Origin of the sequence: Paenibacillus sp. DP01, from assembly GCF_044784315.1 — a bacterium.
Lineage (GTDB): Bacteria > Bacillota > Bacilli > Paenibacillales > Paenibacillaceae > Paenibacillus > Paenibacillus polymyxa.
Genome location: NZ_CP173059.1, coordinates 1,521,713 through 1,579,383, shown reverse-complemented (window position 1 = coordinate 1,579,383; position 57,671 = coordinate 1,521,713). Strand labels below are relative to the sequence as shown.

56 protein-coding genes, 6 tRNA genes and 1 riboswitch (2 of these 63 running past the window's edge) are annotated in these 57,671 nt (G+C 46.0%); of the genes, 15 read left to right on the top strand and 47 right to left on the bottom strand.

From position 1 onward, the window contains the following. The 3 genes from ACH59B_RS06790 to ACH59B_RS06780 all read right to left on the bottom strand — a co-directional run. A protein-coding gene (locus ACH59B_RS06790; protein WP_016820670.1) for a TetR/AcrR family transcriptional regulator crosses the window boundary here: on the bottom strand, window positions 1–148 show its beginning. 434 nt of this gene lie to the left of the window's left edge; the window shows 148 of its 582 coding nt (coding positions 1–148); it begins with the start codon at window positions 146–148; its stop codon lies off the left edge, out of view. 5 nt (window positions 149–153) lie between these two features. Beyond that, window positions 154–786, bottom strand: coding sequence for a YigZ family protein (locus ACH59B_RS06785; RefSeq protein ID WP_013369976.1), 633 nt, complete (start codon window positions 784–786; stop codon window positions 154–156). Window positions 787–933: 147 nt separating this feature from the next. Continuing rightward, window positions 934–2,289, bottom strand: coding sequence for a glucose-6-phosphate isomerase (locus tag ACH59B_RS06780; RefSeq protein ID WP_013369975.1), 1,356 nt, complete (start codon window positions 2,287–2,289; stop codon window positions 934–936). Between the two features lie 251 nt (window positions 2,290–2,540). Between ACH59B_RS06780 and ACH59B_RS06775 the strand changes: the two genes are divergently transcribed. Beyond that, on the top strand, window positions 2,541–3,440 hold the full coding sequence (locus ACH59B_RS06775; protein WP_044785816.1) for an NAD(P)-dependent oxidoreductase: 900 nt from the start codon (window positions 2,541–2,543) through the stop codon (window positions 3,438–3,440). Between the two features lie 108 nt (window positions 3,441–3,548). Here the strand turns inward: ACH59B_RS06775 and ACH59B_RS06770 are convergent, their stop codons facing one another. From ACH59B_RS06770 to ACH59B_RS06755, 4 genes are all read right to left on the bottom strand, one after another. Beyond that, window positions 3,549–3,863 (bottom strand): pyrimidine/purine nucleoside phosphorylase, encoded by a 315-nt coding sequence (locus ACH59B_RS06770; RefSeq protein WP_016820673.1) that lies wholly within the window; start codon window positions 3,861–3,863, stop codon window positions 3,549–3,551. Between the two features lie 290 nt (window positions 3,864–4,153). Further along, on the bottom strand, window positions 4,154–6,199 hold the full coding sequence (tkt, locus tag ACH59B_RS06765; RefSeq protein ID WP_016820674.1) for a transketolase: 2,046 nt from the start codon (window positions 6,197–6,199) through the stop codon (window positions 4,154–4,156). 406 nt (window positions 6,200–6,605) lie between these two features. Further along, entirely contained in the window at window positions 6,606–7,505 is a 900-nt protein-coding gene (gene purU, locus ACH59B_RS06760; RefSeq protein WP_285694839.1) for a formyltetrahydrofolate deformylase, read from the bottom strand. A 22-nt stretch (window positions 7,506–7,527) separates the two neighbouring features. Further along, window positions 7,528–8,655, bottom strand: coding sequence for a deoxyribonuclease IV (locus tag ACH59B_RS06755; RefSeq protein WP_016820676.1), 1,128 nt, complete (start codon window positions 8,653–8,655; stop codon window positions 7,528–7,530). Window positions 8,656–8,949: 294 nt separating this feature from the next. On the opposite strand from ACH59B_RS06755, the gene ACH59B_RS06750 reads away from it, so the two are divergent. Further along, window positions 8,950–9,864: a TIGR01777 family oxidoreductase gene (locus ACH59B_RS06750; RefSeq protein WP_017426554.1), complete on the top strand. Its 915-nt coding sequence runs from the start codon at window positions 8,950–8,952 to the stop codon at window positions 9,862–9,864. 206 nt (window positions 9,865–10,070) lie between these two features. Here the strand turns inward: ACH59B_RS06750 and ACH59B_RS06745 are convergent, their stop codons facing one another. The 15 genes from ACH59B_RS06745 to ACH59B_RS06675 form a co-directional block, all read right to left on the bottom strand. Further along, on the bottom strand, window positions 10,071–11,855 hold the full coding sequence (locus tag ACH59B_RS06745) for a DUF6382 domain-containing protein (RefSeq protein ID WP_017426553.1): 1,785 nt from the start codon (window positions 11,853–11,855) through the stop codon (window positions 10,071–10,073). Between the two features lie 61 nt (window positions 11,856–11,916). Further along, window positions 11,917–12,429 (bottom strand): prepilin peptidase, encoded by a 513-nt coding sequence (locus tag ACH59B_RS06740; RefSeq protein ID WP_013369967.1) that lies wholly within the window; start codon window positions 12,427–12,429, stop codon window positions 11,917–11,919. A gap of 87 nt (window positions 12,430–12,516) precedes the next feature. Then, window positions 12,517–13,512, bottom strand: coding sequence for a pilus assembly protein (locus ACH59B_RS06735; protein ID WP_117288632.1), 996 nt, complete (start codon window positions 13,510–13,512; stop codon window positions 12,517–12,519). Continuing rightward, window positions 13,481–15,697 carry a hypothetical protein gene (locus ACH59B_RS06730; RefSeq protein WP_404303515.1) on the bottom strand — a complete coding sequence of 739 codons (2,217 nt, stop codon included), beginning with the start codon at window positions 15,695–15,697 and terminating at the stop codon, window positions 13,481–13,483. Before ACH59B_RS06730 ends, ACH59B_RS06735 begins: the two co-directional genes overlap by 32 nt. 40 nt (window positions 15,698–15,737) lie before the next feature. Continuing rightward, window positions 15,738–16,406 carry a TadE/TadG family type IV pilus assembly protein gene (locus ACH59B_RS06725; RefSeq protein ID WP_117288628.1) on the bottom strand — a complete coding sequence of 223 codons (669 nt, stop codon included), beginning with the start codon at window positions 16,404–16,406 and terminating at the stop codon, window positions 15,738–15,740. Continuing rightward, window positions 16,406–16,600, bottom strand: coding sequence for a Flp1 family type IVb pilin (locus ACH59B_RS06720; RefSeq protein WP_016820682.1), 195 nt, complete (start codon window positions 16,598–16,600; stop codon window positions 16,406–16,408). The genes ACH59B_RS06725 and ACH59B_RS06720 overlap by 1 nt, the downstream gene beginning before the upstream one ends. Window positions 16,601–16,610: 10 nt before the next feature. Next, window positions 16,611–17,495: a type II secretion system F family protein gene (locus ACH59B_RS06715; RefSeq protein WP_044785809.1), complete on the bottom strand. Its 885-nt coding sequence runs from the start codon at window positions 17,493–17,495 to the stop codon at window positions 16,611–16,613. Between the two features lie 6 nt (window positions 17,496–17,501). Continuing rightward, complete coding sequence (locus ACH59B_RS06710; protein WP_044785807.1) at window positions 17,502–18,293, bottom strand: type II secretion system F family protein; 792 nt, start codon at window positions 18,291–18,293, stop codon at window positions 17,502–17,504. Further along, entirely contained in the window at window positions 18,290–19,537 is a 1,248-nt protein-coding gene (locus ACH59B_RS06705) for a CpaF family protein (protein WP_404303514.1), read from the bottom strand. Before ACH59B_RS06705 ends, ACH59B_RS06710 begins: the two co-directional genes overlap by 4 nt. A 13-nt stretch (window positions 19,538–19,550) precedes the next feature. Beyond that, window positions 19,551–20,723 (bottom strand): AAA family ATPase, encoded by a 1,173-nt coding sequence (locus tag ACH59B_RS06700; protein WP_031463122.1) that lies wholly within the window; start codon window positions 20,721–20,723, stop codon window positions 19,551–19,553. Between the two features lie 530 nt (window positions 20,724–21,253). Continuing rightward, the gene (locus ACH59B_RS06695) at window positions 21,254–23,581 is read right to left on the bottom strand and encodes a histidine kinase (RefSeq protein ID WP_044785806.1); all 2,328 of its coding nucleotides are present in this window, start codon (window positions 23,579–23,581) and stop codon (window positions 21,254–21,256) included. A 218-nt stretch (window positions 23,582–23,799) separates the two neighbouring features. Next, entirely contained in the window at window positions 23,800–24,687 is an 888-nt protein-coding gene (locus ACH59B_RS06690; protein WP_017426542.1) for a metal ABC transporter permease, read from the bottom strand. After that, window positions 24,684–25,613, bottom strand: a complete 930-nt coding sequence (locus ACH59B_RS06685) for a metal ABC transporter permease (protein ID WP_263561032.1) — start codon at window positions 25,611–25,613, stop codon at window positions 24,684–24,686. The genes ACH59B_RS06690 and ACH59B_RS06685 overlap by 4 nt, the downstream gene beginning before the upstream one ends. 5 nt (window positions 25,614–25,618) lie before the next feature. Next, entirely contained in the window at window positions 25,619–26,383 is a 765-nt protein-coding gene (locus ACH59B_RS06680) for a metal ABC transporter ATP-binding protein (protein ID WP_013369953.1), read from the bottom strand. Window positions 26,384–26,397: 14 nt separating this feature from the next. Beyond that, window positions 26,398–27,369: a metal ABC transporter solute-binding protein, Zn/Mn family gene (locus tag ACH59B_RS06675; protein ID WP_044785804.1), complete on the bottom strand. Its 972-nt coding sequence runs from the start codon at window positions 27,367–27,369 to the stop codon at window positions 26,398–26,400. Window positions 27,370–27,605: 236 nt separating this feature from the next. Here ACH59B_RS06675 and ACH59B_RS06670 point away from each other — a divergent pair, with 236 nt between their 5' ends. Then, window positions 27,606–28,394 (top strand): DUF3153 domain-containing protein, encoded by a 789-nt coding sequence (locus tag ACH59B_RS06670; RefSeq protein ID WP_117288624.1) that lies wholly within the window; start codon window positions 27,606–27,608, stop codon window positions 28,392–28,394. Here the strand turns inward: ACH59B_RS06670 and ACH59B_RS06665 are convergent. The 3 genes from ACH59B_RS06665 to ACH59B_RS06655 form a co-directional block, all read right to left on the bottom strand. Continuing rightward, window positions 28,391–28,816: a thiol-disulfide oxidoreductase DCC family protein gene (locus ACH59B_RS06665; protein ID WP_025364320.1), complete on the bottom strand. Its 426-nt coding sequence runs from the start codon at window positions 28,814–28,816 to the stop codon at window positions 28,391–28,393. The two genes, ACH59B_RS06670 and ACH59B_RS06665, sit on opposite strands and share 4 nt — an antisense overlap. Window positions 28,817–28,941: 125 nt before the next feature. Next, a complete protein-coding gene (locus ACH59B_RS06660; protein WP_017426537.1) occupies window positions 28,942–29,268 on the bottom strand; it encodes a hypothetical protein in 327 nt (108 codons plus the stop codon). A 123-nt stretch (window positions 29,269–29,391) separates the two neighbouring features. Then, window positions 29,392–29,811: an organic hydroperoxide resistance protein gene (locus ACH59B_RS06655; protein ID WP_013369947.1), complete on the bottom strand. Its 420-nt coding sequence runs from the start codon at window positions 29,809–29,811 to the stop codon at window positions 29,392–29,394. Between the two features lie 436 nt (window positions 29,812–30,247). Between ACH59B_RS06655 and ACH59B_RS06650 the strand changes: the two genes are divergently transcribed. The 4 genes from ACH59B_RS06650 to ACH59B_RS06635 all read left to right on the top strand — a co-directional run bounded on the left by ACH59B_RS06650 (window position 30,248) and on the right by ACH59B_RS06635 (window position 33,616). Continuing rightward, the gene (locus ACH59B_RS06650) at window positions 30,248–31,567 is read left to right on the top strand and encodes an Nramp family divalent metal transporter (RefSeq protein ID WP_126666676.1); all 1,320 of its coding nucleotides are present in this window, start codon (window positions 30,248–30,250) and stop codon (window positions 31,565–31,567) included. 283 nt (window positions 31,568–31,850) lie between these two features. Next, window positions 31,851–32,393 carry a PadR family transcriptional regulator gene (locus ACH59B_RS06645; protein WP_016820697.1) on the top strand — a complete coding sequence of 181 codons (543 nt, stop codon included), beginning with the start codon at window positions 31,851–31,853 and terminating at the stop codon, window positions 32,391–32,393. 13 nt (window positions 32,394–32,406) lie between these two features. Then, a complete protein-coding gene (locus ACH59B_RS06640) occupies window positions 32,407–33,339 on the top strand; it encodes an MFS transporter (RefSeq protein ID WP_244944276.1) in 933 nt (310 codons plus the stop codon). After that, entirely contained in the window at window positions 33,233–33,616 is a 384-nt protein-coding gene (locus ACH59B_RS06635; RefSeq protein ID WP_244944277.1) for an MFS transporter, read from the top strand. The genes ACH59B_RS06640 and ACH59B_RS06635 overlap by 107 nt, the downstream gene beginning before the upstream one ends. A gap of 130 nt (window positions 33,617–33,746) precedes the next feature. Here ACH59B_RS06635 and kdpC read toward each other — a convergent pair whose 3' ends face one another. The 5 genes from kdpC to ACH59B_RS06610 form a co-directional block, all read right to left on the bottom strand. Continuing rightward, window positions 33,747–34,475, bottom strand: a complete 729-nt coding sequence (gene kdpC, locus ACH59B_RS06630) for a potassium-transporting ATPase subunit KdpC (RefSeq protein ID WP_404303513.1) — start codon at window positions 34,473–34,475, stop codon at window positions 33,747–33,749. Between the two features lie 19 nt (window positions 34,476–34,494). Continuing rightward, a complete protein-coding gene (gene kdpB, locus ACH59B_RS06625) occupies window positions 34,495–36,525 on the bottom strand; it encodes a potassium-transporting ATPase subunit KdpB (RefSeq protein WP_126666677.1) in 2,031 nt (676 codons plus the stop codon). 52 nt (window positions 36,526–36,577) lie between these two features. Beyond that, window positions 36,578–38,254: a potassium-transporting ATPase subunit KdpA gene (gene kdpA / locus ACH59B_RS06620; RefSeq protein ID WP_016820701.1), complete on the bottom strand. Its 1,677-nt coding sequence runs from the start codon at window positions 38,252–38,254 to the stop codon at window positions 36,578–36,580. Between the two features lie 145 nt (window positions 38,255–38,399). Further along, window positions 38,400–38,477, bottom strand: coding sequence for a K(+)-transporting ATPase subunit F (gene kdpF / locus ACH59B_RS06615; protein ID WP_080561203.1), 78 nt, complete (start codon window positions 38,475–38,477; stop codon window positions 38,400–38,402). Between the two features lie 183 nt (window positions 38,478–38,660). Next, window positions 38,661–39,056, bottom strand: a complete 396-nt coding sequence (locus ACH59B_RS06610) for a hypothetical protein (protein WP_016820703.1) — start codon at window positions 39,054–39,056, stop codon at window positions 38,661–38,663. A 113-nt stretch (window positions 39,057–39,169) separates the two neighbouring features. Next, a riboswitch (cyclic di-AMP (ydaO/yuaA leader) is annotated at window positions 39,170–39,341 on the bottom strand. Window positions 39,342–39,804: 463 nt separating this feature from the next. Between ACH59B_RS06610 and ACH59B_RS06605 the strand changes: the two genes are divergently transcribed. Then, complete coding sequence (locus ACH59B_RS06605) at window positions 39,805–40,290, top strand: glutathione peroxidase (RefSeq protein ID WP_025364309.1); 486 nt, start codon at window positions 39,805–39,807, stop codon at window positions 40,288–40,290. Between the two features lie 146 nt (window positions 40,291–40,436). On the opposite strand, the gene ACH59B_RS06600 is transcribed toward ACH59B_RS06605, so the two are convergent. Further along, a tRNA-Leu gene (locus ACH59B_RS06600) sits at window positions 40,437–40,519 on the bottom strand. A 263-nt stretch (window positions 40,520–40,782) separates the two neighbouring features. Here ACH59B_RS06600 and ACH59B_RS06595 point away from each other — a divergent pair. Both ACH59B_RS06595 and ACH59B_RS06590 read left to right on the top strand, forming a co-directional pair. Then, window positions 40,783–41,520, top strand: a complete 738-nt coding sequence (locus tag ACH59B_RS06595) for an urease accessory protein UreF (RefSeq protein WP_404303512.1) — start codon at window positions 40,783–40,785, stop codon at window positions 41,518–41,520. 290 nt (window positions 41,521–41,810) lie between these two features. Continuing rightward, entirely contained in the window at window positions 41,811–42,032 is a 222-nt protein-coding gene (locus ACH59B_RS06590; protein WP_013369935.1) for a Rha family transcriptional regulator, read from the top strand. 116 nt (window positions 42,033–42,148) lie between these two features. Here the strand turns inward: ACH59B_RS06590 and ACH59B_RS06585 are convergent, their stop codons facing one another. From ACH59B_RS06585 to ACH59B_RS06560, 6 genes are all read right to left on the bottom strand, one after another. Then, window positions 42,149–42,532 carry a helix-turn-helix domain-containing protein gene (locus ACH59B_RS06585; protein WP_016818371.1) on the bottom strand — a complete coding sequence of 128 codons (384 nt, stop codon included), beginning with the start codon at window positions 42,530–42,532 and terminating at the stop codon, window positions 42,149–42,151. An 87-nt stretch (window positions 42,533–42,619) separates the two neighbouring features. Then, window positions 42,620–42,994 (bottom strand): helix-turn-helix domain-containing protein, encoded by a 375-nt coding sequence (locus ACH59B_RS06580; protein WP_016818372.1) that lies wholly within the window; start codon window positions 42,992–42,994, stop codon window positions 42,620–42,622. 186 nt (window positions 42,995–43,180) lie between these two features. Further along, window positions 43,181–43,636 (bottom strand): MarR family winged helix-turn-helix transcriptional regulator, encoded by a 456-nt coding sequence (locus tag ACH59B_RS06575; protein WP_017426529.1) that lies wholly within the window; start codon window positions 43,634–43,636, stop codon window positions 43,181–43,183. Window positions 43,637–43,801: 165 nt separating this feature from the next. Continuing rightward, window positions 43,802–43,884: transfer RNA gene (locus ACH59B_RS06570), tRNA-Leu, on the bottom strand. Between the two features lie 15 nt (window positions 43,885–43,899). Next, window positions 43,900–43,975, bottom strand: a tRNA-Lys gene (locus ACH59B_RS06565). Window positions 43,976–44,061: 86 nt separating this feature from the next. Beyond that, window positions 44,062–44,133 (bottom strand) — tRNA-Glu (locus ACH59B_RS06560). 246 nt (window positions 44,134–44,379) lie between these two features. Here ACH59B_RS06560 and ACH59B_RS06555 point away from each other — a divergent pair. Then, window positions 44,380–45,141 (top strand): DeoR/GlpR family DNA-binding transcription regulator, encoded by a 762-nt coding sequence (locus ACH59B_RS06555; RefSeq protein WP_017426528.1) that lies wholly within the window; start codon window positions 44,380–44,382, stop codon window positions 45,139–45,141. A 72-nt stretch (window positions 45,142–45,213) separates the two neighbouring features. Beyond that, window positions 45,214–46,089, top strand: a complete 876-nt coding sequence (locus tag ACH59B_RS06550; RefSeq protein ID WP_019686561.1) for a Cof-type HAD-IIB family hydrolase — start codon at window positions 45,214–45,216, stop codon at window positions 46,087–46,089. 168 nt (window positions 46,090–46,257) lie between these two features. Here ACH59B_RS06550 and ACH59B_RS06545 read toward each other — a convergent pair. The 3 genes from ACH59B_RS06545 to ACH59B_RS06535 all read right to left on the bottom strand — a co-directional run bounded on the left by ACH59B_RS06545 (window position 46,258) and on the right by ACH59B_RS06535 (window position 46,980). Continuing rightward, window positions 46,258–46,346 (bottom strand) — tRNA-Ser (locus tag ACH59B_RS06545). 1 nt (window position 46,347) lies between these two features. Continuing rightward, window positions 46,348–46,423, bottom strand: a tRNA-Asn gene (locus tag ACH59B_RS06540). A 44-nt stretch (window positions 46,424–46,467) separates the two neighbouring features. Beyond that, on the bottom strand, window positions 46,468–46,980 hold the full coding sequence (locus ACH59B_RS06535) for a SprT family protein (protein WP_016821162.1): 513 nt from the start codon (window positions 46,978–46,980) through the stop codon (window positions 46,468–46,470). A gap of 142 nt (window positions 46,981–47,122) precedes the next feature. Here ACH59B_RS06535 and cmpA point away from each other — a divergent pair, with 142 nt between their 5' ends. Next, on the top strand, window positions 47,123–47,257 hold the full coding sequence (gene cmpA / locus ACH59B_RS06530; RefSeq protein ID WP_016821163.1) for a cortex morphogenetic protein CmpA: 135 nt from the start codon (window positions 47,123–47,125) through the stop codon (window positions 47,255–47,257). 103 nt (window positions 47,258–47,360) lie between these two features. On the opposite strand, the gene ACH59B_RS06525 is transcribed toward cmpA, so the two are convergent. From ACH59B_RS06525 to ACH59B_RS06500, 6 genes are all read right to left on the bottom strand, one after another. Then, window positions 47,361–49,583, bottom strand: a complete 2,223-nt coding sequence (locus ACH59B_RS06525; protein ID WP_031463110.1) for a Tex family protein — start codon at window positions 49,581–49,583, stop codon at window positions 47,361–47,363. Between the two features lie 178 nt (window positions 49,584–49,761). Continuing rightward, complete coding sequence (locus ACH59B_RS06520) at window positions 49,762–50,112, bottom strand: type II toxin-antitoxin system PemK/MazF family toxin (protein ID WP_007429335.1); 351 nt, start codon at window positions 50,110–50,112, stop codon at window positions 49,762–49,764. 6 nt (window positions 50,113–50,118) lie between these two features. Beyond that, on the bottom strand, window positions 50,119–50,400 hold the full coding sequence (locus ACH59B_RS06515; protein WP_007429334.1) for a CopG family ribbon-helix-helix protein: 282 nt from the start codon (window positions 50,398–50,400) through the stop codon (window positions 50,119–50,121). Between the two features lie 293 nt (window positions 50,401–50,693). Beyond that, window positions 50,694–51,890, bottom strand: a complete 1,197-nt coding sequence (alr, locus tag ACH59B_RS06510) for an alanine racemase (protein WP_026065391.1) — start codon at window positions 51,888–51,890, stop codon at window positions 50,694–50,696. 267 nt (window positions 51,891–52,157) lie between these two features. Continuing rightward, the gene (locus ACH59B_RS06505; RefSeq protein WP_017426524.1) at window positions 52,158–53,435 is read right to left on the bottom strand and encodes an outer membrane lipoprotein-sorting protein; all 1,278 of its coding nucleotides are present in this window, start codon (window positions 53,433–53,435) and stop codon (window positions 52,158–52,160) included. Window positions 53,436–53,545: 110 nt separating this feature from the next. After that, window positions 53,546–54,178, bottom strand: a complete 633-nt coding sequence (locus tag ACH59B_RS06500; RefSeq protein ID WP_016821167.1) for a LysE family translocator — start codon at window positions 54,176–54,178, stop codon at window positions 53,546–53,548. 234 nt (window positions 54,179–54,412) lie between these two features. Between ACH59B_RS06500 and ACH59B_RS06495 the strand changes: the two genes are divergently transcribed. Next, window positions 54,413–55,384, top strand: a complete 972-nt coding sequence (locus ACH59B_RS06495; RefSeq protein WP_017426523.1) for an ABC transporter substrate-binding protein — start codon at window positions 54,413–54,415, stop codon at window positions 55,382–55,384. A gap of 109 nt (window positions 55,385–55,493) precedes the next feature. Then, window positions 55,494–57,215 (top strand): ABC transporter substrate-binding protein, encoded by a 1,722-nt coding sequence (locus ACH59B_RS06490; protein WP_017426522.1) that lies wholly within the window; start codon window positions 55,494–55,496, stop codon window positions 57,213–57,215. A gap of 27 nt (window positions 57,216–57,242) precedes the next feature. On the opposite strand, the gene ACH59B_RS06485 is transcribed toward ACH59B_RS06490, so the two are convergent. Next, on the bottom strand, window positions 57,243–57,671 hold the final stretch of the coding sequence (locus ACH59B_RS06485; RefSeq protein WP_017426521.1) for a formate--tetrahydrofolate ligase. It continues 1,203 nt past the right edge of the window; 429 of the gene's 1,632 nt are visible here — the last part of the coding sequence; its start codon lies off the right edge, out of view; its stop codon occupies window positions 57,243–57,245.

Genomic DNA, 57,671 nt, shown 5'->3' with positions numbered 1-57,671 from the left:
GATAGTATAACGAACCATGACTGTAACCCAGATGCTGGCCAATGCTGCGCATTGAAATCGCACGGTAGCCCTTGGTGATAAACAAGTGCCTGGCCGCTTCCAGAATCCGCCCTCTTGACAACTCCTGTTCTACTGCTCTTCTAGCCATATTATTTATTCCCCTTCAATAAAGTAAAGCTGCTCTCCCTCCGACACAAGCGATTGTCCCTGTGTCAAGTCGGTTATCCAGTTGCAGAAGGATTCCGCATCACCAGCCAGCGGCAGACAGGTTAAGGTAACTTTATCCGTAAACATCGTTTCTCCGGTACGGATGCTGCGATTACGTAATTCATTTTCCACTTTGCCCAACCAAGTATAATCCAATTCCACAAAAACTTCACGATGCAGCACACGTGTAATCGCATCCCCTGCCTCGATAGCTGCAACAGCACCATCTGAGTACGCGCGAATCAGTCCGCCTGCTCCCAGCAAAATTCCGCCAAAGTAACGGGTAACCACAATAGCGACATTTTTCAGTTTCTGATTGCGGATGACCTCCAAAATGGGCTTACCCGCCGTCCCGCTCGGTTCTCCGTCATCCGATTGCTTTTGGATTTCGTCTCTTTCCCCAATCATATAGGCCGAACAATTATGGGTAGCATTCCAATGCTCTTTTTTGATGCGCTCTATAAAAGCAACTGCTTCTTCCTCAGTTTGAACAGGCTGAATATGGCCGATAAAACGGGATTTTCGGATTACAATTTCCTTGTTGCCGGCACCGCGTACGGTTCGGTATTGTTCCAACATACACGTATAACCTTCCTTACTTCATTTTACAAGAAAGCAGTTCCCCGCTTCTGGCAGCTGGCGAACTGCTTTCCTGTACTTAATTGATGCTATACACTATAACGCTTCAGACCGAAAGCCTGTTTCGAATTAGAAATTATAGTTCCCTTATTCAGACAATCTAGCTTCAAGCTCAGCTTTTTCTTTTTCGAAGCCCGGTTTGCCGAGCAGCGCAAACATGTTCTTTTTGTAAGCTTCTACCCCCGGTTGATCGAACGGATTTACGCCCAACAGGTAGCCGCTGATACCGCAAGCCTTTTCGAAGAAATAAGCAAGGTAGCCAAAGGAGTAAGGGCTCAAGTCAGGAATATTTACAATCAGGTTTGGTACTTGTCCGTCTGTGTGAGCCAGCAATGTACCTTGGAATGCTTTTTTGTTTACAAAATCCACTGTTTTGCCTGCCAGGAAATTCAGTCCATCCAGATCATCCTCATCTGCTTCGATGGTGATGTGACTAGGTACATTTTCTACTTGGATTACCGTTTCGAAAATGTTACGGCTGCCTTCCTGAATGAATTGTCCCATAGAGTGAAGATCTGTCGAGAAGTCAACAGAAGCTGGATAAATACCTTTATAATCCTTGCCTTCGCTTTCTCCGTACAGCTGTTTCCACCACTCGGATACGAAATGCAAAGACGGCTCATAGTTTACGAGAATTTCAATTGCTTTACCTTTGCGGTACAAAGCGTTACGAACGGCTGCATATTGGTAAGCCTCGTTCTCAGCTACATTCGGGTTGCTGTATTCTTTGGAAGCGTCTGCTGCACCTTGCATCATTTCTTCGATGTTGATGCCTGCTGTAGCAATCGGCAACAAGCCTACTGCTGTCAGCACGGAGTAACGGCCACCCACATCATCAGGAATAATGAAGGATTCATAGCCTTCCTCGTTAGCGAGCTTTTTCAGAGCGCCACGTTCTTTATCCGTTGTAGCGTAAATACGTTTGCGCGCTTCTTCTTTACCATATTTTTTCTCCAGAGCCGCACGGAATACGCGGAAAGCGATAGCTGGCTCGGTTGTTGTACCTGATTTGGAGATGACATTCACAGAGAAGTCTTTTCCTTCAATCAGTTCCAACAGATGATTCACATATGTAGAGCTGATGTTGTTGCCTGCAAAATAGATAGCTGGACCCTTGCGTTGGTCTTTAGGCAGCGCATTGTAGAAAGAATGCGACAGCATTTCAATCGCAGCACGTGCTCCAAGGTAAGAACCGCCAATACCGATTACAATCAATACCTCGGAATCGCTTTGAATTTTAGCAGCAGCCTTTTGGATGCGCGCAAATTCTTCTTTATCATAATTGGTAGGCAGGTCAATCCAACCCAAGAAATCGGAACCTACACCTGTTTGATTGTGCAGTTGCTCATGAGCCAACTTGATGGGCTCTGCAAAATAATCAATTTCGTGCTGCCCTACAAAGGAGAGCGCTTTAGTGTAATCAAAAATAACTTTTTTAGACATGTTTGGAACCTCCTGTTTGGTATTACTAAGACCATGAATACGAACATAAGGACTTAGGAATAGGATACTTTAATTTGCTGAGCCTGACAAGCTTGCGTTACCTGTGTGTCCTGTGCCTCGACAGACCCTGCTGTAGATAGGGTAGCATGCCCATGCTACAATGAACTGAGAGCAATCTGTTTCAATATTCAATTCAAGCCGAACTCGCATCTGCATCGGACGGCAACTTCCAACAAGAAAGGTGATTAGCAATGAAAAACATCGGATTTATCGGACTGGGCACGATGGGCGCCCCGATGGCATCCAATCTGCTAAAGCAGGGATTCGGAGTCACAGTTTATAATCGTACCGCTTCGCGCTGCGAGCCCTTGGTAGAGCAAGGCGCACGTGCAGCTTCGACCCCTCGTGAAGCGGCCGAAGGGCAGCACCTGGTCATTACCATGGTCAGCGATGATCAATCAATACGTGACGTGTATTACGGTCAGGACGGTGTGTTTGCTGGTCTTACGGCTGGTATGACCGTGATGGACAACAGCACAATTTCACCTGAGCTGGTCAAACAATTGGCCGTCGAAGCGGACAAGCTGGGCTGCTCCTTCATTGATGCCCCCGTAACAGGCAGCAAGCCTGCCGCTGTAGATGGAACACTCGTGTTCATGGTCGGCGGTCATGCAGAAACGATTGCGGCACAATCAGATGTTTTTGATACCTTGGGCAAAAAGGTGCTCCATATGGGACCAAATAGTAGCGGGGCCGTGGCCAAGCTCGCTCACAATACGATGGTCGGTATAAATAACCTCGCTCTGGCTGAAGGCTTTGCCATCGCAGCTAAATCCGGCATTCCAGCAGACAGCTTCCTAGAATTGGTACAGCTCGGATCGGCAGGTAGCAAGGCCGCTGACCTGAAAGGGCGCAAAATCATCGAGCATGATTTTAGCAACCAATTCTCACTTGCCCTGATGCTCAAGGATTTGAAGCTCGCTGCCTCACTAACAGACAGCCTGTCCATCCCTACGCCTATGTTGTCCATTGCCAAAAGCTTGTTTCAAGCCGGACAAACACAAGGCTATGGCGACGAGGATCTATCTGCTGTTGTAAAGACATACGAAGCATGGATTGGCCGCACCATTGGTGGTCAGCCTCTTGAGTAAGCTGTACTTTTCTTTATAACCATGCTGCTGTGTGTTTGTATTTATAACACAGCTTTAGGGTAAGAACACTCGGCTTGTAACTTGAGTGCTCTTACCCTTTTCAGCTCATTATTCCGGATAAGAACAGCAATAATCCGTTACACTTCGTACTTCCAGCTTGAAGGAAGACTTCGCAGGTACATGGAAGGTCGATGTGCCATGTATTTCCAGCCATTCCTCAGTACCTGGAAGCATCACTCTCAGGTCCCCTGCCAAAATCTCCATGATCTCACGGGAATCCGTACCGAACTCGTATGTTCCCGGCAACATAATCCCCAGTGTTACCTTACTACCATCACCTAGGATAACTGTGCGGCTTGTAACCTGACCATCGTAATAAACATTTGCTTTTTTAACTACGCTTACTCCATCGAACTGTGTCATTCGTTATCCCCTCATCTGCTCTCAATGGTGAATGAATATGGTGCATCATAACATAATTTGGATTCCAGCTTCAGTATGAAAATACACACTGTATCTGCGTACTCTATCCACTGATAATTCAAAGACATTTTATCGCAAAAAACAAATGTATGAAACAAACAGCCGTAAGCCTTACTCAGGTTACGACTGTTTGTGATACATGGATTGCCACAGCAGGTAATTCGTTTGCCAGCAATACACGATCATTGCTTTATGGACAAACTCTTCCTAATTACTGATGCTCCAATGTTTTATTTCAACAATGCTTTGACACGGCTAACAACATTCTCTACTGTAAAGCCGTATTCCTTAATTACACGGTCACCAGGTGCGGATGCGCCAAATGTGCTGATACCGAGAATGTCGCCTTGGTCGCCAACATATTTTTCCCATCCCAGTGGATACGCCATTTCTACAGCCAAACGAGCTTTAACTTCAGGCAGCAGAACGGAATCTTTGTAAGCTTTGTCTTGTTTTTCGAACAGATCCCAGCTTGGGAAGCTGATAACGCGTACTTGAATACCTTCTTCTGCCAGTGCTTCCTGTGCTTTAACAGCCAGTTGTACTTCGGAGCCTGTAGCCAGAATTTGAGCAACCGGTTTGCCGTCTGCTGCATCTGCAACCACATAAGCACCGCGTTTGATACCTTCGCGTGCATGCTCAGCAGTAGCAGCCAGGATTGGCAGGTTTTGACGAGTCAATACCAGTGCAACCGGGTTTTTCTTGTTTTCCAGCGTGTAAGCCCAAGCAGCAGAAGTTTCATTACCATCAGCCGGACGAATGACCGTCAGGTTCGGGATAATACGCAGAGAAGCCAATTGTTCGATCGGCTCATGAGTCGGGCCATCTTCACCAACAGCAATACTGTCGTGAGTCAGAACGTAGGTTACAGGCAATCCCATCAGAGCTGCCAGACGAACGGCTGGACGCAGATAATCTGTAAATACGAAGAATGTACCACCGAATACTTTTACGCCTTGGTGCAACGCCATACCGTTCATCGCAGCAGCCATACCGAACTCGCGGATACCGAAGTAAATATTACGGCCAGCGTAGTCTTCTGGCGTAAAGTTCGTCAGGTTGTTCAAGTGTGTCATTGTGGAGCTTTCCAAGTCAGCAGATCCGCCTGTCAGGAAAGGAACGTTTGGAGCCAATCCATTCAGTGCATTACCAGAAGCTACACGAGTTGAAACCGCTTTGTCTTCTGTAGAGTATTTCGGAAGGTCACGATCCCAACCTTCTGGAAGATCGCCGTTTACAGCAGTTTCAAACTGAGCCGCCAAATCAGGGTGAGCCGCTTTGTATTTCGCAAATTGTTCATCCCATGCTTTGTTAGCTGCGATACCGCGCTCTTTTACTTTAGCAAAGTGCTCGCGAACCTCTTGTGGTACATGGAAATCCTCTTCGTATACCCATTTGTAGAATTCTTTAGTCAGTTTAGCTTCTTCTGATCCCAGCGGGGAACCATGAGTACCACCGTGTCCGCCTTTACCTTGTTTGTTCGGGCTTCCGTAACCAATGACTGTTTTTACTTCAATCAATGTAGGACGTGTCGAATCGGCTTGTGCTTCTTCAATTGCTTTTTGGATCGCTGGAAGATCATTTCCATCTTCTACGCGCAGCACTTGCCAGTTGTATGCTTCAAAGCGTTTGGCAACACTTTCGGAAGAGGACAGATTAAGCTTGCCATCCAGTGTAATATCATTGGAATCGAACAATACGATCAGCTTACCCAGTTGAAGGCGACCAGCCAACGAAGCGGCTTCATGCGAAATACCTTCCATTAGATCGCCATCGCCGCAAATAGCATATGTGAAGTGATCCACAACTTTAAAGTCATCTTTATTATATGTTGCACCCAGTTGTGCTTCTGCCATAGCCATACCTACGGACATTGCCAAGCCTTGTCCCAGAGGTCCAGTTGTAGCATCTACACCAGCAGTGTGTCCAAACTCAGGGTGACCCGGTGTAAGGCTGCCCCATTGACGGAATTGCTTCAGCTCTTCCATAGGTAGATCATATCCGCTCAGGTGAAGAAGGCTGTATAGCAACATAGAACCGTGTCCTGCAGACAGTACAAAACGGTCACGGTTCACCCATGTTGGGTGATTTGGGTTATGGTTCATTGTTTTAGCAAAAAGTTGGTAGCCCATTGGCGCGGAGCCCATCGGCATACCAGGGTGTCCCGAATTCGCTTTCTCGATGGCATCAATTGCCAACGTACGGATCGTTGTGATGGACAAATTGTCAATGGTGGAGTTTTCATCCTTTTGAATCGCTTGATTCTGGTCAGTCATGGTTTGCCTCCTCATATTGTATAAAGTATGTCAATTGCATTCCGTCATACTCTCCAATGCTCCCGTCCGATATAGAAACAGGGCTATCGAAGTGAGTGAATCTGCTTGAATGTTTCAATATGACTTATACATTCTTAAGTATTGTACCATTTGCCGTGAAAGTTTGCCAGATCGTTTATAAAGATGATTGTCGAAATGGTCGAATTGTAGTACAGCCCTCATATCAATATACCCGTTATGTATTAACATCATTTAAAAAATAAAGAAATCGCAAAAAAATTTTTATAGGTTCCAGATATAATGCAAATACCTACCCCACACAAAAAAACAAAGCCCATTATGCACTGGGCTTTGTTTAATCTGACATGTAAACTCACAAGTTTTCATGAATTTGAAATTGTTAAGTTCAATTAAAAACGACCGTTTTGTTCTCATGAACCAATATACGATCCTCTGTATGCCACTTCACGGCTCTTGCCAGCACGACCCGTTCAATCGTGCGACCGATCCGTTTTAGCTCATTTACATCATCTCCGTGGCTCACCCGCTGCACGTCCTGCTCAATGATCGGACCACCATCCAATTCCTCGGTTACATAATGCGCAGTAGCACCAATAATTTTCACACCGCGATTATAAGCTTGGGCATACGGCTTGCCACCCACGAATGCAGGTAAAAAAGAATGATGGATATTGATAATCCGGTTGCGATAATGCTCAATAAACTTAGGCGAAATAATCTGCATATACCGGGCCAAAATGATCACGTCAATCTCTTCGCCAATGACCTCTAGCTGACGACGCTCTGCCTCTGGCTTCGTGTCGGCTGTCACTGGTATATGGTGATACGGAATGCCAAAGGATTCTACATACTCCTTCATATCCGCATGATTACTAACCACCAGTGAAATATCCGCATCCAGGTCCCCTGCCTGCCACTGCCACAGCAATTCTACCAAACAGTGATCTTCTTTGGAAACGAAAATAGCCAATTTTTTCTTGCGGCTGACCGCAGAAATCGTCCACTCCATACGGAATTGCTCGGCAACAGCGACAAAGTCCTGCTCCAATTGCGACTGAGCTGCACTCAAATTAGGCAAATCAAATTCAATCCGCATAAAAAACATACCGCCGGACGGGTCCATTGTATATTGGTCAGATTGGACGATATTGGCCCCATGCTCGTACAAAAAGCGGGACACGGTCGCTACAATACCTGGCCCATCTGGACAAGATACAAGCATGCGCGCACGGTTTTCATGTGTAGATACAGTGCTGTTTGGCTGATGTTTTACGTGAATTTCCATGTGGCTATTAGTCCCCCTTATCTTATACCGTCACAGGCAGATGACTACCCGCAAACCAGGCAATCAACCGTTGATTAATGTGTTCTTCGCTCATCTCTGGAAAGAGTGCTGCTTCCATTATCATGTCATACAGACGCTCCAGCGGCTCACGTGGATCTGCTTTTCTTGCTTTAGCATCATTTTTCAGCAGAGTCCAGGTATCCAGTACAAATTCACGGACATCCACATCCTGTTTTTTGAAAAACGAATGCAACTGTTCCACCTGACTCAAAAACTCATCTCCAAAGCGTTCCTTTACATTTCCGCGAAGCAAGGCAATCTCAACCTCATACATTGGTCGTTGAGTTTTGGCTTCTTTCCCGATCCACGGCGTCTCCAAAATAAACGGACGTCCCTGAAGTGCTTCATGATGTACCACGTTATGAATAGTCTGATAACCAATCCAACCCGATCCAATCGGCGTATGGCGGTCTTTATGCGCACCAACTGGATTTTTGCTGTCATTAATGTGGACAACTGCGATGCGATCCAAGCCGACAATACGGTCAAATTGCTCCAGTACACCATCCAAATCATTGACAATGTCATAACCCGCATCATGAATGTGACAGGTATCCATACAAACCGTTAGACGCTCGTTGCGCTCTACTTTATCTATAATGGAGGCAATTTCCTCAAAGCTACGACCCATTTCTGTGCCCTTGCCTGCCATCGTTTCAAGTGCAATATTGACATCTGTCTCCTTCACACCGTTCAGTACCTCGTTCAAACCATCAGCAATGCGTCCAATTCCGTACTCTGCATCTTTATCTGTAAAAGCCCCCGGATGCAGCACGATATTTTTTACACCAATCGCATGTGTGCGCCGAATTTCCTCCTGTAGAAAACTGACTGCAAGCTCATAGGTATTTTCTTTGTAGGAACCGAGATTGATGATATATGGAGCATGCACCACGATATCTTCCATTCCCTTTTCCGCCATTAGCTGCTTGCCTTCCTCCAAATACATGGACTCCATCGGCTTACGGCGCGTGTTTTGAGGTGCCCCCGTGTATATCATAAACGAGCTGGACCCGTAAGAAGACGCTTCTTTTGTAGCGCTGAGCAGACCCTTGTCCGAGAAGGACACATGAGAACCAATTTTCAGCATGATTTTGATTCATCCCCCTATCCTGTTATGCTTGTCTTATTTTAATTTAATCATTTTAACGTGATTATTGAAATCAAACAACATAGCGTTTATGGCAACTTTTTAAATGACTCCCTTTATGGAACATACAGACATAGCACACATCAGAGTAGATGTTATTGAAATGTAGGTAGAATAAAGCGTGAATGGATCTTCTTAGCGTACACAGATATGTTCAATATGAAGCTTTTGTATCAAAAAGGGTTATATTTTATAACAGAACTATTTTTTCGAATTGGAAGGAGAACTGACTCCATGAACATCATCGTATGCGGAGGAACTGGATTGGTGGGGAGTGCGCTGGTCAAAAGCTTGCTAGATGACGGATATACGGTGAAAGTCATTACCCGCAAGCCGCTGGTTGGACACGAAGCGAGCCCCCGCTTGCAATATATGAGCTGGAACGAATTAAAACAAAAGCCTGAATTACTAGAAGGTACAGATGCGGTCGTTAATTTAGCAGGTGAGACGCTGAATCAGCGCTGGACGGACAAGTCCAAACAAAGAATTCTTCAATCACGACTGCTTTCCGTTGCCCGGTTGGCTCAAGCGTTGAATGCTCTGCAAAAGAAACCGGAAGTTATCATTCAGGCTTCGGCTGTTGCCGCCTATGGTACCTCCTTGACCGAAACATTTGACGAAAAAAGTCCGCGCCGTTCGGAAGATTTTCTGTCTCAGGTGGTTGAGCAATGGGAGGAAGCTGCCAATGCCTACCCTGCCGATGTCCGTCTAATTAAGTTACGCATCAGCCTAGTGCTGGACAGAAAAAAAGGAGCATTCTCACTCATGAAGATGCCTTACGTCTTCGGATTCGGTGGAAAAATAGGTAGCGGCCATCAATGGATGAGTTGGATTCATATTGCCGATATCGTTCGTCTGATCTCGTATTGCATTCATACACCAGAGATTTCCGGGGCAGTGAACGCTTCATCACCACACCCTATGACGAACGACCAATTTGGGAAAACAGTAGCTAAGGTATATCGTCGTCCACACTGGTTTCCCGTTCCTGGCTTTCTAGTTCAAAAGCTATTGGGTGAGATGAGTACGCTTGTATTAGACGGCCAAAAGGTAATACCGCGTAAAGCGCTGGAGCACGGATTTAAGTTTAAGTATTCTTCACTGAAGGAGGCGCTAGAGGAACTTCATTCTCCTCACAAGCAGCGTTGAATTAAAAAATGAACTCTATGGAGGATAGATAATATCTTTGTATCTCTACCAGCTTAGGGTTCATTTTTGATTTAGACATAATTTATCAATTAAACTTGAGATCTTTGAGTTGCCTTGCTTCAGGCCTATGAATAATCTTCTATTTATAAAAAAGAAGCCCAGAATATAACAGGCCTCTTCTTAACATATATCCATTTAACGTTTACTCAAGATGCATTAGAGGATTTAAAAGAGTCCAATCGATAAGTATAAGAGACTCCAGCGATTTTAAAAGTGTCTCCATCCTGCATGGTATACTCCTTATAAGGCACCATAGGCTCTCCATTCAGCACAGTTCCGTTCGTCGAGGATAAATCCTTTACAATGTGGCTTTTCCCTCCTGTAACTATACAAATCTCAATATGAGAACGAGAAACTCCATCCGTATGCTCTACAAACTGGACCAATTGCGGATCTCTACCGATGATAAAGCTGCCTCCAACGAATTGGTCGGGCTGCAACCGTATGCGCTCGGTTTCTCCACTCCCAGGTAACTTACGATCCAAGCAAGCAATTGGCGAGTGCTGAACAGTTGGACTCTGTATGTCTTGATCTGGACGAAGCAGCACGGTTTCCTGCTTGGATACCGTATTGAGTAGCTCCGTTACCCCGGACAAGGACTTATAATAAGCCTCGCTGGTATCGCTGTCGTCCAATTCATTTCCCGGCGCGGAACCTTTCCTCGAAGGCTCGTGCAAGTCATAATTTGTACTTACTTTCCCTCTATCCTCCGTCGTTCGGCTTCCCATGCTTTTAGGTTCTAAGTCTGGAAAAGTCCAACGCCAGCTCTCCTGTGCTTGATCACTTGAATCAGTTGATGGCTTGTCTTGATGATGGCGTCCCGCTACAAACCCAGTCAGCTTATCTACCTGATAACGGTCATTTTTTCGTTGTGCTGGAGGAGTAGTTCCTAACCATTCCGAATCCAATACAGGTACTGCTTCACTATAAAAATGAGATGAAGCTCGATTGCGCTCTAATTTCCCCGTCCAGCTTATATAAGCAACAGCGACAAGTACCGAAGTCAGCACAATTGAAATAAGCAAGGACACCGTCTCAGGATGATCCAAATAAATATAACGCCAAACAATGGCCGAAGCGAGCAGACATCCGAGAGCAATGTATGTTTTATATTTTTGTAATTTAGGCTCCGCCTGTTCATCTTCCATTTCGTTGTCGGCTCCTAACTCGACATTCTCCTCTGATTTTGTGGACTGCTTGAGTCGATTGACTCGCTTAAGCTCCTGAATTTCCTGCAGAGTCTCCCGATGTTCTTGCCCGTACATTCTTCCTCCACGATCTGTATCGTTACCCTGTATGGTATGAGAGGAATGAACAGATGATCTACCTTTATCCAGACCCCCGACGCTCTGTTCACTGGCCGTCATCCCTTGCAACAGTAGTTCCTTCAACGCGCCCAACTCAAATTCATTTCTCTCGCATAGATCGAGTATGCGCTGTATAGATTCTCCCTGAGGGTGAGCCACACGAGTCATCAAGCGAATAACCATCTGCTTAAAATAACTACCTGTTTGTTCCGTATACTGTACACTGCACAAAGGAACATAGGTCAAACTGACGCTTTCCCTTGTACCTAAACCGCTTATAAAAATGTAATCCTCGTGCAAAATAAACTGGCGGATATTTAACATATATTGTGGGCTACGATGAAGAGCATCTACTATTTCAAAAAGAATCCGGTAGAAATCAGAAATCGACACATTCCCACCTTTCCATACTTGGGAAAGCATACGTCGCGCCGAAATATCGTAATGTAACTCGATCTGAAAATCGACTTCTTTGATTCTAAGTTCCAGTAGACCGGGAATCCGATTGCCAGTCATCATTCGGGTCTGTACAGAATTTAAATCATCGGTCTTGAGCCCGCCTTCCTTGTTTAGTATCATAAACGTTCCGCCATTACGAACAAAATCCCTACTTAAACCAAACAATTCATGACCTCCTTACAAATTCTTATTCCCTGAGGTAGCATGATCTCACGAATCGGACACGTCATGACAAGAAGTAAAGATAAGCACTGACCGCTCCCGGAATAACTGCTGTCATAAAAGGAAATCTGAGGTGTGCTTCTCTCCCGCTTGTCAGCGCTTTGCCGCTGCGAAACAGGAAAAACCCTCCCAAATTAAACGCCACGCGTCGCAATCTCATGATGGTTTCCCTCCTCCATAGCAAAATCCCTATACCAATAATGCCTGCAAAAAAAATCGAATATAGAGCCGATTGCCATGCAAAAGCAGCTCCTGTCCAGGCTCCAATTAAGCCGAACAGCTTTACATCTCCTGCACCAATTGCTCCCATCCAGTACAAAATCAGCATGAATCCAAAGCCGGTGCCAAGACCAGCAATAGCAAATAAAAAACCGTGCCAACCTCCGAACAGAGTATTGAACAGCAAGCCTACCGCTATGCCGGGCAATGTAAGCTTATTAGGTATTTTCATGCTTCGTAAATCTGTCACTAGCGCGATCGCCAGCAGAACTCCGCACACAATATACATCCACGTCAATGCGATCTTCCCCCTTATAACAATGAAAATTAACAGGCCTGCTAAATCATTTTTCATTGTAGTTATCTCTATACATCTATATCTAGCCTATCCATCAGTTGTCTTCTGCACAGAAAACGGAACCTCAATACGTTGGCCATCCTCCGTTTCAATTACAAAGCTCCATTGACCTGGTGTTGTGTTTGTTCCCACAAACCAGTTCCATTCAACAATCCCGTCTGCATCGGCCGAGGTCCAGCCCAAGTGCTGAGCTGTGCTTTCACCTGACTTATAGAGTACAGAAAGGGCAGCATTCGTCCCAGGTTCAACCTTGGCCTTGATCAAATTGTATACACCCTTCACAGCAGGTTCAGGCTTGACGAGCAACTGTATGGAATGCTGCGCATCCTTCTCCCCTGTTGCATCACCTGTACCTGCTCCCTCTCCTGTATCACCAATCCAAAGACGTTCCTCAGCTGCCGCTTGGAGCACAATGTTGCGATACAAAAAGGGAACCTTCATCGGCAGTTCATACGATAGCTCTACTCTAAAATAAGGGTCCTTAGTTTCTGTAAGAGAGGGTACATGTACGCTCGTTATGTGAATACGGTCATACTCCAGAATACTTTTCTCCATAAAAGGCTTTAGCATCGGCTTCAGAACAGGATCAAGTGCAGCCTCCGTCAAGCGTCCCTGTAACTCCTCCAGCGGCTTTTTGCCGCCTTGAATAGCAGTTTCTACCCAATCACCGATTGGAGGTGGCAGTTGGGCAGCGAATTGGCTTGCATATTCACTCACAGATAACTTGGGCAGTTCATCCAGCGGTTCGCGGACTGCATCTATTTTCGCGGACGTCGCCTCCACGGCTAGAGACACTGGGTAGATTTTAGCCGAAACCTGCTTAACTGTTTCTGAAGCAGTAGTCTGCAAAGCTGTGGAGACCAGTGTCATTTGGACCATATAAATGAGAAAAATAATAAAAAACAAAAACAATGGCAGCACCAATGACGCTTCTAAAACAATACTTCCTTGTTCACGCTGCCTCTGTCCACACACCTGTTGTAGATACTGATTAGTAGGAAAAATGCGCTGTTTTCGTGACATAGTACACACTTCCCTTAATACTCTCGCCTTCTTTGGAGGCGGTTCCGAGCATCTTCATTACTCCAGGTAGAAACCACAGCCTCATCCCATTCTTAACCTCACCCTTTGCATACGTCCGTCGCTCAGCGGGATTGACATCTGTATTCAAGCGAATCAAAGCAAGCATACGAGACATTTTTCGTTCATTATTGCTATGAAGCATCAGGAACAATCGCAAATGATCCTTGTAAGTCATTCGAAATTTCAGAAAGTCAGACAAAGGCACATCCCCTTTTTGTGCCAGCATGATCATATCTTCAATCGCCTTCTCTACTCCATATAACAAAGCTGCCGCCAAAACGACCAACGGGTTACCCTTTGAACTGTTTTTGACCAGTCCCTCCATCGTTCGAATGGCAAGCCTCATAGCAAAAATTTCCCCATAGGCAGATGCCAGGTTACCTGTCGGATTATGAAACCCATACAAAATGTACTCAACTTCCTGATTATTCACCTCCAACTGGTCCCCTAAAATCTGTGCAGCATTACCCACATTTCCACCTGATCCAGCCAAATTGCCAAATCGGCTGAAATCCACATGATGGAAGTAAGAAAGCGCATATTCATTCTGGTAAAACTCGTCTCCCAGTTGAGTCAGCAAGTTGGATGCCGCCTCGTATAGACCATCCATACTATCCATGGAATCCCCCGCTGCATCATAGGTGTCATAGGACAAATCAGCGGATACAGATGGACTGGATGAAGACTGATTAAAAGAAATACTTTCATTGTAATACTGCTCCACCACTCGGAATTGCTCAGCACTTTGTTTACCTTTAGAAAGAACCTCAATGATCCGATAAGCTTGCTTGAGCTTGTTTTTCGCCTCTTTTTCCATTTTCTTGCGTTCTTTGTCCGGTCCGCGTCGCGTATCCATCGTTCTAGCCTCACCGTCGAGAACATTGGCGGGTCCCGCCCAAGCATACGTATTTAAGTATTTATCTATCTCCTTGAGCGTTGAAGCAACTTCTTGCTTGAGCATGTCTGCATTCAAAAATGGATCTGTATAGAAAGATAGCGTACGCATCATACTCGTTAATCTATTGTTAGCAGCATTTATTGCAGTCCGTTGCTTTTCGATTTCTGCTTCCCATTGCTCAAATTCATTGTTCGGAACCAACAAATCCTCTGCCCTTTGCCGGGCACTTCCTACAGACGGATCGGCGTTGGAGCCTGCTCCGCTTGGGGTGGGGGCTGCGGAAACCTCGTCATAACCTGCATTGGCCGCTCTCTGTTTATATTGGACAATGACTTTGCGCATTTCTTCATTAATTTGCCGAGCTTCATTCAACGGTTCCTTAGCTTCCAGAAGCAGCTTATCATGCTCCTCTCCAGTCTGAACCATGACCTGTCGCAGGCGATCCAGCGCTATCCTTGCCCTTCTTGCATATTTCTCCATCTGCATGATTTTAACATCGTCCACACTCTTCTTGTTGTCCTCATATACATGCACGTAATGCTTATATTGAGCAGCAATGTCGGCTACAACTTCAAGTGGGTCCCATATATACTGATTGGGCATATATGTCCCACTCTGTTTAATAATCCGTTTGCGAACCTCTTCCATATAAGCTCCTGCCTTACGCTGTTTCTCCAGCATGTCATCCAGTTTGGCCTCTCGCCTGTCGTACAGCTTTTGCAGCCGTTTCAGCAAATCTACCGTGTGTGAAGCCTCCTTCATATTTTGAGAGAGCGGCTTTAGCTTTTCTAGCACTTCCATCGTAAAATCGACAGGTGCTTTATACTTCATCTCTTCACGGATTTGCTCGTTAAATATGGCATATTTACCAAGCTCCCTTTCCATTTGCAGTGAACTGGAATCCAGCTTCATATTCATTAGCGGCAGCGTTTCCGCGCGCGCCGTACGCCGTGTACTGTCATTCAGCACTTTGACCATTATTTGTTCTCCGCCACCTTCACCATAAGCAAACAAACCGTATTCCTGCTGTAATGCCGGGTCATAAGCAGACATCACTGACCGAACCGCCGCATGGGTCAGCCGTTCAGTCTGTACATGCAGCGCAGCAATTCTCGCATAATCAATAAATACAGCAATAAAACCAAACATGACCGCCAAAATCAGAATGAGGAAAACCGTGACAGCCCCTGATTCCCCGTCCTTTGTATTACGTCCCTTACCAAACACCCGCTTCCTCCTTTCCAGTTACATTCCCGTTACTTACTCCTTACTGACCGTTTTGCCCATATTGCATCAATACTTTCCCTACAATTGCCGGATCTACCTTTTCACCTGAGCCTCTCCCCATAAACTTCGCACCATAATAACGGACCAATTCCACTGTACGAATCCATTCCACAGGTTCCACCACACCCGAGCTCATTTTTCCTTGTAAATCTGTATGATCTAAAAACTGATTCAACAAAGGTACCTCCACGATTTTATTTAGCTCTGTGGTCACCTTACGGTGAATCATACTGTTCTCATATGTCATCTGCCCATGCATGCCCGCAGGCATTCTATTTTCTGCATTGGACAACTTCTGAGCAGGTAACGAGCCTCCTTCATTGCCGCCCGGTACCTGTACAGTTTCCTGATTATTGGCTCCGGCCCAGCCAAACAGGGCGCCCAACATAACATCATCCTTCAAGCGCCAATAGAGAGAATCCCGTTGCCCTTGCGCAAATGCTCCCGTACGTGGGTCCTTAAAGCTGTTATCCCAACTGTAAGCGGCTCTTTCCGAAGCAGTAGAAGCAACCTGCACCAATATAGATTTTTGATATATATACAGGCAAAAAAATAACATTATAAAAATGACCAACAGCAGAATGGGAAAGACGAGGGAAGCCTCCAAGGAGAAGCTCCCGTCCTCTTTTTGTACCAATTTGCGCAGCATTATGAATCCATAAAGTCGTTACTTTTTTTATCTGCCTTTTTCAACAGCCCTTCTACAATTTTCTTAATCTGATCTTTAAAGATAATCGCCACCGCAATCAGAATCGCAATGATCAAGATCATTTCTAACGTCCCCAAACCATCCTCATTCTTGTACAATTTACGAATACTACCTGCTACAATTGTCATCATCATTTTATTCCTCCTACATATTCATCATCATTAAAGCCGGAGCACCCACCAGCACAATGACCGTTAGCAAAATTAGTGCCATCGGGAAGACTAACTTTGAAGAAGCCTGTTCCCCTCTTGTGCGGCTAATTGAAGTCCGCTTGCTCCATAATGTCTGAGATAACTCACGTAAAGCCATTACAAAATCGCTCCCACCACGCCTCATATTCAATAAAACTGTCGTTGTAAATATCGTCACTTCTTGAATACCACAACGTTTGCTCAGATGTTCAAATGCCTGTTGAAAGGAATAGCCACTTTCCCATTCCCCCACTGTCTGCCGCAATTCCCGATACAATGGATGTACCGTATCCGCCCCTTTACGTTCCACGCAATGAAGCAAAGCCCGTTGTACCGTCTCTCCCGCACCAACTAGAAGCATCATTTTACTCAATAATTCAGGCAATTCCATTAAGATTTGCTGATCCCGCTTCTGTACTTTCCCATGTAAATCCTTGACCAGCGCAACTGGCACCAGAATACCGAGCCCCAAGCCAAGCACCAGCCCAGTCGCTTCCCCGCCCATCATAAGCGATATTAAAGCTCCACCAGCAGCCACCATATATCCGTAACCCAACATTTCTGCCAGAAAAAGCATCGTTTTTTCTCCGCTGTGGCGCATACCATACAGCTTCTGTATCGAACGCTGTAGCTTGAACATCAGCAAAGGCAGCCTATGAGTGGCACGTGAAACATGAAGCATGTGTACAAAAGGCACCGAAAGTTTTTGCAGCCGCAGTCCTTCCAGTTTCATATGGCGAAAATGTGCATACTTAGCAGCGTACATTTGGTTCAGCACCACCCAACCTCCCACTTGCAGAACCAGCATGACCAGACAAACCAACATCAACACACCCATCACTCCTTACACCTCAATCTTCATAATGTGGTTGATCCACACGAGACAGCCACCAAGCACCAGAAGACAAAAGGTTGATAAAATCCTACCTGAACCGCTGTATAACGGCATCATGTAGTCTCCCGCTGTCACTGTCATAAACAAAACAAACAAAAAAGGTGCTGCAAACATAACCCTCGATTCAAAGCGCTTCTGCGCAATCATTACACCGATCTCCTGCTGAATTTCCAGCTTCTCCCCAATGACACTTGAAGCCCGTCGTACGACTTCCACCAGATCACCTCCGGTTCGTTTGCAAGCCGCAAATACGTCCGCAAAATTCGTAATATCCTCCATCTGGGCCCGACGAGCCAAATCCTGCAAAGCAGCCTCTACAGGCTGTCCGATTTCAAGGCAGGCTGTAATAATGTTAAATTCAAAAATCAGATCGTGATCTCCATCCGGACTAAGCAACCTCAAATCCTCTACAGCCTCACGAAACCCATTCTCCACCGACCTTCCCGCTGAAAGAGAAGAAGAAAGCGAGTATAAAGCCTGCTTGAATTGAATGCTTAAAGCAGACCTACGTCGTTGCAGCAAAAACTTTCTAAAATAACGAGGCATCACCACAGCTCCAGCAGCACACAGCAACGATAATATCCATTGGTGATAAAATAGATATCCGATCATCGCGAACAACACTCCACTAAAGAGAATGCACATACTTTTTTGTACAGTCGATAAGGTATACACCGTATAATCCGGCAGAGAAGGGACCTCACGCGACACTTGCTTGCCAGTCGCCTTTTCTGTTCTCATGCCGATACTCCTTCTCTGTGCCAGCTTTCCGGCTTGATTCCGGCCATTTGCAGCTTCAATGTATGTTGCAGCCCCACACCACAACGCTCCAGTTCCCCTACGATTTTTCCTTTACTTTCTCCGCGTTCCTGGAAGCGATAAAGGGGATTCAATCTTACCTCACCATTCTCAAAGCCAATCACTTCGCTAATTTCCAGCACCCTTCTGGATTTGTCACGTAGTCGTGACAGATGAACGAATATATCAATGGCCGAGCTGATCTGCTGCCGTACTACTCCAAGCGGAAGTTCTGCTCCTCCGAGTACCATCGTTTCCAGCCGGCTGACCATATCGCGGATATTGTTCGCATGCCCAGTTGACAATGATCCATCGTGTCCTGTGTTCATCGCTTGCAGCATATCCAACGCCTCACTCCCTCTGACCTCACCCACCACGATGCGGTTGGGCCGCATACGCAGGGAGGAACGAATCAGATCACGAATCGTGATTTCTCCCTTTCCCTCGGTGTTCGCGTTCCGTGTTTCCATGGAAACCAGGTTGGGGACAGTCACAATTTGCAGCTCTGCCGAATCTTCAATCGTAATAATCCGTTCAGACGAAGGGATGAACTGGGATAATGCATTCAGAAAAGTTGTTTTACCAGAACCCGTTCCGCCGCTTATAAAAATGTTGTACTTGCTGCGTACCAAGTCTTTGAGCATAGCGGCGGATTCTGTATTGAGCGCACCTATTCGTATCAAATCATCCATCGTCATGGGACGCTCGGGAAACTTCCGTATAGTCATTGTCGGTCCCTTGAGAGCAACTGGCGGCAGCACAATATTTACACGTGATCCGTCCTTTAATCGGGCATCCACAATGGGAGAAGCCTCATTCACAATTCGGTTCACCCCGGCTACAATTGTCTGGATCAAATCCTCCAGTCGTTCGCGGGATTCGAATTGATCGGACACCTGAATCACCTCACCTGCCCGCTCTACAAAGATTTCCCGATGACTGTTTATCATGATTTCCGTAACGGTCGGGTCATCAATCAATGGCTGGAGCACATCCAACCCACGGAAAGAGTTGAAAATTTTGCGGACAAGTGCATGCTTCTCTCGGGAAGTTAAGCTCGCTAGCTCTACGTCGTGTAAAATTCGCTTTTCGATATGCCGTACTAGATCTGTATCTTTTACTGAGGACGTTACGTCCAGCCCGTTACGAATATCTGCGCGCAATGCCTTAAATTGTTCCTCATTCATGTTCATCATCCCCTTAAGACCAAGCAGCCGTCGACTGTGCAGCGCTCTCCATATCCAGCAGCTCGCGGCACAAATGGCGGATTTCCCGCTGATAAATCGGTGAACTTAGCAGCAGTTCACGATGCTGCATCTGTTTCCATGAAGGTATATAGGGTAACGCACCGTTCAGCTCCATAAAGTCACGAGGTAACGAGTTGATCATAGTTCCCATGTAGCGGTTCACCACAAAGCTGGTTTTGCATATCATGGCTTCAAGCCCCTCAGGCTGCGTAGTTTCTAAAACATCCAGCCATAATCCGCACTTGTGCATACTCATTAAATCGTCAGCGAGCAACCAGATTAGCTTATGACTAGCTTCAAGCACGGCTTGAGCCCGCTCACCATGTTCAGAATCGCTATCTACGATCACTACATCATATTGCCCGCTTTCACCAATCGTTCGAATGAGCTCTTTCGCTTCAACACAAGTCATATCCGTCAATTCCTTGCGATTATAGACAGGTTGAAACGTATCAGCCTGAATTTCAGGACGACGTACACAATAGGAAGCCATAGATAACGAAGTACCCTCATTTCCCTCCGACTTGAGGTCATACAGTAGTCTGGACAGTCCTTCTCTTTCTCCTTGTGCTCCGCTAGAACTGTCTGAACCAGTAAACAACGAGCTTGAATCCACCGTTTCCAGATTCAAATAAAATACCGAATATCCCTCATTCCCCAGTTGCTTGGACAGATTGAGCGCGGCCGTTGTCTTGCCCAATCCGCCTGAAGCTGCCACCATGCCGATAATCATTCCACCTTCCCGACTGTTTACGCTTTTCCGACCATTCGACCTCTGTCTCGCCGTTTCCAAAATAAAACCGACCAGCTCAGATAAAGGCTGATATTTTAATACAGGCTGCCCATATTCGCTTACTTGTTCTCCCTCATGTAATACCAAACAAGGAATATCTGCATCTTCCCGAGCTGTCCATAGACTCAGAAAAGACATTTCACCTACTACCACATCTGGCCTTTTCATTCCGCTGGTTTCCATCATGTATTGATGAAATGCCTCCGGCTGCGAAAAAGCCGTTATTCTGAGCCTTCTGGCGTACTCGCTTCCGTGAACATAATTCAGCAGAGGCTCAATATAATCCCGACCTTCTACGGCCAATACCACTTTTACCGGAACCAATACGCTCATCCCCTTTCCCAACACAACAACGCAAAAAAGCACCGTTCATCCATCCGTAAGTACATACGGTTGGTGAACGGTGCTTCCGTCACGTGCAATCTATTTACTGGTAGAATAGCATAGCACCTATGTTAGAGCAAGTATTTTTTGCGCACGTATTTTCCTAGAATCCTGGTACTAGGAGAAGGCGGGCAAGTCTAGCCCCGCCTCCTACGATCTTCAACTTAGTAGAATTTGTGGTGACGACGATGACAGTCATGATGGCGATGATGACGATGATGACGACGTTTCCGGCAATGACATTTCTTATCAAAGTCTTCATGTTTCCAGTGATCACGTTTAAATTTTGGTTTAAACTTAATGACAGTCACCTTAATGATTTTCTTAAAAACACGTTTTTTTGGCTTTGGAAAATGACAATCATGTTTACGATGTTTATACATTCAAACTCGCCTCCATTTCTTTGAGATAGAATATACTATGGAAGCAGTGAACAACCGGTAACCAGCATATGACTATTTATGAATGGATTGGGCATTTTAATAATCTGTCTCCAGCTTAATATCCGGATCATAATCCGCCACGATAAGAACATCCATATGACGTGCTTGACGGAGAATCCTCGGCACGACCGCACTCTTCCCCCAACAGCTACTTCGGGAAGACTGCCCCACAATGAGCTGCGTGCCTGAATATCCTTCCACTGGAGCAATCAAAATGTCGGCAATCTCGCGTCGGCTGGAAACAAGCCGAATTTCAAAGGTTCCCCCCAGTCGGTGGGTCAGCAACTTTAGTTGTTCCAGACGAGGGAGTAACCTCTCCGGTATACGCTCACCAACATGAACATAAGTCACAATCCATACAGCCTTCAGGCGAAAGGCGATCCGAAAACCGCGGCGAATCAACCGTTCAGCATTTTCGCTTAGCGTCACGCCTACAAAAATCACTTCCTCCCTGCGCCACGGTCCCCGAAGTGACTCATGCCGATCCCAGGATTCCAGCCGCTCATCTACATCATCTGCCAATTCCCGCAAAGCAAGTTCACGCAGCGCAATTAGATTACCCAGCTTAAAAAAGTGGCTAAGTGCCTGCTCCACCTTCGCGCGATCGTAAATTTTGCCTTCACGCATACGCTGCTGTAACGATTTGGGAGCCACATCCACAAGCTGTACTTCATCGGCCAGACGCATCATATGGTCGGGGACAGTCTCTCTCACCCGAATGCCAGTAATTTGTTCTACGGCGTCATTCAAGCTCTCCAGGTGCTGCACATTCATTGTGGATATAACAGAAATACCTTGCTCCAAAATGGCCAGTACATCCTCATAACGTTTAGATTTCAGACTTCCCGGAACATTGGTATGTGCCAGCTCGTCAATTAGCACTACCTCAGGATTACGCCTGAGAATGGCTTCAGTGTCCATCTCTTCCAAATGTGCACCATGACGCTCGATAGACTGGCGGGGAATCATCTCTAGAGAGCCTACCTGGGCTAGTGTTTCTGCTCTTCCGTGCGTTTCCAGCAATCCGATCACCACATCAATCCCGCTTTCCAGCAGATCATTTCCCTCTCTCAGCATGGTGTATGTTTTGCCGACCCCCGGAGCAGCACCAATGTATACTTTGAGCTTGCCCCTCAGGATTTTGGCTTCCTCAGCCTGTACTTCCTCAACACTCAAACGATGATACGGGTCAGTATCTCCCTCCTCCTGTCTCATCGTTGGCAAAATCCGTTCACCCTCCTGCTCGGCTCGGTCCGCAATCAACAGCAGGTCCATATTTTTCATTCGTTTTAAAATTCCGTTCACCAGTGATCCTCTAACCAGTTCCTGCCATGGAGTCTGACGAGAATGACCCATAACAATTCGGGTAACATTGTGAGTCACCGCATAATGGATAAGTTGACGTGGTAGCCTTCTACGGGAAAGGAGCGGGATTTCTTCAAATGTCGATCCGATCTTGTCAGCCAACTGCTCAATGGAGCGCTTGAAGGCTGCTGATTCCTTGGACAACTTGCTTTTCGAGCTGACAAAGGAGACCACCAGCATATCTCCACCCAACCGCTTGGCCACCTGTTCCCCCCTGCGTACATAAATGGACCCATTCCAATGATACTGGACAGGCACCAAAATACGCTCTGCTGCTCCTGACGCCCCGTGCAAGCCTAGCTCCTCCCGATGCCGTTCCAGCGAATCATTCACATCCTCTGCCACCAATCGCAGAGCGAGCTCACGCAATTTACCCAGATTTCCCCGGTGAAACATCTCAGGATTGGGCGTATGCATGTAACCTTTCGCCAGCCGTTCCAGAATCATCTCCGGGGTGGCATCAATTAAACGAATTTCATCCGCTAGCTCCAATGTATCAACCGGAACCGTATACTCCGCTTCAAAGCCTGTCAGCTGATATACCCACTCCGTGATCCCTTCGAGTTCATAAACATTGACCGTCGTAATGACGCTAATTCCCATCTCCAGCAAATACCGTATATCCTCCAACCTTGTTGGAAATGAGGCGGCTTTTCGGTTATGATGTGCCAAATGATCCACCAGCACCACCTCAGGATTTCGTGCCACCAAAGCTTCCACATTCAGATCCTTTTGCTCCTCGCCATCCTTCATCCAATGAATACTGGGTACTCGCTCTAGGGAACCGACCTGTTCCACGGTCTCACGCCGCTGCAGAGTCGATACCGCACAAATTACAACATCAATCCCTTCATGCTGCAGCGATTGTCCCTCCTGCAGCATATGATACGTTTTGCCCGAGCCACTGACCGCACCAATGTATATTTTGAGTCTGCCTCGATGCAGTTTGTTAATGGAATCCAGTATTTCCTCTGGTGATTTACGTTTGAAGCTCTCCAATTTCGTTCCTCCCCGCAGCGTAACAGCTCGTTCCGAACCCTTTTGTGTGGTTGTAAAGAATGTACTCCCGTGTCCCGGTTAATTCAAGATGACCCAACAAGCTTGCTTCAAAAAAAGCAGCACAATTTAGCATAAGCGTAAAAAAGCGTGCATTCAGGCACTTTATGCCCGTCTGCACGCTATTTTGAGTAATTCATAAGGATCACTTCCTACGAGACTCACTTGCTATTTTCGCCAACGATTCCTCGCTGTTGAAATAACTTTCGCCATACTACACCATGAGACGGGGAAAATAGAAAAGCCAAAAGCAGCAACACACCTGACACACACAGCATACATGCCGCAATAGAAGCATCCAATACAGTTGCTGTATAAAAGCCTACGATCGAGCTAATGGCTCCAACTCCGACGCTGTATGCAATCATACGGGACAGCTTCTCCGTCAGCAAATAAGCGGTAAGAGGTGGTACAACGAGCATGCCAACCACTAGAATCGCACCCACGCTCTCAAATGACGCCACTGTTGTTAGCGATACGAGACTCATTAGCAGATAATGAAAAAAAATAACCGGAATGCCTAATGAAGCTGCCAATGCAGGATCAAAGGAAGTGACTTTAAATTGCTTGAAAAAGCCCCCTACCACGAGCAGATTGATCAAAAACATCGCGCCCGTAATCCACACAGCCCTCGGACCTATATCGAAGCCAGCAATCTCTATCGTATTCCACGGGACATAAGCAATTTCCCCATACAAAACGTGGTCCATATCCAGATGGGCATTGGAAGCAAACACGCTGATCAGCAGTACACCAATAGCAAACAATGTCGTAAACACCACGCCAATGGCAGCATCACTTTGCAGACCGCTTTGTTGGAATAGCTGAATCAGATACACTGTTAGAAGCCCCAGCACGGCTGCACCAAACATCATCCACACCGAATCCCTCGATCCACTGATTAGAAAGGCAATGACAATACCAGGCAGTACCGCATGACTGATTGCATCACCAATCATAGCCATTTTCCGAAGCACGAGAAAGCATCCGACGATACTACATCCCCCTGCCACTAACATTCCCGTCAGAATCACATAAAATGAACTCATAGGGCACGCTCCTCCCTTGGCTGTGCTCCGACTCCCTGCTCCAGACTTTTTCTGGCGTTCAACCGAACGATAGCCTTGGAAATCATTCCGCGCTGTGGTGCAAAGATCAGACTTACACCAAATACCACAGTCGCACACAACACGCACAATGGTCCTGTAGGCAGGTTTTGTCCCAGAGAGCTAATAACGGTCCCACCCAGACCCGCTATAGCACCAAACAAGCCTGAGAGGCATACCATAACACCCAGCTTATCTGTCCAGTATCTTGCCGACACGGCCGGGGTAATTAGCAGAGCAGCCATCATAATGACGCCCACAGCTTGAATACCAGCCACCACCGCAATAACAATCAACAGCATCAATAACTTATCCAGTAAACCTGCCGGAAAACCAAGTCCACGGGCAAAGCCGGGATCAAAGCTAAGCAGCTTAAATTCCTTGAAAAATAATATACATATTCCGATGAGCACCACCGAAATTACCGCCATCGTATAGACATCAGACAACACCATTGCCGCAGCCTGGCCAAATAAAAATTTATCCAACCCACTTTGGTTGCCTGCACCACTATGCTGAATTTCGGTCAACAACATAATGCCGAAGCCAAAAAACACGGACAGCACCGCTGCAATCGCCGAATCGCTTTTAATTCGCGAATACCGGGTTAACGCACTGATGGCAAAGGTAGCAACAATCCCTGCAATGGCTGCCCCAATCATAAATCCAAATATGGATTTTGTGCCTGTGATCATAAATGCCACACATACCCCCGGCAAAGCCGCATGGGCCAAAGCATCTCCCATAAGCGATTGCTTACGCAAATACATGAAACTGCCAATCACCCCGCTGCTTAAACCGAGTAAAATGCATCCTAGCAGAATCCACTGCATGTTCGGGTCTGTCAAAAGCGCCACCAAGCTTGTCATATTGCTCACCTCACTCCGAGTATCGTGCCGGATTCCGAGCCTGTTTTGAGTATACTCAGACGTCCACCATACGTACGTTGCAGATTTCCCTCGGTAAAAATATCTGCGGTCTCTCCAAACGCCATCAGATGCCCGTTCAACAGCATAACCTGGTCAAAATAATCCGTAACTGTAGATAAATCATGATGGACGACAAGCACGGTTTTCCCCTGCTGTTTTAGATCGTTAAGTAATGAAATAATAGCTTTTTCTGTTGCAGCGTCCACACCGACAAACGGTTCATCCATAAAATAAAGCTGAGCGTCCTGCGCAAGTGCTCTCGCCAAAAAAACACGTTGCTGCTGCCCGCCTGACAATTGACTAATCTGCCGGTCTGCAAATTTGCTCATTCCAACCTTGTCCAAACTCTCCATCGCAGCCTGACGATCTGCTGCTCCCGGACGCTTAAACCAGCCCAGTCTGCCGTACCGTCCCATCATAACCACATCCAGGGCATTCGTCGGAAAATCCCAATCCACCGACTCCCGCTGCGGTACATATCCAACCTTGAGTAGCTGTTGCTTATAGGGCTTGCCGTAGACCAGCACCTCACCCCTGAGCTTTGGAATTAGCCCAAGCACGGCCTTGATCAGTGTAGATTTGCCAGCTCCGTTGGGACCAATAATACCAATCAGCTTGCCTTCCGGCACCTCAAAGGAAACATCGAACAAAACGGGCTTTTTTTGATATGCTACCGATAAATCACGAACAACAAGTGGTGAATGTCCCATGTGTCTACGCCTCCTTATTTAAGAGCTCTAACGATCGTATTCACGTTATGCTTGACCATTCCAATATATGTTCCATCTTCTGTACCCTCTTCACCCATAGCATCCGAATACAGCTCGCCGCCAACCTTTATGGTATGACCTTGCTGAGCTGCACCCTGGATAACGGCATCGATGGCCTTTCTCGGCACACTCGATTCTACAAATATGGCTTTAATTTTATGCTCCACCAGATAATCTCTCAGCTTGGTCACATCTTGTGAGCCTGCCTCTGACTCGGTACTCATACCTTGAAGGCCTCTTACTTGAATCTGGTAAGCGTCTCCGAAATAGCCAAAGGCATCATGTGCTGTGACAAGTACGCGCTGAGCCTTCGGTATACTGGCAATCTGCTCTCTCGTGTAATCGTCCAGTTCTCGTAGCTCAGCGAGATAAGCTTCGGCATTGGCCTTGTAATCCTCCGCATGAGCAGCATCCAGTTCCGACAATTCATCTCTGACCGTTTCTACCGCAGACATCCAGTTTTGTACATCAAACCAAATATGCGGATCATACTCAGACCCCATTTCTGGGCTAGCTGCACGCAATAGATTTTGAGCAATGTTTTTGGACACGGGAATAACGGGCTTTTGCTTGCTGATTTTCTCCAGAATGTCCTGCATTTTTCCTTCCAGATGCAACCCGTTATAAAAAATGATGTCGGCTTCATCCAGTTTGCGCATATCTCCCTGAGACGCCTTGTACAAATGTGGGTCAACACCTGACTTCATAATTCCCGTGACCTCCACATGAGCACCGCCGACCTTCCCGACAATGTCAGAGATCATACCGATGGTAGTTGTAGCCTTTATTTTTTGCCCAGCCTCCTTCGCAGCTCCCTGCTCTGTCTTCTTGGCATCTGTACATGCCGTCGCTAGGACTAGAACCAGAGACAACACTCCAACCGTCGCTACCCATTGCGGCAAAGCCTTCTTAAACTGCTTGTTCATGTTTTAAAATCCTCCTCTTAATATTTGTTTTGGGACAAACTATTTCCTTGAGACAATTATTTTTTGACTACGCTATATTTTAGAGTATACACTAAAGTTTTTACCTAAGGAAACATTTTTGAGATATAAATCTTAACTATTCTTTTATATCGTTCGATTTTGGCTCTCCGAATGTGTAATATATAGAAGATATCCAGTCGTTATACCAAAGAAACCATACAAAGAAGGTGCAGGTCATGGACCCAACAGGATACAGCCCTTATCGGAACAAACGTCGGCAAATACAGTTACGAAAAATAATGCTCATTTTTATGCTGGTATGTTGTCTGCTTGCCCTAACTTCCTGTGCTCGGGGTGACATTCATGTAGATGTTCATCTGGATCAAAGTGTAGATATGGATGCAACGTTCAGCGTAAACAACCAGACACTGATGATGTTGGACAATCCGGGGCTGCTCGATCGATTAATTCAACGTATACAAAGCAACAATGTAGACGTACAGCCGTTATCGGAGCAGGGGAGAAAGGGTTATCAAATAAAGGGGCATTATCAAGGGGATTGGAGTACAAACCAAAAAAATCCCGATCAGGGTTCAAATCTGCCTGAGGGATTAGAAATAAATCGCGCAGTGAGCCAGCATTTTTTCACAACCAATATGGATCTTACGCTTAAGCTCGATCTACCTCGGATGCTTCCTGAAGAAGCTCGTGGCCTGAGTGATAGATTAGAACAAATGAATGTGTTCGCACGTAAATTACTAGAGCGGCAACTGGATCTTAACTTCAGCCTTTCCCTACCCATCCAGCCTGCTTCCAGTAACGCAGACCGTGTGTCGGATGACGGAAAGACACTCTATTGGGACATTGCTCCATTAGAGTCTAACGAGCTAAAATTGTCGGTCAACGTACCCAATGTACGCCATATCGTGTATGTATCGGTTACGGGTCTTCTACTGATCGCAGTAGCTGTAATATTACTGATTCGTAATGATCGCCGCAAAAATAAACACAAAAAAAGCAACTAAAAAAATCGTTGCCTAATTTCTGGTGGGGGGATCTGACATTGATCTTCTTCATCCTTGCCAAACCAACGATATCGGTTACGAGCTACCCAGTTATAGACTGCGTTGCGCACAAAGCGGGGAATCAAGATGAATACATAAGCCAGCGGATATGGAAAACGAAGGCGTTTGGCAATCCGTAAAGCTGCGGTTGACCTTGTATAATACGTACCGTCTTCAATCAGCACGAATGTATCCAGTTGATCTGTAGACAGTCCACCTGCACGTAAAAGTTCTTGTCCTGCCTCGGATTGCAGGGAACCAAAATGGAATATTCCCTTAGGATCACGTTTGATAATGAAGCGGGTTGCTCCCTGACAAAAGTGGCATACCCCATCCACCAATACAATGGAATGTTCGATATGGATATGACTAGACTGGTTCATCAACGTACTTCACCTCCACAGAGAAATCAACGGCATGAAAACGCAACGATTCAATTATAAACAAAAAAACGTCGAAAATATCCGACGCTTGTCTAGAACTGTATAATCCTTACCTGTTCGAAAAACTAGCTCAATGCTTTCTCAAACAGCTGTTTAGCATTAATTTGCTCTAAAAACTCTTCATGGAACTGATCCATACACTTGCAGATAAAATCCTTATGGCATACCGGGCAAGGTGTCGTTAGCAGTCGACTAATATTCGTCAAAGTCCACTCCGGATTACGTTGAGAAAAAACGCGGCACTCCGTTCCATCGGCCAAACTCATTTTAAACTCATAAAGCCCTTCCTTTTCGTTGCTACCAGCCAGCGTGAAATTAACAATATTCGGTCTGTAAGACATCATATCACCCGTATTTTTCAAATTTGTTTCGTACCTGATGACCAGAATCACCTATGACATCTTAATGAATTTTGGCGGTGATGTCAAATGGTTGCACATATCAGCGGATCAAGATTTAGGTGCAAAAGCCGCCGATCCATCGGCGGCCGTGTGTGAAATCTTTAAAAAATGCGGTCAAATGACGTTGAGTTCAACATCAATATTACCACGAGTGGCTTTAGAGTACGGACAAAAATCATGTGCTTGGCGTGCCAAATCTTCAGCCTGGGAACGCTCAATCCCCGGTATTTTTACATCCAGACGCACCGCTAACTGGAAGCCGCCGTCGCTTGGGTCCTTACCAATCGATACGTGGCTGGTGACCTCTACATTGTCCACCTTTACCTTGGCTTTGCGGGCCACATTCGCCAACGCACTCTCATAGCATGCACCATAGCCTGCCGCAAACAATTGCTCCGGATTCGTAGCATCTCCACCTGCGCCACCCAATTCCTTCGGTGTGCTCAGCTTATGCTTCAATACTCCGTCTGAAGAAGCCACTGAACCGTCTCTTCCACCATGTACCGTTGCTGAGGCTGTGTATAACGCTTCCATGATTTCATCTCTCCTTCATCCATCTTATTTGCATTCCGCAGGAATCCTCGTCATGTTAATACATGATTTCCTTCTCGTATGTACTTTAAACGAGCCACGCAAAATGAATCATTTTAAAAGGAATAATAACCCTTTTATTTACCGTTTAGTTCCACTTCTTTTATGTTTACACTATATGTTATAAGCCCCTAACTTGATGAGCCGCCTACACTTAGAAAATTCAAAACGACCAAGCTGCCCCTTGAGAGCAATATAGCTTGGTTTTTTCCATTGTTTAGTTTTAATTAAGATGGCCAATTGCTTCAAAAATACGATAAATTTGCTTAACCACATAAAAGTTGCACTAGACAAAAACTATTGTGGGTGTACAATAGGGATAACGCAATCGCTATGTCACTAATAATATATTTCAATATGAACAAAGAAGGTGAAGCGTATGAAAAATTCAAAGGGCAACTTCGCGGAAATCGCTTCACTATCGGAAGTGAATCGTTCTTTGAGCGTTCCGAAGGATGGCACCTGGTTTCGGAAGTTTCTTGCCTTTGCTGGACCAGGCTATATGGTCGCTGTCGGCTATATGGACCCTGGCAACTGGGCTACAGACATCGCTGGGGGATCAAAATTCGGCTATACACTGCTTAGTGTCATTCTAATCTCCAACCTGATGGCCATTCTGCTGCAAGCCTTATCTGGCAAGCTCGGTATTGCTACAGGTAAAGATTTGGCTCAAATGTGCCGTGATGCTTACAGTCGTCCTGTCGCGATCGGCTTATGGCTTTTATGCGAAATTGCCATTGCAGCCATGGATTTGGCCGAGGTCATCGGTTCAGCCATTGCACTGAAGCTGCTGTTCGGTCTCCCGTTGCTATACGGAGTCACCATTACCGCATTTGATGTTATGCTCATTTTGCTGCTGCAAAATAAAGGTTTCCGTGCATTGGAAACACTCGTCATTGTATTAATGGCCACGATTGCCGGCTGTTTTGGCATTAATCTCATTTTGGCACAACCGGAATGGGGCGGTGTATTGGGTGGCTTTGTACCGGACTCACAAATATTGACGAATCCAAGCATGCTGTATATTGCCATCGGTATTATGGGAGCTACTGTAATGCCACATAACCTGTATCTGCATTCTTCTATTGTACAAACTCGCAAATATGAGCAGACATCAGCAGGTAAACGGGAAGCTATTACATTTGCAACTTGGGATTCCAGTATAGCGCTCATGTTCGCTCTATTCATTAATGCAGCCATCTTGATCGTAGCAGCTGCCGTGTTCCATACAGCAGGAAGAACAGATGTAGCAGAGATTAGTGATGCCTATTATCTGCTTTCGCCATTACTGGGAACCACACTTGCGAGCATACTGTTTGGAGTGGCATTACTCGCTTCAGGTCAAAACTCGACCGTGACAGGTACTTTAGCCGGACAAATCGTGATGGAGGGCTTCTTGAACCTTCGTCTCTCACCTTGGTTGCGTCGTTTGGTGACCCGCCTTATTGCAATTATTCCGGCAGTCATCGTCACTGCGATTGCAGGTGAAAAAGGTGCAGAAGAGCTGCTTGTGCTAAGTCAGGTTATTTTATCCATCCAGCTCCCTTTTGCCATCATTCCATTACTGCTCTTTACCAGTGACAAAAAGATTATGGGTGAATTTGCAAATAAAATGTGGCAAAAAGTAATAACCTGGATCGTGACTGCTGTCATCATTATCTTGAATGTAGTCCTCATTATTCAGACGATTACAGGTTGACAGACTGTTTGCAAGTAACCAATAAAAAAAGAGGTATTCCTGGAGTCCGAAATAGCCATGGAATACCTCTTTTTATTCATTTATTTTTCCAATATGCTTAGAATCAACGCTGCATTCTGTTCAACAAAAAACATAATACCTACTGTTTCTTTCGTATATTTACGGTTCTCTGTTTTTGTAAACCTATACATCATTGGATTGTAATGATATAATCCGACTATAATCCTTTACTAAATATTTAGTATAAAACATTTAGCAATAAAGTTATGGAGGAGATATCATCTTGAGTACGACACGTGTAATGGTTCTTGGGCTCTTGCTACAATACGGAGCAATGTCTGGATATGAAATACAACAGAAAATGCAATCAGCACAAACGGATAAATGGGCTTATGTGCAACCAGCTTCCATATATCACGCCTTAAAAAAACTGGACTCAGAAGGTATTGTGCGTTTAGAAACATTGGAACAGACAGGGAATCGGTCTAAAGCTATATATGCTATTACGGAGGCTGGGAAAAGCGAGTTTAGTCGGCTTTTAATCGAATCATTTAAAGAAACTTCTGTTGTGTTTCCAACAGCCCTGTACACAGCTTTGACTTTTATGGATGAGGCTGGCCTCCATGAAATAGAAGAAGCTTTAAGTTTTCAGCATCAAGCCATTGAAAAAATCTATAAAGAAATGAAACTAGGGCAAGAGCAAAAAGCTGAACTTATGGATATCCCTGTAAACGTCATGCTAATTTTCAAAAATATTTATGATCAATGCGAGCTTCAATTAAAATTTGTTAAGCAAATTAAAGAGGAAATCAGAAGAAATTCATAAGGAGGGTGTAGTAATGAAAATGAGTAAAGGGGTACACAATAAGCAAAAGGCTACTCTAATCGTTGTCGGATTAGCTGTATTCATTGACATGTTAATCTATGGATTAGTCGTACCCATTTTGCCAAGATACGCAGATTCTCTCGGAGCCACTCAAACCGAAATCGGATTTTTGTTCAGTAGTTATGCAATTGCACTATTTATAGCTACTCCTATTTTTGGTCTGTTAACGGATCGAATTGGGAGAAAGACTCCTCTGTTATGGGGGTTAATTGGACTCATAGCTTCCACTTTAATGTTCGCCATAGCCCACACCTTCTGGCTGCTTGTACTGGCACGTGCTCTTCAAGGGGTCGCAGCCGCAATGACCTGGACAGCAGGGCTCGCTCTGCTGGCTGAGCTATACCCATCTGAAGAACGCGGCAAAGCCATGGGCTTGGCGTTATCTGGGCAAGCCGCTGGAACCCTTCTCGGACCGACAATTGGCGGTTGGTTGTATCAATGGGGAAGTTACCAACTCCCTTTTTACTTTGCCATCGCATTGGCTGTCGTTGATGCTATACTTCGATTAGTACTCCTGCACGATATTCCGGAAGAGAAAAATGAAAAGTACGTATCTCCTTTTTCGTTCATGAAAAATAAAGATTTGCTTTTGGTTATCGGGGTTGTAATTATCGGGGCATCTGTCCCAAGCGTACTTGAGCCAACATTACCGTTACACCTGCAGCACAATTTTAGCGCTAATCCAGGAGTTATCGGATTGTTATTTGCTATTCCCACACTTGCTTATGGCCTGGCAACACCCTTTATAGGTCAGTTCTCCAGCAAGATCGGCTATAAAAATGGAATTCTCCTCGGTCTACTTATGGATATCCATTGCTCTTCCTCTGACAGCACTTCCAGCAATATTATCGCTTCAAGCTGTTATTCTAGCTGTTTTAGGGGTTAGCATGGGTATGGTTCTTGCTCCCTGCTTACCTCAACTTGCTGATATTTCTCAACGAAGTGGCATTCATTCTTATGGAATTACTTTTGCACTCTATAACACGGCATACTCGATTGGTCTAATGATCGGCCCTATTTTGAGCAGTACTCTCACCGATTTAATGAATATTCAATTATCTTACTTAGTCATTGGTATGATTGTATTAATATACATGTTGGTACTCGCTTCAGCCTTAAGGAAAACCAAAAATTCATCAAACAATATAAAGCTAAGTAAATAAGTGAACAACAAATTCATATCACCTATAAGAAATAAAATACTTCCTTTGCAGCTATCCATCCCAGAGCATCCTAATCCATAGAAAAAGGTATCCTCCAAGCTTATCGCTCAGGGATACCTTTTTCATCCATCTATGACTTAACTGGCTTTACCTTCATTAGCGCTTCAAGCGCGAGATTCAGCTTGAGCACGTTCACACGCGGCTCGCCGAACACTCCGGCGCTGCGGCCTTCTGTCTGCTCCTGCACCAGCACCTTCAGCTGGTTCTGCCCCATCCCCGTCAAGCCACTAATACGCGGAATTTGAGCCTGTGCCGCCTGTGGCGAGATGTGCGGGTCCAGACCGGAGCCGGAGTTCGTAATCAGGTCCACTGGAACCTGACTGATGGGTACATCCGGGTTATGCTTCTGCCAATCCGCAATAGAATCCTTGATCCGCTTCACCAATGCCGGGTTCGAGGGTGCGTAGTTACTTGAGCCTGAACCAGCTCCATTATAATCGATACTTGATACCCGGCCTTGGAAAAACGCTGGATTGGTAAAGGACTGCCCAATCAGCTCAGAGCCGCTTACCCGCCCCTCCGTGTCACGAAGCATACTGCCGTTTGCTTGCTGCGGAAACAGGACTTGCGCCACTCCTGTGCTGACCAGCGGGTATGCCAAACCGCACAATAGGATCATTAGCACAGAAGTTCGCAAAGCCACTCCAATAACCGTGCTTCCTCGCATCTCTTGTCTCTCCGGTTGGTTTTCCGGCACTGCCTCCGTCCCTGTACGCTCGTTATGACCTTGTCCGCCAGACCCGGCTTTCTCATGTGCAGCAAACCTGCGTCCAGACAACATCCGATAAAAACCACTCATGTCGCTCACCCTTTCTGCACTAAATCCACAAATGTACCAGCAAATCAATGGCCTTAATGCCGACAAACGGTACCACCATACCGCCCAGACCATAAATCAGTAAATTCCGTCCCAATAGCCGATCCGAGCTCATTGGCTTATACTTTACACCCTTCATTGCCAGCGGAATCAGAAGTGGAATAATGACTGCATTAAAAATAAGCGCCGATAAAATAGCCGATAACGGGGAGCCCAGCCTCATGACGTTCAATGCACCCATTTGCGGAATAGCCAGCATGAACATCGCCGGGATAATGGCAAAATATTTAGCCACATCGTTCGCAATACTGAACGTTGTCAATGCCCCACGTGTCATAAGCAGCTGCTTACCGATGGCGACCACCTCAATAATTTTGGACGGATCAGAATCCAGGTCCACCATATTAGCAGCTTCCTTGGCCGCGACTGTGCCGCTATTCATGGCAAGACCGACATCTGCCTGCGCTAGCGCAGGCGCATCATTGGTACCATCTCCGGTCATAGCCACCAGCTTACCCTGCTCCTGCTCCCGGCGGATAACCGCAATTTTATCTTCCGGCTTGCTTTCAGCTACAAAATCGTCCACCCCTGCTTCACGTGCAATGGTAGCAGCGGTCAGCGGATTATCACCGGTACACATAATCGTGCGGATACCCATTTCCCGGAGCTGATCAAAACGCTCCTTCATGCCCGGCTTCACCGTATCCTTCAAATAAATAATGCCGTATATCCGATCATCCAGCGCCACTGCTAGCGGTGTCCCCCCTTCTGCGGCTACCTGATTCGCTTTTTCCTCCAGATCGGCCGGAACACTGCCTTTTTGCGATATAATCCACTGCCGGACAGAGTCCACGGCGCCTTTGCGTACTCTTCGTCCATCAGCGAGATCCAGACCACTCATCCGGGTTTCTGCCTTGAACTCGATAAAGGTTCCACCTGCTGCCAAGGATTCATCCAGCGTGTATTCCTGCTTACGCATCAATTCCAGTACCGAGCGTCCCTCAGGCGTCTCATCCTTTAGTGAACTCATCGCTGCCCATTTCGCTAGCTCTGCCTTTTCTATACCATCTACAACCACGAATTCACTCGCCATCCGGTTACCGAAGGTGATGGTACCCGTTTTATCTAGAATCATCGTATTGATGTCCCCGGATGCTTCTACCGCCTTGCCTGACATGGCCAGCACGTTAAACTGGGTAACTCGGTCCATACCAGCAATCCCAATGGCCGACAAAAGCCCGCCAATCGTGGTCGGAATCAGACAGACCAGCAACGAAATCAGCACGGGGACAGGCAAATCAATCTTAAAATGGCGGGCTATCGGGGCCAGTGTCACCACCACAATGAGAAAAATAATCGTTAAGCTAATCAGCAATGTATTCAGCGCAATTTCATTTGGCGTTTTTTGCCGCTGTGCACCTTCCACGAGCGAAATCATTTTATCAATAAACGTTTCACCCGGCTCAGTCGTAATCCGCACCTTAATGCGGTCACTGACTACCCGCGTCCCGCCGGTTACCGAGCAAAAATCACCGCCCGATTCCTTAATGACCGGAGCTGATTCTCCCGTAATTGCAGATTCATCCACCGAGGCCAGGCCTTCAATAACCTCACCATCGCTTGGAATCATTTCGCCCTGAGAGACGATTACCACGTCACCTTTACGCAATGCTGTTGAGCTGACCACCTGAATCTCATTCCCGACGAGCTTATTAGCTTGTGAGTCCTGCTTGGATTTTTTCAAGGAAGCAGCTTGTGCTTTCCCCCGTCCCTCCGCGAGCGCTTCAGCAAAGTTAGCAAAAAGCAGCGTGAACAACAAAATAATAAATACAGCCAAGTTAAAGCCCATTTCCTTGCCGGTTCCAAAATAACCAGGAAGCAGTAGCATGAGCAGTACGACCAATGTACCGATCTCCACGACGAACATGACAGGATTTTTCATCATGATCATCGGATTTAATTTGATAAAGCTATCCTTGACCGCCTGCTTCAAGATGCTTCTATCCAGCATGCGTTTGCGTTGTTCCTTCATGATCAAGCACCCCGTTCATCCATTCTCATTTTCCTTCTATGCTCATTCTTCATCACATGGTCAAAAATTCAGCTACAGGACCCAGTACGATCACCGGCAAAAAGGTTAACGCACCAATCAACAGGACCACTCCGATTAAGATGGCTCCAAACAGCTTGTTGTCCGTGCGCAGTGTACCCATCGTCACCGGGGTCGGCGCTTTGGCATTCAACGAAGCCGCCACAGCCAGCAATGCAATCATGGATACATATCGTCCAAAGAACATAACCGCACCTGTTGTGACATTCCAAAACACGTTGTTATCCGAAAGACCTTCAAATCCCGAGCCGTTATTTGCCGCAGATGATGCATATTCATAGAGCACCTGAGTCAACCCGTGATATCCGGGGTTAGAGACCGCATCATATCCCCAATGACTCATAAACGCAAGCGCAGTGGGAGCAAGAATAAGAAACGGATGTACCAAAATGGCAATCGCAATCAGTTTCATTTCCTTGCCTTCAATTTTCCTACCCATAAATTCCGGGGTTCTTCCGACCATCAGTCCGCATATAAACACTCCCAGAATCGCATACATCAGCATATTCATCAGCCCGACGCCCTTGCCGCCAAAAATGACGTTTAGCATCATTTCTCCCAAAGCAGCCATACCACCTAGCGGGGTCAATGTATCATGCATATTATTGACCGAACCTGTCGTTGCCGCCGTTGTGACCGCAGTGAATAATGCCGATTGGCCAATACCGAAACGAACTTCTTTCCCTTCCATGCTTCCCTGAGATGCATCCATACCCAGTGCCTGGATTAACGGATTACCTGTTTTCTCCGACACATACGTTATGGATAGAAAAATAAGGAACAAGACCATCATCGAGCTGAAAATAATCCAGCCCTGCTTGCGATTACGGGCAAACAATCCAAATGTATACGGCAGCGAAGCCGGCATTACCCACATTGCCAAAATTTCCAGTACGTTCGTCCAAGGATTTGGATTTTCAAAAGGATGTGCAGAATTAGCTCCCGCAAAACCGCCCCCGTTCGTGCCCAAATGCTTGATGGATTCCAATGAGGCAATGGGTCCCATAGCAATCTGCTGCTGTGTACCACTTAAAGTCGTAATATCCGCCGTGGGTTGTAGCGTCTGTGGTACTTTTAATCCCACCAGCACCAGCGTAAGTACAAAGGCAAGCGGCAGGAAAATCCGTATGTTGGCTTTAATAAAATCTTGAAAAAAATTACCCAGCCCTTCACCGCGCCGCGTCAATCCCCTCATAAAAGCCGCAGCAACCGAAAACCCCGAAGCAGCCGAAGTAAACATCATCATCGTGACGAACGCCATCTGCGTCAGATACGTAAGCCCGCTTTCTCCGCTGTAATGTTGGAGATTCGTATTGGTCATAAAGCTGATTACTGTATTAAATGCCAATGATGCTTCCATATTACTGTTCCCAACCGGATTGCCCGGAAGTATAGCCTGCAAGCGCAATAGCAGGTAGCTGATCCCCACAAGCACCACATTGGTTGCAATGAAACTCATAGCGTACGTGGTCCAATGCATGCTGTCCTGTTTCTTCAAGCCTACAGCCTTATAAATCAGCTTTTCCGTTCCACCAAAAATCCGATCCGTCCGATTCGGTTCATTCGAGAATACGTGATACATATAGGTGCCCATCGGCTTTACCAAGAGCAACAATATGATGATCACAATCCCAATTTGCAGTAGCTCCATCCTCTATTCCTCCTTAAAATGCTCCTGCATTTGGAACAACAGACCTGATTCAGACCATCCATTGAGTGCACACGTTTGCGAAAATCTGCATCTCTGATGCTGCATTCTTGATCTGCTGTTCCCGCCTGCTCGATCCTATAGTTGACTAGAATTTTTCAGGATTCAGGAGTGCGTAGATTAAATACACGAACACAATAGCCGTAAGTCCTAGCACAACGATCATCCTCTTCGCCCTCCTTTTGAGGTCTGCGCATCACACCAGCGTACAAACAGCAGTATCACTCCATAACTCACAGCCATTACGAGCAGCATGTATAAATCCATCATGTTCATACCCTCCGTATCGCTTTTCAGATTGCCCTTTTGATTCCATCATAAAATCATAAACCAGCTATGTTATAAGTGCTTATCCGTTCAGCAGGAAACCCACCTCTCCGTTCAATGTGTAGATCACATGGTCCGCTCCCAATCCCCGATAAATTCCTTGTGGATTACAGCCGTGCGTAATAACATAGATCAATTCTGATGTTAGTGGCCGACATATTTGCAGGAAACGGCAAGTTAGATTCAAGCTGTTTTCGAACAAATACACACTACCAATTTCTTTTTTAGGAAAATTCCATTTTCCCGCTTGCATCGTATTGATGCGCACAATGTGCTCCACACCCATTTTTTTGAGCTGTCGTTCCTCCTGGGTGCTATTTGTGAGAACTGCAAACGCCAATTTTTTGAACATAAGCAATTTCACAAAACTTCTGCCCGCTTCATTCGGTGCAGTGACAATAATTAACCGACCTTCCATCAGTAGCTCCTCTCCCGGTATAAAAAGACAACAAAAAGAAGCCGAAGGAAAAAGGCTTCCTCCGGCTTCATACATTCCATGATAAAATAAACCATGGCTGCACACGGCGGTTTGTTGCCTCTCCCTGTACGCTTACGAGGTTAGCTGTCGGATTCGGACGTGAGAGTCGCCCTATTTACGGCACTTGGCCGGAAAATTCACCCCATGAGACACACGGCTTGCAAAGCCGTATATACTCGTTGGTTCCCCCGCTTTTGCAACTGCAAAATTCAGCGCTTTAGACAATTCATTGTTGCTTCATTGTTGTTAATTTGAAATTACGTCTTGAATCATACACCCGTGCAAGGAAGACTGTAAAGCTCAACGGCAAGGCTATAAATCACCCTTTAGAGCATAGAAGATTAAGGATAACGCTTACAACCAACCTATGCTTCTCGTATCTCTCTAAAACTCTGTATTTCACCCCTTTTTGAAAATGAAAGGCATGTCAATATTGGCGTAGGGTATGGTACGGTTGCCCTTTATTTATAAAAAAGAAAGAAAATGCGCTATATGTACTAGATAATTATCGAATGAAGCCTTTTTTATGAGAAGAAACACCTCAATTTGCTCCATTTGAAGTGCGATTTACCGTTTTGAACAAAAGACGATTTTACAATGCACAATGTCTGTAGACTCTTCTGGACTTGCAACCCCTTGTTGAATTGTTCACAATTTAATTGTAGAATATTTAATTAGGAGGGATATCATGAGCGTATATAAATATGATGCACAGACCCTACAAGGGGCACAAATTCCGTTATCCACATACGAAGGGAAAGTTCTTCTTATCGTGAATACTGCCAGCAAATGTGGGTTAACCCCCCAGTACAAGGCGCTACAAGAGCTATATGACCAGTATCACGAACAGGGGCTCGAAATTTTGGGATTTCCCAGCAATCAGTTCGCCAAACAAGAGCCGGGTTCCAGCGAGGAGATCTCCGAGTTTTGCCAACTCAATTACGGAGTGACCTTTCCCATGTTCGCCAAGATAGATGTTAACGGTGATCAGGCACATCCTCTATTTCGCTACCTGACCCACACTGCTCCAGGCGTATTAGGCTCCAAAGCGATCAAATGGAATTTTACTAAATTCTTAATTACACGAGAAGGTAACGTATTTAAGCGTTATGCGCCGCAAACCACTCCAGACAAACTTGTAGGAGATATTAAGAAGCTTTTGCAGAAAAACTGACAATCTTGCACTACAGTTAAGGAGCGGTCCGTTGTCCATACGACCGCTTCTGTGACGGGAGGATATGACGAAAAGTATTTAACAAAAAAAGCATCCCTTCACGTAAAACGTGTCAGGATGCTTTTTCAACTGGGTATTGCATATAATGCGGTCGAGAGGACTCGAACCTCCACGAGCATACGCCCACTACCCCCTCAAGATAGCGTGTCTGCCATTCCACCACGACCGCATGTCATAATGTATTGAGGCAACAGATTTATTATACTCTCTCAGCAACAATTTGTAAACAAGAATATTATAAATATTTTTAATGTAACTTTATATAACATATATAAGCAATAAAATTATTTAATTTGACATAATTGAGTTCGAAGTGTAAATATATATTACATAAATATTTGAATTATTATTATATAAATAAGATTTGAGTCAAATAACATCACACAAATATTCACTTCAAGGAGGCGAACCGTCCTGCATAAAGGTAACCGGTTGCTAAACTACGCATTATTGTTGGACCCTTCCCTACCTATTGGTGGTTTCACCCGTTTCTACGGATTGGAGGAGCGTTTCCGCGCTGGACACCTGAACAGTCTACAGGATCTGAAACATTACATGCGAGACGATTGGTATCCTCAAATCACAACCCTTGACGGCATGGCCATTAAAAGTCTGTATGCAGCCATCCAGCAGAATGACGGTTGGCGGATCGCCCTTATTGATAAAATGCTGCACACCCAACATCCTTCCTCGCAGCATGTAAAAGAGTCGCGACTTTCTGGCCAGCGACTGCTCAAGCTCACCAAGGCTCTCTATCCTTGGCTCGCATTTGACCAACTGGAAGACACACTCACTCAATACAATGCAATTGGCACACTCGCTACTGTCCACACTTGGATTAACTCCCTCCTCGGAAGCGATATAGAACAGACCATTCACGGCTATTTTGCCACAGCGGTATCCTTCTGTATCGAAGATGCCTTTAGACTGCTCAATCCTCCTTATGAGGAAAAAAGTCCTCTTATCGATCATATGACCAGCGAGTTGCTTACCACCTGGAAGAAGATTAACAAACCTACGCCAAGCTCATATCAGCGCCATCTTTTCCACAGCCATCGGACCAGCTCCTACATCACTCAGCCACCCTATATGAGCCATAGTAGCCAATTGAATGCATCCAGACCCTTTTCCTCCTCCGTCCTATTTAAACACCTTCCAGCATCCCTCTGATGCGTCGTTTACCAATCTAGCAGTCACAATAAAAATACTCTGCCCTTTTCTCAAGCGGCAGAGTATTTTTATTCATGTATCCCAAATTCACACCAATAACAGACCATAGTCGGATTATTTTCACTTTTTGCACTTAATTAAGTAATTATTTTAACAAAATGCCGTATTTAAGATTGTATAAACACGTATAAAAGTGTATCATAGTTTTAGATGGTTAATTCTAACATGTTTACTGATGATTATTATATCACACCAATTATTCTGTAAGAATCCGTAAGGGGCGATTTCTCTTGAACAACAAAATGCCTGTCACCTCCTTCGGGTGGGCCATCAAACAAAGGCTTGTCGAGCTTCGGCTGGATCAGAAAACATTTTGCGAGACACATAATATTCCACCTTCACGCTTGTCCAATCTGATTCACGGCACCCGCAAAGCACAAAGGTACAGAAAACAAGTTGCTGCAATTCTGAATATCGACGATAACGATTATAAGGAGGCGACACCACACTAAACCGAACAAGCATTTCAGCAACCAATGCGTCGCCATATTATCAGGAAACCAAATAAACCCGTAAACCGAACCCTCAGTTCGTTTTACGGGTTATCACCCAGGCGTTTAGCCATAGATTATTCAAGTTTTGTTTTGTCCTTCTCTCTTTTTTGCTTACGGTACTTCGCAAATTCAACGTATTCTAAAATAAAGTTCTGTTCTTCTGTCTCAAGATCTTCAGCCTGGCAATTCAGTGGCCCCATCACCCCAAAAAAATAAGCAGCCTTCTGCTCCTGAAGCACGCCTTCCCCTGGCTTAATCCCTTTCATCAACCAGTCGAGCGATACATTAAAAAAGTCCGAAATCTGAATCAAATGGGCGGTACCTGGCGTTGTTTTTCCCCTTCTCCAATCACCGAGATTCCCTGAGCTAATTTTAAGCTTTTCACAAAATGCCTTCTTGGTCATTCCTCGATCCTTAATTAAAGCTTCAATCCGCTGATAAATAGTTTGATCTCCCACAACGTTTCCCCTCCGACACTGTAGCTTTTTCTAATTAATTTTCAATTGTACACATTAGAATGTCCTTATCAAATCCCACAGCAAACATTAATCAGTAGTTGAATTGGGCTGGTTTTTCTCTTTACGAAAGCGGGTAAATTCAATATACTCAAGTATAAAATCTCTTTCCGCCTCACTTAGCGATCCCCCCTGGCAATTCAGTTGCCCTGAAGCTCCAAAAAAATAAGGGTCCTGCGACTCCTTCAGCACCTTACTCTGCACGTCTCGACCCAGCATAATCCAATCCAGACTAGCGTCAAAAAAAGAAGCGATTTCTATGAGTTTATTCGTGCCTGGTGTCGTTTTTCCTCTTTTCCAATCTCCAAAGTTCCCTGTACTAATGCCCAACTGCTGGCAAAACGCCTTTTTGGTCATACCTCGTTCCTTAATGAGCTCCTCAATGCGTTGGTAAATAGATTGCATAGAAGTTCCTTCCTCCCTAGCAGGCTCTCCAAATAACGATATCATGTCCCTTGTTCCCTTTTCAAAGATCGCGTGTGCTAAAATTACCGAATTATGTATGTTGGTTTTCATTATACCACAATATGCAACAAAAACCGCCTGTTTTCCGAAGAAAGGGCGGTCTTTAAGTCAGTTCGCTTACGCCAATCACGTAGCAGAGTTGTCGATTTTAAGTAAAATCCGCTTCAATTCGTTCAACGTTTCACTTAAGTGCAATAAATCTTCTTCCGGCAGATACACCAGTCTCTCTTGAATTTTATTAGAGAAGGTATGAAACACCTGTTCACAAAAAGCGTCGCCTTCTTCTGTAATGGCTACGTTCACGACTCTACGATCCGAGTCGCACGATTGACGGTCAGCCAACCCATGCTCCACCAGCTTATCCAGAAGAGGAGTCATGTTTGGACGAGAGACATTTAGTTGTTTGGACAAATCGGATACCGTAGACGAACGCACTTCACGCAGAAGCAAGAGTACCTGAAAGTTATTAGGCGACAAATGCAACGGAAAATCAAGCGGACCGTAGGTGAAAAATTTCTTCTTCACAATCGGAAACAAGCCCAAAATATTTTCTGATATATTTCCTAACAGTTGAGTGTCCATATTTTTCACCGTCACTTCATAAGTTTATATATTTATTATTCTATAACATTATGGCGTTATATTATACTATGGAATCATTATTTCATCATAATCATTGTTTAATTGCATCCATGCACAAATAAAAAAAGCCTCTAACGCGAGAGACTTTTCCGTTTATTCCATTGATGCGGTCGAGAGGACTCGAACCTCCACGAGCGTACGCTCACTACCCCCTCAAGATAGCGTGTCTGCCATTCCACCACGACCGCATAACAAAATATAAATGGTGAGCCATGAAGGACTCGAACCTTCGACACCCTGATTAAAAGTCAGGTGCTCTACCAACTGAGCTAATGGCTCATGCTGTTCATCCTAGCTGTCCGCCATTAGATCAGACCTCAGGAATTCCCCTTAAGCATGCAACATGTAGTCTGTAAAGACAACAATGACCCGTAGGGGATTCGAACCCCTGTTACCTCCGTGAAAGGGAGGTGTCTTAACCCCTTGACCAACGGGCCTTATGAATGTACACCAACTTGACGACAAGAAAGAGTATATCAAATAGAATAGTAAATGGCAATACTTATTTTTAAAATTTTCAAAAAAGCTATTTTATATAATTGTAAAATGCACATTTACTTACATTAACTTATTTATTATCATCTAAACCCTGAAAAATCACGATAAACGATTGCAATATCACTTACATTTACTTATAATCACTTACGAGATACCGAAATGATTATATATTAGAGGAGCTTTCTATGTATCAGGAAGAACGAATGTTAAAAATCGTTGATTACTTACAGCTTCACAAGCGTATTTCGGTGGATGATATTTGCGAAATTTTTAATGTTTCACGGGATACGGCCCGCCGAGACCTGGTAAAACTTGAGGAGCACCAAAAAATTATTCGTACCCGCGGCGGTGCCCTTCTCCCTAAACTGCATCACGATCCAATTGGAAATTATAACGAAAGACTGCTTACTGTATCTGAGGAGAAACAAGTGATCGGACAATTGGCTGCCAGTATGGTACGAGATAGGGATCGTATTATATTGGATTCCTCTACCACCGTACAGGCGTGTGCAGAAAGACTGAATGTGCAGGAATGTTCGGTTATCACCAATTCAATCAATCAGGCTGACGTACTATCTGGAAAAGACGGTGTCTCCATTCATCTATTGGGGGGCCGCCTCCAAAAAGAACACCGATATGTATACGGCTCGTCCGTAATCGCCACTTTGTCTCACTATTTTGTAGACAAAGCTTTTATCGGGATTGGAGGCATATCAGCTCACGGACTAAGCCTGATTCATGAAGAGGACGGTATGCTGAAGCATCAGATGATGAAACAGGCAGATCAGGTGATCATCCTTGCGGACCATTCGAAATTCGGAATCAATTTCCCGTATCGTTTTGCTGATTTGTCTGAGGTTAATATCGTGATCACCGATCGCTTACCAGAACCGGCGATGCTGGAAATTTTGCAACACCATGATATCGAAGTTGTTGTCCCCTCATAAACTTGAAGCCAATCGCTCTAACTAGACGCAATATGTATAACAGAGATATCAGAAGACAGGAGCTGGAGAGAAATGAAACTGTTTGCGATTGATATGGATGGAACGCTATTGAACGAGGAAGGAAAAATAAGCAAAGCCAACGCAGAGGCAATCCGCAAGGCACAGCAGCAAGGTGTTCAAGTGACGATTGCCACTGGCAGAGCCGCTTATGATGCCTGGACAAAGCTAGAGGAAGCAGAGCTGGTTACTCCCGTCATCGGGGCAAACGGCGCCACTGTGCACGATGTGCATCGGCGCCAGCTAACCTCTACTCCTATGGGCCGGAGCGAAACATTTGAAGTGCTAAGCTGGCTCGAGGGTAACGACTTCTACTATGAGGTCATGACAGACCGGGCTATTTATTCTCCACAAAAGGGGCATCAGCTACTTGCTGTTGAAATGGACCGCTTGCTGAGCGCCAACCCAGATATTTCGCTGGATACTTTATTACATGCAGCTGAAAAACAATATGAACAGACCGGGCATACCCGCATCGCTTCATATGAGCAGATTCCAATGGATGTAGAGATATATAATGTGCTCTGTTTCTCCTTTGATCATGCCAAATTGGAACGGGGGCGTAAACGTTACCGAGATTTTCAAGGTCTAAACATGGTCATCTCCTCAGATCGCAACTTTGAAGTCGAGCATAAGGATGCGTCTAAAGGTAATGCATTGCTTTATCTCGCGAATTATCTGAACATCCCTATGCAGGAAGCCGTAGCGATCGGTGACAGCTATAACGATATTTCCATGCTGACGATGGCCGGAAGAGGTATTGCCATGGGCAATGCAAATGACGACATTAAGGCTGTCTGCTCCGAAGTTACCCTGACCAATGTGGAAGATGGCGTTGCTCATGCTCTGTTGAACCTCCTCAACACCGTTGAGGCTGACACTGTGAAATAGAAGGGATTAGTTGCGTACTGCGTACAACTCAGGCTAACGCTGTTTCATGCTGTACGCAACATGTCCGTCTTACATATAACAATTCTTAAAAAGCAGATCTAGACGAAAAAGACGCTCGCAAGCATGGTTACCATGCATAGGAGCGTCCTTTTCTGTTTGAAATACCAACGGAGAGAGAGGGATTCGAACCCTCGCACCGCTTACGCAGTCTAACCCCTTAGCAGAGGGTCCCCTTATAGCCACTTGGGTATCTCTCCATGGCTCCCCGAACAGGACTCGAACCTGTGACAACTCGATTAACAGTCGAGTGCTCTACCAACTGAGCTATCAGGGAATATTACTGTAAATTATCATACAGTATGGTTAATTTACCATGAATCAGGGGGCCTCGTCAAGTGCCAACAAGCGAAGTTTACCTCCACATTTCCCACAGCGATATCGCTGTGGATTCATTTTACGCTTACGCATATACTCCTGTTGACAGGAAACACACACTAGCTTGTAACGATAAGGCTGAGGCTTTCTTCCCACTCTTCCCGGTAGGGTCTGACAATGCCTGCTTCCTCCTACGCGAGCCAGCCATGCTTTGAAATCAGCATCACGATGCTGGTAGCCCATTCCGCGCAGATGTAGATGATAATGGCACAGCTCATGCTTTATAATTTTTTCCACCTCAGAACGTCCATAAGCTGCGAGTTGATGTGGATTAATTTCAATATGATGACTTTTCATAAAATATCGACCGCCTGTAGAAGACAGCCGCGCATTAAAGGTGGCTTGATGTTGAAACGGCACGCCAAAGCTCTCCAGCGAGATGCGCTCTACCCATTCTTGAAGTTCTTTATTACTCATGGAAGGGTTCATTGAATTGCTCAGAGACTTGGACTCCATCCTTATGGTTTCCCTCCTTTGCTTCATACTGACAAGCATATTATAAAATGACGGCCGAAGTCTAACCCTGGTTCATAAGCACACTTTAGGTATCCACCCCATATGCTAAACATACAGATGTAACGCAGAGGAGGAGATCGGCTTGCCTCAATGGCTCAGCAACCAGCTCATGCGGGCCTTTTACAAGAAGGACCGACGCCAAATTAAACTGTTGAACGATTGTTGGTTTTTTTATCATAAAGCACCTGGTATAGAATTTGACGCCAACAACGGGTAGAAGCAGAAAAGTTCCAGAAATGAAAAACCGGAGTCTCCAATATGATTCGGAGATTCCGGCTTTTTTTACTCTCACAAAAGGTTATACAGCTTTATTTAAAGCACTATGCCTGTGACTGCGCATCTGCGGGAGGTTTCATAGTCAGACCTACCCTGCCTTTTTTCAAATCAACATTCAACACCCACACGGTTACGTTATCACCAACAGATACAACATCCATCGGATGCTTAACAAAACCACTGCGCAGCTGTGAAATATGAACCAACCCGTCACTTTTAATACCGATATCCACAAATGCACCGAAATCAATGACATTGCGGACCGTTCCCTGAAGTTCCATACCCGGTGCCAGATCCTCGATCTTCAACACATCCTTGCGGAATACAGGCAATGGCAACTCGTCGCGCGGGTCACGACCTGGTCGCTGGAGGCTGTCCAAAATATCCCGCAATGTTGGTACACCAACTTCCAGCTTCGCAGCCAGCTGATCAATATTAGACACATTCAGCGCTTCTGTTGCAACTTTCGAACCCAGATCATGGGCACTGATACCTAGCTCCGCCAACAGACGGTCTACGACAGCATACGATTCAGGGTGAATCGGTGTGCGATCCAGTGGATTTTCTCCACCCGGTATACGGATAAAGCCAACGGATTGCTCGTAGGTTTTTGCGCCAAGTCGCGGCACCTTCTGCAACTGACGACGGTTGCTGAATTTACCGTTTTCCTCACGATACTTCACGATGTTTTTAGCAATAGTAGCGTTGATCCCTGCTACGTAGGACAACAGCGCCGAGGAAGCCGTGTTCACATCCACACCGACGTGGTTAACAGCCGATTCCACAACGTCCTTCAAGCTCTCATCCAGATGTTTCTGCGACACATCATGCTGGTATTGACCTACACCAATGGCCTTCGGCTCAATTTTGACCAGCTCAGCCAGCGGGTCCTGCACACGACGCGCGATGGACGCCGCACTGCGCTCAGCTACGTCCAAATCAGGAAATTCTTCCTGTGCCAGCTTGGAGGCAGAGTATACGCTCGCACCTGCCTCATTGACGATCAGATACGCGAGGCTGTTGTCACCAATATCCGCGATAACTTCGGCTACGAATTGCTCTGTCTCGCGTGATGCGGTTCCGTTACCAATGACAATCAACTCGATGTCGTATTTAGCAATCAGCTGCTTGAACGTTTCGGCAGCCTCACGTTTCTTGTTGTTCGGCGGTGTTGGATATGTCACAGCCACTTCCAGCAGCTTGCCTGTGTCATCGACAACTGCCAGCTTGCAGCCTGTCCGATAGGCCGGATCGACTCCAAGCACACGACGCCCCTTGATCGGAGCCTGTAGCAACAGGCTGCGCAAATTGCCTGCAAAGATAGAGATGGCCTGCTGTTCGCCCTTCTCTGTCATTTCAGCGCGCACTTCACGTTCGATAGATGGCGCGATAAGTCTTTTATACGCATCCTCAATGACACTGCGTAGCAGGTCTTCCACCACAGACGATCCTTTAATCACTTGACCTGCCACATAATTGTAGATGGAATCCGGTGCTACCTCCAAACCAACCTTGAGAATGCCCTCCCGCTCTCCGCGATTAATCGCCAGAATACGGTGAGGTGGCATTTTCTTAGCCAGCTCACGATAGCTGTAGTAATTCTCATACACAGACTCTTGCTCGGTATCCTTCGCTTCAGAGGTCAGCATCCCATGATCCAGCGTGTATCGACGCACCCATTGGCGAATAGCCGCATCATCAGCTATATTTTCGGCCAAAATATCCATGGCTCCTTGGATGGCTGCCTCAGGGGTTTCGACTCCCAGTTCAGCATTCACATAGGATTCAGCTTCTTTCAAAGCATCACCCTGCTTCGGCTGACCCCAAATCCAGATGGATAGCGGCTCCAACCCCCGTTCCTTTGCCACACTGGCGCGAGTCTTGCGCTTTTGCCGATATGGACGATACAGATCCTCCACTTCTTGAAGTTTAACCGCAGAGGTGATAGCAGCCTGCAGCTCTTCAGTCAGCTTGCCCTGTTCATCAATAATGCGGATGACCTCTACCTTACGATCCTCCAGATTACGTAAATACAGCACACGATCTTCAATTTCACGCAGCTGATTTTCATCCAGCTCTCCTGTCATTTCCTTACGATAACGCGCGATAAAAGGAATTGTATTTCCTTCATCCAATAAACTGATCGTTGTCCGGATTTGCTTGAGTGCCAGCGACAGCTCTCTCGCCACTTGTTTGACAATCCGTTCTTGGCGTTCTGCTTCGTTCGGCTCCTGCCCAATTTCCGTCTTCATTTCCTCGTTAGACAAACCTATCCCTTCTTCCTCACAGCTCTTGTCATACATCATGTCTTTTATTATCACAAAAAATGATTCAAAGCGCCAGCAGGTGACGTAAAAGCAAGCCCTACCTGTATTTTTCTTCGGACATGCAAAAGGACAGCGCTAGAGCGCTGTCCTTTCCCGTTTCACTCGTCGTTCCATCATACTAAAAATCAATCAAACCGAGACTGATCTGTAGCGAATCGCTCACTTTGCGCATGGTTTCTTCATCCAAATGGGTGATTTTGTCGGTAAGCCTTTGCTTGTCGATCGTCCGGATTTGCTCCAGAAGAACAACAGAATCACGATCAAAGCCATGCGTCGCCGCGTCGATTTCCACGTGTGTAGGCAGCTTTGCCTTCTGAATCTGTGCTGTGATGGCTGCTACGATCACGGTAGGGCTAAACCGGTTGCCGATATCATTTTGAATGATCAGCACAGGTCTGACGCCACCTTGCTCGGAACCGACTACGGGTGAAAGGTCTGCAAAAAAAACGTCGCCGCGCTTTACGATCAATATGGATTACACCCCGCTAACTGTACGGCCCAAGGTGCTGTTTGCATCTTCCTCCGCGTGAAAGGCTTCAGATGCCATGGTCAGGTTAATTTTAGCCATTTCCATGTATCCACGCTGCATAGCTTCACGAATGTAACGTTTTTTACGTTCACCTACATAAAGCTTCATTGCCTGCCTGATAAATTCACTGCGGTTGGAATTCTCCATAGCTACGATCCCGTCCACTTCCTGCAAGAGATGATCTGGCAAACTGATCATTATTCTTTTGGTGTTCTGCAAATTGGCCAACTTCTCTTCCACCCCCAAAACCTTGTCGCCATTGTACCATTATAACGTTATTCCCGGTAATTTATTCAAACGGAATATAAGAGAATGTATATGATATGCGTATATCATCTATGCTGCATTCCATTATAAACTACGCAGTTCGTTTTCGTACAGGCGTTTGATCCCCGAAATACAAGTGTCAGCGGAGCCTAGTGCGTCTTTTGACAGTTATAGCGCTCTTTTCTTTCCTTTGTACATATTTCGGGACGTTCTACGAAAACTCCTGCTTTTATCCGGTAATTTGCGTTATGAAATTAATTCCAGCGGGTTGGAAGAAGCGAGTTCACCCGAACGACAGGAACATGATCTCGCATGTAAACACGCGGTACCCTGTCTGCGATCATGCAGATCACCTCGTAGTGGATTGTACCAAGCTTGGATGCCAGCTCATCCGCCGCAATGATTTCGCCGGACTGCTGGCCGATGAGAACAACCTCTTCGCCGGTTTGGATTTCTTCCGCATCCTCTGCGAAAGATTGTAAGGATACCATACACTGGTCCATGCAGATCGTACCGAGTACAGGGACGCGACGACCGCGTATCAACACTTCGACCTTCCCACTTAGCATGCGGGAGTATCCATCCGCATAACCAATTGGCAGTGTGCCGATCCGCTCTTCATCAGAGGTTACATACCGGGTGCCGTAGCTAACCCCCCAGCCGGGAGGAAGCGTCTTGGTATAAACCACCGCCGTCTTTAATGACAATACAGGCAACAGTTCAATGACTTGCCGGTTAACCTCATCAGACGGATACAGACCGTATATACTGATGCCAATCCGCACCATATTGGGGGAAAGGGAAGGGGTATCAATGGTGGCCGCGCTGTTGCCCGTATGTATAATGGGAATAGAAATACCTTGTTCCCTTAGCGCATCCGCCACGCCCCGAAACCGATCATATTGTAGCAGTGTATAGCTTTTATCTTCTTCATCCGCACGGGCAAAATGGGTGTACATGCCTTCCAGCAGCACCTGCTCTAATTCGTGAACCTGCCGGACAAAAGCCAAAGCCGTTTCTCCAGGCAGCAAACCGAGTCTTCCCATACCGCTGTCTATTTTGATGTGCACCTTCAGCTTGCGTTCGCTTCCTTGGCGATCCAATCTGCAGATACCCTCCAGCACTTCCTCACTAAACACAGTCAATGAGATATCATGCTCCCAAGCTGTTTGGACAGCTTCAGGTGAGGTATAGCCGAGTACAAGGATCGGCAGTCCAACCCCCGCATGACGAAGCTCCAGAGCCTCATCCAGAAAAGCGACGCTCAAATAATCCGCACCAAGGCGTTCCATTTCCTTTGAAATTTCTACGGCACCGTGACCGTAGGCATTAGCCTTGACACAGACCAGCATCAGCTTATCCGCAGGCAATGCCTTGCGAAAGGCCTCATAGTTGGCGCCAAGGTGATCCAGGTTGATTTCGGCCCGGGTCGATCTGTATTGTGCTTGCAAAATCCAGTCACCTTCTTCAATTGTTAGCCTGTAACGTAACCTTTTACCATTTTGGATATAGCAAAATCCTTGCTTCCAAAGGTTAATGGTAATGTTCAGAGACGTGGCTGTCAATGGCAGGGGGCTCTGCCAGCCTCCTCTACCATCTTTACAATAGAACAAGATATACAAGCGATGCACATCTTAGACTGCGAATGAACAAAAGACGGATACGGGCGGTAGCAGAGCATTTTACACTCTAGACCGTCTGCATCCGTCTATAAAATTTTATTTACCCGATTGTTCCTGTATAGAAGCGGCAATTTGTATCATTTCGCTCACAGGCAAGTCAGCACTGGTGATTCTGAACTCTATTCCATCATTCATCCAGGTCATCGTCTGCTGTTCACTTCCTGTCAGCACGGCAAAACTTCCTCCAATATCAACCAGTTCGCCTGCCGTCAATGCGACCGCCCGATCTTTTGGACGCGCCTCCACAATGGTATAGTTATACGTTCCGCTGTACCGCAGCATCACTGCATGTGTACCATTATCCTCCAGCTCCGGCGTATCCTTGATTTGTACTCCGGCTGGCGTGTAGGACGGTTCAATCAAGCCGAACTCACCCAACACAGCTTCTGCGGCATCCGTTCCCGCTGACGTTCCAGTTGCAGCATCCGCTGTGCCCGGTGTCTGTTGCTGCTCCTCTGCGTTAGCTGCTGCTTGCGGCTTGGACGTATCGCCAGTGACAGCTCCGTCGCTCTTTGCTTCACCAGACGGTTGCTGGACATCGCCCCCTACGGTTCCCTGCTCTTGTCCGGCTTCACTGGACGTCACGCCAGTCGTCCCTTCTAACGTACCGGTCGTATCAAGCGGACCGCTGGAATCCACTGCCCCTGAAGATGGCGATCCCTCGTTACCTGCATTCGTTTTTCCGGAAGCCATATTCCGCTCCATATCAAAGGAATCCTTGTCAAACTTCGTATCAAAAGCAAATTGATCGAATTTCAGATCGACAACCACCTTGGCATTCGCATCAGATACTTGTACCTGAGTAGGGGCATAGTTGTTTTTGGATAGCCAAATCTTTTGCCTTACCAGCGCATGGCTATTGTAGTTCGCGGCCACATCAAACACATAGGATTTATCGTCGGTAGCCAACTGACGGGAAGCATCACCGATAATGCTGCGAACCAGCGTCTCATATAAATATACCTGACCCTGATTGTTTGGCCAGTCGCTCTTGAAACGGAAGCTTTTGTTCAGGCTGGGGGTCAGTACAAATACACCCTCATCATTACGAAGCACAATTTGCGTAACATCTTTTTTCTCGTTCGTCATGGCAATTCGGTAATAGGACGGCTTGCGATAGGAAATATCCACCTTGTATTCCTGCGGCGTGTCGCCGGTATGCAGCGTCATCAAAGCTGTACCGTGGTAGCTGTTCAGGTCGCTCACCACGTCACTCAAATCTTTAACCACATCGTCTGCGCTCTTCTTGCCGCACCCGGCCAGCAGCAACGTTACACACATGACCATGGCAAGCATCCATGAAATCCGGCGCATGTCATCAACCCCTTCAGCACATGTTTTAAATGAATTAGTACATGTCTATGAAGGACTTGTTCGATTTATGCAGACTGGCATGACAAGCTTGAGCGTATCCTTGTGTCATGCTATAAAATCTTTTGGAGACTGATCATAAATTCATACAAGAAATAAACTGAAAAACCAATCAAAACCACACCGGCACAGATTGTAACCCACTTGATGGCGGTTCGGTTCATGGCTTTTCGTGTTGTCGCTACGAGGGTCATCAAACCTAAATCATGAATAAGAATACCAAACAAAATACCTAAGCCAACAATCAAAAATTGACTTGTATTTGACCGATCAAATGAACTTGCCAGCACAGTCCCAAAAACACTTACCCAGAACACTAAATTCCCTGGTGAAACAGCTACAAGCAGCCCATTTTTATAGGAAGAAAATAATGATTTCGTCTTTTTCTCTCCTTCTAGTGCAATATCATGATCCGCATTTTTAATGCTGTCGTACCCCACGTAGCACAGAAATATGGCTCCAACGAGCCACATGATCACCTGTACAACAGGTAAGGACAGAACAGAGGCCAGACCAAAATATAAACCAATGATTAATAACAAATCGATGGTCATCCCCCCGAGCCCCACAATCCATCCATGCATAAATCCATTCTTTAGCCCTTGCTTCGTCATTTCAACCGTAATGGTACCTACAGGTAATGCTATGGAGAAACCTAGTAAAACATATGTAATAAACAATGCCATTTCAAAACCCCTTTCAAATGTATAAAAACGTTATTCTATATTATAAAAAATGACAAATCAATAAAATGTTGAAGCCTGTATGAGCTTAAAACACATGAGACTTATTTTGTACAAAATCGGATTCATTGACCAAGTTTGTCCATTGAGTATTGAGGTTCCAGCACTTATCATTGCTTTTGTGATAATAATTCTCATTCGCAAATTTATGAACTATCATATTATACGGAGGCTGCTATGACCAACAAAAAATCTACTCGACAATACACTGCTCTGATCTGTCTATTCTCTCTTATGGGGGCATTGCTGCTAGGATGCGGCGCATCTGATAAGCAGACTGCAAGCAGCAACACAACAGCATCTACAACCTCGGAAGCTGCCACAACTCGTGCCTACACAGACTATAAGGGTCATACAGTAAACATTCCCACGACTCCTGAGCGCATTGCTTACTTCGGAGAAAACTATGGGGATCTATTGGTTTTAGGCGTACAGGCTGTTGGTACATCGACTTCTATGATCGAGGGAAAGATATATGAGAAAAAAGTTCAGAATGTATCGGACCTAGGATTTCCCATTGATTTAGAAAAAACATTGGCTCTACAACCAGACCTAATCATCACCGCCGATACGGATGAAAAACAATACGCAGCGTTAACGAAAATTGCACCTACAATTATGTTCGATACCTTCGCTCCACTGAACGATCGTTTGCTACATCTCGGAGACATTGTGAACAAGAAAAAGGCTGCTGAGGACTGGCTTGCCCAATATAAAATCAAGGAAGCAGAGATGTGGACCAAACTTCATGCGCAAGGTGTTAAGTCGGGTGAAACAGCTTCGGTCTTTACCTACTATCCCGGTGATCGTTTGTTCGTCATGGCACGGACAGGCCTGTCACAGATATTATATGAAGAGAATGGTCTCAAGCCTACTCCTCTTATTCAGAAAGCGCTGGATGAGGACAAAGGATTCGTGCAATTATCACAGGAAGTAATCGGACAATACGCTGGAGATCGGATTTTCATACTAAGCACTCCAAGTTCAGAAGCCCAGCAATCCACCGAACAATTAATGAAAAGCAAGCTGTGGCTTCAGCTCCCTGCTGTCAAGCAGGGACATGTGTACATGCAGGACATTGGCAAAACCGAAAGTGATGCATCTACTCGGGAATGGTTGCTGGAGGAAATGCCCAAGCTCATAAAATAAGATTGGAGAAGCCTATCGTCCTTGTTGATAGGCTTCTTTTTTGTTGAACCTAAAGGAGGTATACTTATGCATATATGATAACCATTCTCAGTAAAAGGAGCTTTACACCGTGAATCAGCCTTCGTCGTCTGTAAATTCACCTCCACCCAACACACTGCTTTTTCATTTTAAAGGAATTGTGTTGGTTAGTGAGCCTACCGTTGGACAAATATCTCAATCAAATTCCGATCACTGTCTGCTTATGTTCATCGGCGGGGCTGGTAGGGTGGATGTGGGTCAAGAACAATATGTATTCCATTCAGGTCATGGGTATTGGTTAACTCCTGGCGAATCCTATCGCATCGCTCCCTTGGATGGAACTGTTCCTGAATACTACAAAATCACGTTCAAGGTCATTACCATGCCGTTGGAGCCACAATCGGACGCGACCTTGGTTGAAAACGCAACGGGCATGCCATCCATATATCACGGATCTGTCCTGCCAGACCCGCGTGAATACATCGTTTCCTCTTCCTTCAAGCCTATTCAGTTGGCCGAAGAGTTATTTTATAGCACCCAACAAACAATACAGCCTCATAGACAAACCACTGCATTGCGTCAGCAAATCATGTTTCAAGAGCTGCTCTTACTGTGGCAGGAAGCCCACGTCCCTATTAAGCATAACGAGGGCTTTAATCCGACATTGCCTGCATCGGTGGAAAGCACCCTTGCATATATGGAAAACCACTACGAAAAGCCTATTACCGTCAAGCAGCTTGCCGAACAGGCCAACGTTTCCATATGGCAATACTCCCAGCTGTTTCGCAAAATAACGGGCAAAAAGCCGTTGCATTACCTCACTGAGCTGCGCTTGAACCATGCCAAGCGGCTGCTGCTGGAATGCAAACGGCCTTTACGTGAAATTGCCCGTCAGGCGGGTTTCTCTGACGAATATTATTTTAATCGGCGTTTTAGGCAAATGACCGGGGTTCCACCGGGTAAATATGCGCTTTCCACTCCCGGTTCTGTGTGCGTTAAGGATTGGACTGGCCACCATATTCATATCCCTCGTCGAGCGAGCCGCATCATCTATCACGGAGAAACGATGGGCGATTTGCTCGCGTTAGGAGCCACAGCCATAGGCGGAAGCCTGCGGCTCAGTGAATACAGCGTCTATAAGCATCGTCTTGAGAACGTAACTGACGTGGGACTTCCGCTGGATACCCGCTTGACCAGCGCTCTTGATCCTGATCTGATTATCATCGCCAACTCGGATGAACAGGAATATGAGCGTATTGCAAGCATCGCGCCCACCGTCACCTTCAACTCCTTTGCCGCCCTGGAGGAACGACTGCGTACACTTGGCGCCTGGCTCGATAAGGAACAAGAGGCCGAACGCTGGTTAGCGACCTTCACCGCTCGTAATCTGGCGATGTGGCAGCAGCTCAGCACGCATATCACAGCCGGAGAAACCGCCTCTGTTTTTATCTACGACCATGGCGATCGGCTCTTTGTCATGGGCATGTCCGGATTCTCATCGGCCCTCTACCACCCGCACGGCTTCCAGCCTGTCGAGCCAATCCAAAAGATGCTTGATGAGGGACTGGGCTTCGCAGAAATTAATCCAAACGAATTGCCTGATTACGCTGGCGATCGCATATTTATGCTCGTCCCTACGGCACCAGACTCCAAGCATACGCTGGAATGCATGCTCAACAGCCCTCTCTGGCATAGCCTCCCTGCTGTGCGTCAAGGCCAGGTATATTTCGTAGAAGCAGACCGCTGGAACTGGAGCGATGCTATGACTCGGCAAAAGCTGCTCACTGCACTGCCCAAACTGCTCGTTCGTTGATGCTGAAATGCTGTTATTTTTCAAAAGCTACATGAGTCCTTGAATAGTCCCATCTGCCTCCAGCGACATATGCTCAGCTGCTGGAGATTTGGGCAATCCTGGCATCGTCATGGTATTACCTGTTTCCACGACTACAAAGCCTGCGCCTGCGGACAATGATACGCTGGACACGTGAATGGTGAACCCCTCCGGCGCACCTAGCAAGGAAGGTTGATCTGAGAAAGAATACGGCGTTTTGGCCATACATACAGGCAGTTGTCCAAAACCAAGCTGCTCCATACCAGCCAACGCCCGTTTGGCTGCAGGCGTGTAAGCCACCTCTGCCGCACCGTAAATCTCCTTGGCAATGACACTAATTTTCGCTTGCAAATCAAGCGTATGATCATATAGCGGCGCAAAATGGGCTTTATCCTTCTGAAGTAAGTTCAGCAGGCTTTGGGCCAATTTTTCTCCCCC

Coding starts and splice junctions, on each gene's coding strand:
- ACH59B_RS06580 (WP_016818372.1), bottom strand. CDS start 42,994: ATGCAATCTATTTACCAACGCATTGAGGAGCTCATTAAGGAACGAGGT.
- ACH59B_RS06665 (WP_025364320.1), bottom strand. CDS start 28,816: ATGAACCAGTCTAGTCATATCCATATCGAACATTCCATTGTATTGGTG.
- ACH59B_RS06720 (WP_016820682.1), bottom strand. CDS start 16,600: ATGATGATGACAATTGTAGCAGGTAGTATTCGTAAATTGTACAAGAAT.
- ACH59B_RS06680 (WP_013369953.1), bottom strand. CDS start 26,383: ATGGGACATTCACCACTTGTTGTTCGTGATTTATCGGTAGCATATCAA.
- ACH59B_RS06705 (WP_404303514.1), bottom strand. CDS start 19,537: ATGAATGAGGAACAATTTAAGGCATTGCGCGCAGATATTCGTAACGGG.
- ACH59B_RS06715 (WP_044785809.1), bottom strand. CDS start 17,495: ATGGGTGTGTTGATGTTGGTTTGTCTGGTCATGCTGGTTCTGCAAGTG.
- ACH59B_RS06710 (WP_044785807.1), bottom strand. CDS start 18,293: ATGAGAACAGAAAAGGCGACTGGCAAGCAAGTGTCGCGTGAGGTCCCT.
- ACH59B_RS06670 (WP_117288624.1), top strand. CDS start 27,606: ATGGACCCAACAGGATACAGCCCTTATCGGAACAAACGTCGGCAAATA.
- ACH59B_RS06495 (WP_017426523.1), top strand. CDS start 54,413: ATGACCAACAAAAAATCTACTCGACAATACACTGCTCTGATCTGTCTA.
- ACH59B_RS06770 (WP_016820673.1), bottom strand. CDS start 3,863: ATGACACAGTTCGATGGAGTAAGCGTAGTTAAAAAAGCAAATGTTTAT.
- ACH59B_RS06650 (WP_126666676.1), top strand. CDS start 30,248: ATGAAAAATTCAAAGGGCAACTTCGCGGAAATCGCTTCACTATCGGAA.
- ACH59B_RS06505 (WP_017426524.1), bottom strand. CDS start 53,435: ATGCGCCGGATTTCATGGATGCTTGCCATGGTCATGTGTGTAACGTTG.
- ACH59B_RS06780 (WP_013369975.1), bottom strand. CDS start 2,289: ATGTCTAAAAAAGTTATTTTTGATTACACTAAAGCGCTCTCCTTTGTA.
- ACH59B_RS06635 (WP_244944277.1), top strand. CDS start 33,233: ATGGAATTCTCCTCGGTCTACTTATGGATATCCATTGCTCTTCCTCTG.
- ACH59B_RS06690 (WP_017426542.1), bottom strand. CDS start 24,687: ATGAGTTCATTTTATGTGATTCTGACGGGAATGTTAGTGGCAGGGGGA.
- ACH59B_RS06685 (WP_263561032.1), bottom strand. CDS start 25,613: ATGACAAGCTTGGTGGCGCTTTTGACAGACCCGAACATGCAGTGGATT.
- ACH59B_RS06655 (WP_013369947.1), bottom strand. CDS start 29,811: ATGGAAGCGTTATACACAGCCTCAGCAACGGTACATGGTGGAAGAGAC.
- ACH59B_RS06735 (WP_117288632.1), bottom strand. CDS start 13,512: ATGTCACGAAAACAGCGCATTTTTCCTACTAATCAGTATCTACAACAG.
- ACH59B_RS06535 (WP_016821162.1), bottom strand. CDS start 46,980: ATGGAGTCCAAGTCTCTGAGCAATTCAATGAACCCTTCCATGAGTAAT.
- kdpA (WP_016820701.1), bottom strand. CDS start 38,254: ATGGAGCTACTGCAAATTGGGATTGTGATCATCATATTGTTGCTCTTG.
- purU (WP_285694839.1), bottom strand. CDS start 7,505: ATGGAAATTCACGTAAAACATCAGCCAAACAGCACTGTATCTACACAT.
- ACH59B_RS06700 (WP_031463122.1), bottom strand. CDS start 20,723: ATGAGCGTATTGGTTCCGGTAAAAGTGGTATTGGCCGTAGAAGGTCGG.
- ACH59B_RS06640 (WP_244944276.1), top strand. CDS start 32,407: ATGAAAATGAGTAAAGGGGTACACAATAAGCAAAAGGCTACTCTAATC.
- kdpF (WP_080561203.1), bottom strand. CDS start 38,477: ATGATCGTTGTGCTAGGACTTACGGCTATTGTGTTCGTGTATTTAATC.
- kdpC (WP_404303513.1), bottom strand. CDS start 34,475: ATGAGTGGTTTTTATCGGATGTTGTCTGGACGCAGGTTTGCTGCACAT.
- ACH59B_RS06725 (WP_117288628.1), bottom strand. CDS start 16,406: ATGCTGCGCAAATTGGTACAAAAAGAGGACGGGAGCTTCTCCTTGGAG.
- tkt (WP_016820674.1), bottom strand. CDS start 6,199: ATGACTGACCAGAATCAAGCGATTCAAAAGGATGAAAACTCCACCATT.
- ACH59B_RS06575 (WP_017426529.1), bottom strand. CDS start 43,636: ATGGACACTCAACTGTTAGGAAATATATCAGAAAATATTTTGGGCTTG.
- ACH59B_RS06555 (WP_017426528.1), top strand. CDS start 44,380: ATGTATCAGGAAGAACGAATGTTAAAAATCGTTGATTACTTACAGCTT.
- ACH59B_RS06750 (WP_017426554.1), top strand. CDS start 8,950: ATGAACATCATCGTATGCGGAGGAACTGGATTGGTGGGGAGTGCGCTG.
- ACH59B_RS06755 (WP_016820676.1), bottom strand. CDS start 8,655: ATGCTGAAAATTGGTTCTCATGTGTCCTTCTCGGACAAGGGTCTGCTC.
- ACH59B_RS06550 (WP_019686561.1), top strand. CDS start 45,214: ATGAAACTGTTTGCGATTGATATGGATGGAACGCTATTGAACGAGGAA.
- ACH59B_RS06500 (WP_016821167.1), bottom strand. CDS start 54,178: ATGGCATTGTTTATTACATATGTTTTACTAGGTTTCTCCATAGCATTA.
- ACH59B_RS06785 (WP_013369976.1), bottom strand. CDS start 786: ATGTTGGAACAATACCGAACCGTACGCGGTGCCGGCAACAAGGAAATT.
- kdpB (WP_126666677.1), bottom strand. CDS start 36,525: ATGAAGGAACAACGCAAACGCATGCTGGATAGAAGCATCTTGAAGCAG.
- ACH59B_RS06610 (WP_016820703.1), bottom strand. CDS start 39,056: ATGGAAGGTCGGTTAATTATTGTCACTGCACCGAATGAAGCGGGCAGA.
- ACH59B_RS06775 (WP_044785816.1), top strand. CDS start 2,541: ATGAAAAACATCGGATTTATCGGACTGGGCACGATGGGCGCCCCGATG.
- ACH59B_RS06605 (WP_025364309.1), top strand. CDS start 39,805: ATGAGCGTATATAAATATGATGCACAGACCCTACAAGGGGCACAAATT.
- ACH59B_RS06675 (WP_044785804.1), bottom strand. CDS start 27,369: ATGAACAAGCAGTTTAAGAAGGCTTTGCCGCAATGGGTAGCGACGGTT.